Raw genomic sequence first — 56446 nt, 5'->3', positions numbered from 1 at the left:
ACAACCCACCGAAGGCGTCACCGACGACGAGGTCCCGTCCCCCGGCTTCCTCCGCCTCCAGCCCGACCCGGCCGTCACCGACCCGCACCTCGAGCAGGTCGGAGGTCTCCAGCCCCAGTTCCTGCTCGTCGATCGCGACGACGCCGGGGTCGACCTCGAGCACCCGGCTCAGCGTGCCCGGCCGTACCTCGGCCAGGTAGCGCGGCAGGGTCAGCCCCCCGCCACCGACGTGCAACGCCGACAGCGGTTCGCCCGCCGGGGCCAGCGCGTCGGTGACCGAGGCGATGGCCTGGACGTACTCGAACTCCAGGTACGTCGGGTCCTCGAGGTCGACGTAGGAGTGCCGCAGGGTGTCCAGCAGCAGCACCCGCCCGGTGTCGCGCTCGGGGTCGGCCACCACCCGGGCGCAGTGGTAGGCGGTCTCCCGTTCGCAGGGCGTCGGCGCCACCGCGGCCAGCACCGGGGCGGCCACGGCCAGGGCCAGCAGCCCGACGGGCAGCCGGCCGGTCACCCCCGGGGTGCGGCGGCGCAGCAGCACCGCGAGGGCCACCCCGACCAGGACGACGAGCAGCCCGGTGCCGACCAGGATCACGCTGCTGGGCAGCACCGCGATCAGCAGGAAGCCGGTGGAGAACGTCGCCACGATGCCGCCGATGGTGCCGATGCCCGACAGCCGGCCGACGACCGAGCCGGTCTGCGCCAGGCTGCCCAGCTGCAGCGCGACGATCATCGGCGGGACGGCGGACAGCAGCGCGGCCGGGACGACGACGGCCAGCGCGGCCAGCAGCAGCACGTTCCCGGCCGCGGCACCGGTGAACAGCGCACCGGCGAACCGGACCAGGGGCAGCACCGCCACGATCAGGGCACCGCCGGCCACCATCAGCGGCGCGATCAGCCGCCGCGGGTCGGTGCGGTCGGCGGCGGCACCCCCAGCCCAGGCGCCGACGGCGATCGCGGCCAGCGCGAACCCGATGACCGCGGTGCTGGTCTGCACGGTGATCCCGACGTACGGCGCGATCAGCCGCAGGCCGACGACCTCGAGCACCAGCACCGCCCCGGAGGACAGGAAGGTGACGCCGGCGGCGATCCAGTCGGGCAGCGCCCGCGAACCAGGGGTCGTCGTCTCCGCGGTGGTCGACGGGGTCGTCGACGGGGTGGAGGGGGCGGGGTCCAGCGGGCTCACCTCGGGGATCGGGGGACGGTCAGAACAGGGCGGGCTGGTCGGCGGGCTCGCTGACCGACTCCGCCCGTGCGGTCAGCTGCGGCCCGTTGTTGGCCACGTTGCCCACGGCCGCGCCGACCGGGCGGATCTCCAGGCGCTCGACGTACTCCGGCGGCGTCGGGCCGGCCAGCTCGGTGACGTCCTCGCGGGCCGGGTCCAGCCACTCCGCCCAGCGGTCCGGCGGCAGCACCAGCGGCATCCGGTGGTGCACCTCGGTGAGCGCGCCGACCGCGGGGGCGGTGACCACGGTGCAGGTGTACAGCCGGTCCTCACCCCGGCCCCACACCTCCCAGAGCCCGGCGAAGGCGAGCCCGGAGCCGTCCTCCGGGGTGACGTAGAACGGCTGCTTGCCGGGGCGGTCGTGGCGGGGCGCCCACTCGTACCAGCCGTCGGCCGGGACCAGGCAGCGCCGGCTCGCCGCGGCGGTGCGGAACGCGGGCTTCTCGGCCAGCGACTCGACCCGGGCGTTGAGCATCCGGTTGCCGACCGAGACGTCCTTGGCCCAGGAGGGCACCAGGCCCCAGCGCACGGCCCGGAGCTCGCGGTGCCCGCCGCCGGTGAGCGCGCCCTCGGCGTCGCGCTCCTTCTTGTGCCGCACCACGTACACGTCCTTGGTGGGGGCGACGTTGTGGTCGGCCGGCAACGGCGCCTGGCCCTCGACCGGGACGGCCTCGAACTCCAGTGCCAGGTCCTCCGGACGGCGACTGGCGGCGTAGCGACCACACATGCGGGGCTCCTCCCGGACGACGACCTCACCGAGCCTAGGTGCGCCCACCGACGGCCCGCCGTGCGTCACCTGGCAGAAGAGGGGTAGGACGGGGACACAGACCCGACGCACCGCGACGAAGCACGACGGAGGGCACAACACGTGACGACCACCCAGGCTCCCTCGACAGAGCAGCCGAAGACCGCCAGCGACGCAGGCGCACGCCCGTACGCGACGGTGAACCCCTACACCGGGAAGACGGAGAAGGAGTTCCCCTTCCTGGAGACCGACGCCATCGACGGCGTCGTCGAGCAGGCCCACACCGCCTTCGGCGACTGGCGCCGCCGGTCGGTGGAGGAGCGCGCCGCCGTCGTCGGCCGGGCCGCCGAGCTGATGCGCGAGCGGCAGGACGAGTTCGCCGCCCTGATCACCCGGGAGATGGGCAAGCGGATCCAGGAGGCCGCCGGTGAGGTCCAGCTGGCCGCCAGCATCCTGGAGTACTACGCCACCAACGGCCCGCGGTTCCTGGCGCCGAAGCCGATCGACGTGATGGGCGGCGGCGAGGCCGAGGTGCTCAACGAGCCGATCGGCGTCCTGCTGGCGATCGAGCCGTGGAACTACCCGCTGTACCAGGTGGTGCGGGTGGTCGGCCCGAACCTGACCCTGGGCAACACCGTCCTGCTCAAGCACGCGGAGAACAACCCGCAGTGCGCGCTGGCCCTGGAGCAGCTGTTCCGGGACGCCGGGGCCCCGGAGGGCGTCTACACCAACCTGTTCCTGCGGATCGCCGACGTCGAGCAGGTCATCGCCGACCGGCGGGTGCAGGGCGTGACGCTGACCGGCAGCGAGCGGGCCGGGGCGAGCGTGGCCCAGCTCGCCGGCAAGCACCTCAAGAAGTCGGTGCTGGAGCTCGGCGGCAGCGACCCGTTCATCGTGCTCGACGCCCCCGACCTGGGCCGCACGGTGAAGGCCGCGACCATGGCCCGGATGGCCAACACCGGCCAGGCCTGCATCGCGGCGAAGCGGATCATCGTGCTCGACGAGGTCTACGACGACGTCGTCGCCGGCCTGCAGCAGGCCTTCGGCAGCTTCACCCCCGGCGATCCGGCCGACCCGGCCACGACGCTGGGCCCGCTGTCCACCGAGCGGGCCGCGCAGGACCTCGCCGCGCAGATCCAGGACGCCGTCGACAAGGGCGCCACCGTGCTCGCCGGCGGCAACCGCCCCGAGCACGACGGCGCCTTCGTCGAGGCCACGCTGCTGGCCGACGTCACCCCGGAGATGCGGGCCTACCACGAGGAGCTCTTCGGCCCCGCGGCCGTCGTCTACCGGGTGAAGGACGCCGACGAGGCCGTCGCGCTGGCCAACGACAGCGACTTCGGCCTGTCGGCAGCCGTCTACAGCGGCGACACCGAGCGCGCCCGGGCGGTCGCCGACCGGCTGGAGTCCGGGATGGTCTGGATCAACCAGCCCTCGGGCTCGTCGGCCGAGCTGCCCTTCGGCGGGGTGAAGCGGTCGGGCTACGGCCGTGAGCTCTCCGAGCTGGGCATGTTCGAGTTCGCCAACCGGCGGCTGGTCCGCACCATGCCGCCGAAGAAGCAGGCAGCGCCGGCGCAGCACGTCGGAGGCTGACGCACGGGCGCCCCGGCCCCGGGCAGCTGCCCGGGGCCGGGGGTCGCCGTCACGGCGCCGGCCGAGGACGTCGGCAGGGCAGGATGAGCCCATGACCGAGGTCTGGACGACGCCTGCCCGCCGCACCCCGGTGGACGCCGTGGTGACCCTCCCCGGGTCCAAGTCGATCACCGCCCGCGCCCTCGTGCTGGCCGCCATCGCCGACGGGCCGAGCCGGCTCGTGCGCCCGCTCCGCGCCCGGGACACCGACCTGATGGCCGCCGGGCTGCGCGCGCTCGGGGTCGGCATCGCCTCCGACGGCACCGACTGGCTGGTCACCCCGGGCTCGCTGCACGGGCCGGCCGAGGTGGACGCCGGGCTGGCCGGCACGGTGCTCCGGTTCCTGCCGCCGGTGGCCGCGCTGGCCACCGGGCCGGTGCGGCTCGACGGCGACGCCCGGCTGCGCGACCGGCCCAACGCCGGGCTGATCGCCGGCCTGCGCGACCTCGGTGTCCGGGTCGACGACGACGGCCGCGGCCGGGCTCCGTTCACCGTGCACGGCACCGGTGCGGTGCGCGGCGGTGCGGTCACCGTCGACGCCAGCGAGTCCAGCCAGGTGGTGTCCGGTCTGCTGCTGGCCGCGGCCCGCTTCGACACCGGCATCGAGCTGACCCTCGCCGGGAGCCTCCCGTCCCTGCCGCACGTGGAGATGACCGTGCGGACGCTCGCCGAGCACGGGGTGCAGGTGCGCCGGACCGACGGTGGCTGGCACGTCGCCCCGGGCCCGATCGCCGCCCTCGACCGCGTCGTCGAGCCCGACCTGTCCAACGCCGCCCCGTTCCTGGCCGCGGCCCTGGTCACCGGCGGCCGGGTGACCGTGCGCGACTGGCCGACCGACACCACCCAGCCCGGCGCGCAGCTCGACCGGCTGCTCACCGCGATGGGCGCCGCGGTGGCCCGCACGCCCGAGGGGCTGCAGGTGACCGGGGGCGCCCGGATCGCCCCCCTGGAGGCCGACCTGGGCGAGGTGGGTGAGCTGACACCGGTGCTCGCCGCACTGTGCGCCCTGGCCGACGGGCCCTCCCGGCTCACCGGCATCGCCCACCTGCGTGGCCACGAGACCGACCGGCTGCAGGCGCTGGACGAGGTGCTCAGCGCCGTCGGCGCCCGGGTCGAGCAGCTGCCCGACGGGCTGGTCATCACCCCGGGGCCGCGCCGGGCAGCGCGACTGGACTCCTACGCCGACCACCGGATGGTGCACGCGGCGGCGGTGCTGGGCCTGGCGGTCGACGGCATCGAGGTCACCGACCCGGCCGCGGTGACCAAGACGCTGCCGGACTACCGGGAACGCTGGGCCGGCCTGCTCGGCGAGGGTGCCGGGGTGCCCGCGTGAGCCGGAAGATGGACAGCCGGTCCGACGAGGACGACGTCCGCGTCCGGGCCTCGCGGCACGGTTCCCGTCCGCGCACCCGCACCCGCCCCACGCACGAGGAGGCCGTGCCCGGGCTGGTCATCGCGGTGGACCGCGGCCGGATGACGGTGCGGGTCGAGGGCCCTGGGGGCTCCCCGGTCGACGTGACCGCGATGCGCGCCCGCGAGCTGGGCAAGCACGGCGTCGTCGTCGGTGACCGGGTGCGGCTGGTGGGCGACACGACGGGGCGCACCGACAGCCTGGCCCGGATCGTGACCATCGCCGACCGGGTCACCTCGCTGCGCCGCACCGCCGACGACACCGACCCCACCGAGCGGATCGTGGTGGCCAACGCCGACCAGCTCGTCGTCGTCACCTCGATCGCCGACCCCGAGCCGGCGCTCGGCTTCCTGGACCGATGCCTGGTCGCCGCCTACGCCGGCGGGCTGTCGCCGCTGCTGGTGCTGACCAAGTCCGACCTGGCCAGCCCGCAGCCACTGCTGGACCGGTACGCCGGACTGGAGGTCGACGCCGTCCCGATGTCCCGCGAGGCGCCGCTCGATGAGCTGGTGACCCGGCTGCGGGACCAGATGAGCGTGCTGGTCGGCCAGTCCGGGGTCGGCAAGTCGACGCTGTTCAACCGGCTGATCCCGGGCGCCTTCCGGGCCATCGGCGACGTGAGCAAGATCGGCAAGGGCAGGCACACGTCCTCCTCGGCGGTGCTGCTGGACCTGCCCGGGGGCGGAACCCTGATCGACACCCCGGGCATCCGCTCCTTCGGGCTGGCGCACGTGACCCCGCAGGACGTGCTGGCCGCCTTCGACGACCTCGCCGAGGCCGCGGTCGACTGCCCGCCCGCCTGCGGGCACACCGCCGCGGACCCGGAGTGCGCCCTGGACCCCTGGGCCGCCCAGGGCCCACCCGCAGCGCGGGAGCGGCTGGGCAGTTTCCGCCGACTGCTCACCGCCGTCGGCCAGCTCACCCCCGGCCATTGAGGAAGGACCCCGTCCTCCTCATCCCTCGCGAGCTCGGGACGAGCCTCGGGACGGGGCCGAAGGGCCCGCGCCGAGCTTGCAAGGAGGGCCTCTCAGATCTCGCGGGGGGTGATCGCGCGCTCGGTCCAGCCGCCGCGGTCGTCGGGGTCGACGCGGTACGCGCGGGCGCCGGGCCGCACCGTGACCGCCTCCGCCAGGTCGGTGCCCCGGTAGTGCAGGCCCACGCCGTCCTCGGTCGCGTAGCCGGCGGGGAGGGCCCCGACGGCCACCAGCCGGCGATAGGTCTCCCGGCGCGGCTGGACGGTCAGGTCGTCGTGCACCCCGTTGCTGAACGGCAACAGCGCCAGGCCCTCGGTGAACGGGTCGAGCCGGTCGGACCACGAGTCGGTGGGCCCACCCACGTGCCAGCACAGGCTGCCCGCGCTCGGGCCGGCGAGCACCACCCCGGCCTCCCAGCACGCGCGCAGCACCGCCGGCAGGCCGTGTGCCCGCCAGACGGCCATCAGGTTCACCACGCTGCCGCCCTCGACGAGCACGACGTCCTGGGTGAGCAGGTGACCGCGCACGTCGGGGACGCTCGGCTGCGGGAACAACCGCAGCACGCTCAGGACGACGTCGTCCCGGCCACCGAACACCCGCTGGTACGCCGAGACCGCCGCCGGGTCATCGCCCACCGCCGTCGGGACGTAGCACAGCCGCACCGGCCCACCGCTCGTCCGGCGGGCAACCCCCAGCGCCAGTACGTGCTCCAGGAGCGGGCGGTTGCCCCGCTCCCCCGGCTGCGGCTCGATGACCCCCGAGAACGCGAACACCTGCCGTTGCACCGTCACACCTCCACGTAACCGCCGCTGCGCCAGTAGACGCCCGACTCCCGGGTCAACAGCGCCTCGTCCACCAGGTATCGGCGGAGCGCGGCCACATCCGGGTGCCAGGCGGCCAGCAGTGCGTTGACCTCCCGCTCCGGGTAGCGGACGCCCGGCTCGAACACGTGCACGAGGTGCTCGAGCACGACCCGGCGCTTGCTGTGCTGCGCGGGGACGGAGACCAGCCTGCCGTCCCGGACGAACGCGCGCAGCACGGCGTCCGCACCCGGGTCGTCGGACAGCCGCGGCACGGGCGGGGCGGTGGCGGCCGCTGCCCGGGCCGCCTCCCCGAACCGCTCGGTGTGCAGCGCGAGCAGGTGACCGTCGCGGTGCACCAGGCCGGCCCGGGACAGCCGCCGTGCGGCCAGGGCAACGTCCTTCAGGGGCAGCCCCGACGCCTCGGCGACGTCGGTGAGGGTCCCCGCGCCGAGCGCGAGGGCGGCCACGACCTTCAGCCGCGCCGGATCGGCCAACAACCCGACGATGGTCCCGGCCTCCACTCCCCGACGGTATCCGTGCATCGCCGGCACGGCTGCGGGTACCCGGGGGCCCATGGTGAGCCCGATCGACATCCAGAAGGCCCTGTCCGGCATCGACTACCCGGCCAAGAAGGACGACGTGGTGAAGCACGCGGAGTCCCAGGGGGGCAGCGCGGAGGTCATCGACGCCCTCAAGGGGATCGACGACCAGGAGTACGACACCCCGGCAGCGGTCAGCAAGGCCGTCTTCGACTAGAAGGACCCCTTCTCCCCCCACCCCTCGCGAGCTCGGGGCGGGCCCCTGAGAAGGGGCCGTTCCAGTTCGTCACCACGCTCGGCGCGGGCCCCTGAGAAGGGGCCGCTCCAGCACGTCGCCAGGCTCCGGGCGGGCCCGGACGGGCCCGCCCGCTAGGTTCGGGCCATGACGGCTGGCCAGCGGGGATACAACGAGGACATGCGCCTGGCGCACGTACTGGCCGATCAGGCGGACGCGATCAGCCTGGACCGGTTCCGGGCGCAGGACCTGCGGGTAGACACCAAGCCCGACCTCACCCCGGTCACCGACGCCGACCGCGCGGTCGAGGAGCAGCTGCGCAGCACGCTGGCCCGGGCGCGCACCCGGGACGCCGTGCTCGGCGAGGAGTTCGGCAGCACCGGCCGCGGCGACCGGCGCTGGGTCATCGACCCGATCGACGGCACCAAGAACTTCGTCCGCGGCGTCCCGGTGTGGGCGACCCTCGTCGCCCTGCTCGACGGCGACCTCCCGGTGGTCGGCCTGGTCTCCGCACCCGCGCTCAACCGCCGCTGGTGGGCAGCCGCGGGCACCGGCGCCTGGACCGGACGCCGACTGGAGAACGCCACGCGCTGCACGGTCTCCCAGGTGGGCGCGCTCGCCGACGCGAGCCTGTCCTACTCCAGCCTCTCCGGCTGGGAGGAGCAGGACCGGCTGGAGCCGTTCCTGGACCTGACCCGCTCGGTCTGGCGCACCCGGGCCTACGGCGACTTCTGGAGCTACATGATGGTCGCCGAGGGCGCCGTCGACGTCGCCTGCGAGCCGGAGGTCTCGCTGTGGGACCTGGCCGCCCTCGACGTGATCGTGCGCGAGGCCGGCGGCGCGTTCAGCGACCTGGCCGGCAACGCCGGGCCGGCCGGCGGCAGCGCCGTGGCCAGCAACGGCGTCCTGCACCCCGACGTGCTGACGGCGCTCGCTCCCCGGGGGGAGTGAGCGCCGTCGGCGTGGGTCGAGCTGGTCAGTGCGTGGTGCCCGGCCCCGTGCCGGAGCCGCCGCGGCCGCCCTGCACCCGGCGCCGGACGTCCTGGAGCTTCGCCAGGGTCTTCGGGTCGCTGGCCAGCTGCTGGGCCTTGTCCGTCGCCTGACGGATCACCTGCCTGCCCTTCGGGCTGTTCGCGACCTTGTCGAACTTCGCCCGGGTCTTCGGGTCGTTGGCCAGCTGCTGGGCCTTGTCCGCCGCCTGGCGGAGGACCTGCTTGCCCTTCGGGCTGTTCGCGAGCTGCATGACCTTGTTCATCAGCGACGCCATGGTGCGCCCACCCCCTTGCTCTCCTGCGGTTCCCGGTCGGGCCGCTCGTCGACGTCAACGGTGCCAGCAGCACCGACGTTCCGCGCGACGGGCCGGCATCAGCCCCGGGCGGCTGCCCAGCGTGCGCGGACGGCGCCGGACTCCGCCGCCCGCCCCGGCTCGACGACCGGCCCGGCCGCCCGCGCGGGCACCAGGTCCAGTCCCACCCCGCGGGCGGCCAGCACCGCGGCGCCGGCCGCCGATGCGCTCCGGACCTGCACGTGCTGCACCGGTCGGGCGAGCACGTCGGCGAGCAGCTGCTGCACCCCGGCGTCCCGCGCTCCCCCACCGGTGAGCACGACCGGCCCACCGGCGCCCGGCCCGAGCAGGTCCAGCGCCGCCGCCACGGCGCACGCCACGCCCTCCAGCGCCGCGCGGGCGAGATCTGCGCGGGTGGTGTCGGCCGACAGCCCCGTCCAGCCACCACGGTCGGTCGGCCCGGCCACCCCACCGCGCTCGCCGGTCAGGAACGGGGAGAACACCACTCCCCCGGCCCCCGGACGGGTGGTGGCGAGGGTCGCGGCGAACGTCGGCCAGTCCAGGCCCAGCACCTCGCAGACCCAGGCCCAGGCCGTGCCCGCGTTCTGCAGCGCGGCCATCGCGTACCAGCCGTCCCCGGCGTCGGCGTCGGCGTAGCAGTGGACGGCGGGCTCCGCGGCCGGCCGGGGCGCCACACCCGGCCGGATCACCTGGGCCCCGGACCCGAGGTTGACCTGGACGCCGGTGCGGGTGCCGGCGGCCAGCAGGGCGAGCGGCGTGTCGGCACCGCCGACCACCACCGGCACTCCCCGGCCGAGCACCCGCGCCGTACCGACGACGGTCGACCCCGGCCGGACGGCGGGGAGCAGGGCCGGGTCGACGCCGGCCGCGGCGGTGGCCGCGGTCGACCAGCGGTCACCGGGCACGTCCCACAGCAGGGTCGCCGACGCGTCGCTGCGATCGGTGACGGCGGGGTCGGCGCCGGGCACGAGGGCGGCCCGGACGGCGTCCTTGGGCAGCAGCACCGTCGCCGCCCGGGCCACCAGCTCCGGGTGGTGCACGCCGAGCCAGGCCAGCAGCGGACCGGTCATCCCGGCGGCCAGCGGGTTGGCCAGCGCGGCGCGGTCGGGCTCGGGGAGCTCCCGCCAGCGGTACAGCTCCGCGGTCGCCCGCTGGTCGGGCCAGAGCAACGCCGGGGCGAGCGCGGCGCCGGACCGGTCCACGAGCACGGCACCGTGCATCTGGCCGGAGAACCCGAGGGCCGCGACCGGCCGGTCGCCCAGCGTCGCGGCCACCGCGGTGAGGGCGTCGTCCAGCGCGCGCCGCCAGACGGCGACCTCCGTCTGCGCCCAGCCCGGCCGCGGACGCGCGACCGGGTAGCCGACCTCGCTCTCCGCGACCACCACCCCGTCGAGGTCCAGTGCGGCGAGCTTGAGCCCGCTCGTGCCCAGGTCCGCGCCGAGCACGACGGTCATCGGGCGCTCAGCCCCGCTACAGGTCTGCGCTGGGTCACGCCCTGATCCTGGCCCCGTCCGCGAGCGTGCCGCCAGCCGCGGTCAGCTGCCGCGCAGCAGCCCGGTGGCGGTGAGCTCCTCGGCGATGTCGCGCAGCTTGACGTTGGTGCGCTGCGAGGCGTGCGTGAGCAGCGTGAACGCCTGCTCGGAGGTGACCTTGTAGCGCTCCATCAAGATGCCCTTGGCCTGCTCGATGACCGCGCGGGAGGCCATCGCCTGGCGCATGTTGGCCACGTCGTCGGTCGCCCGGGCGGCCGCCTCCGCGTTGCCGACGGCGATCGCGACAAAGGCCGCCACCTCCTCCCCGGCGACGACGTCGACGTCGCCGAAGGCACCGGGGTGTCGGGCGTAGTTGTTCAGCGCGCCGATGTTCGCGCCCTGGAAGGGCAGCGGGATCGACAGCGAGCTGCGCACCCCCAGCTCCGCGACGTGCCGCGCGTAGTCGGGCCAACGGTCCTCGTGCCGCATGTCCTCGACGAGGAATACCTCCCCGGACCGCCCTGCGTCGAGGCACGGGCCGTACCCGCGCTCGTACTGCAGCTCGTCGGCGTCCATCGCGATCTGCCCGTCGAAGGCAGCGGTGAAGGCGCGGTCGTCACGGATCAGCGTGATCGAGGTGGCCTCGGCACCGGGGATCGCGCGGTGGGAGATCTGGACGATCTCGGTCAGCACCTCGGGCAGCTCCCGTCCCGCGAGCACGACTCCGGCCAGCTCCTGGTGCAGCGCGCCAAGGCTCTCGGTCATCGTCTCGGGGGTTCCCTCTCCAGTCCGGCGGGTGGGCCGTCGGTTCGACGTCCGCCTCCGGCGGGTGGCATGCCCGACCGGCCGACCGAGCGTATACGCCGTAAACGCGTCTGCCGCACAGCCGGGCACCGAATCCGGCCCCGGAACTCGGTTGCCCCGCCCCGACGTCCGCGCCAGGGTCCGGGGATGACCGCGACGGCAGCAGCGGAGCAGCTCCTCCCCGGCGGTCTCCTCCTGCGGAGCTGCCGCCCCGGCGACCTGGCGCAGGTGGGCGCACTGTTGAGCGACCGTGGCGAGCCGGCGGACGCGCTGGACCAGCGGCTGGTCGTCGAGGACCCGGACACCGGCTGGGACGCCACCGCCGTCGTCGTCGACGGGGACCGGGTGGTCTCCACCGCCACCCTGCTGGCCGAGTCCGTTCGGCTGGAGGACGTCGTCCTGCCCGCCGGTCAGGTCGAGCTGGTGGCCACCGACCCCGCCTACGAGGGCCGGGGCCTGGTGCGTGCGCTGATGGCCTGGGCGCACGACCGCTCCGCCGCCCGGGGCGACCTGCTGCAGGTGATGATCGGGATCCCGTACTTCTACCGGCTGTTCGGCTACGAGTACGCGATCGACGTCCCCCCGGCCCGGCCGGTGCGCTCGCTCCTTGCCCCGGCCCCCGGGCTGCGGCCCGCCACCTCGGCGGACCTGCCGACGCTGGCCCGGCTGCAGGACGCCGCCCAGGCCGGCGCGGACGTCGCGATGCCGCACCCGGCTGCCCGGCTGCGCTGGCTGGTGGCGCAGGAGGCGAGCACCACCTGGGTGCTGGAGCGGGACGGCGCGGTCGTCGCCTCCGCCCGGGTCCCCGAGCCCGACGACGACGTGCTGGTCGCCGAGCCGACCGCGGTGGACGACGCCGCGGCCACCGGGTTGCTGGCCGGGGTCGCCGCCCTCGCCGCCGGCCGGCCGGTGCGGGTCACCGACCGCCCGGGCAGCCTCCCCGGCCGTGCGTGGGCCGACCGGCTGGGCGACGGGAGCGACCTGGCCGAGCAGTACTACGTGCGGGTGCCCGAGCCGGGTGCGCTGCTGGAGGCGCTGCGGCCGGTGCTCGGCCGCCGGGTCGCCGCCGCCGGAGCCGATCGCGGTGGACACGACGTCGTGGTCTCCACCTACCGGGCCAGCTGGCGGCTGCCGGTCACCGACGACGGGCTGGGTCCGGTGGTCCCCGGCGGGCGGCTGCAGGCCCCCGGCACGGTCCGCGGCGCGGGCGTCGCCCCGGACCAGCTGGGCGCCCTGCTCTTCGGACCGCACGGCATGCACGGGCTCTCCCGTCGCCGACCGGACGTGTACCCGGGCCGGGACGCCGACTTCTACGCGGCGCTCTTCCCACCGCTGCGTGCGGACCTGCTCACCTACTACCTGCCGTCCTGACGCATCCCCGCGGCGTCTGGTGGGATGGTCGGGTACGCCGGTGCGCGCGATCCGCCGCCGGCCCACCCGCAGAGCAGGAGCCCCCGTGCAGTACGCCGAGTCCGTCGTCGAGCTCATCGGCAACACCCCGCTGGTCCGGCTCAACACCGTGACCGCCCACCTCGGCCCGGACGCGCCGCTGGTGCTGGCCAAGGTCGAGTACGTCAACCCGGGCGGCTCGGTGAAGGACCGGATCGCGCTGCGGATGGTCGAGGCCGCCGAGGCGTCCGGGGCCCTGCGGCCGGGCGGGACGATCATCGAGCCGACCAGCGGCAACACCGGCATCGGCCTGGCCATCGTCGCCCAGACGCGCGGCTACAAGTGCATCTTCGTGTGCCCGGACAAGGTGGGCCAGGAGAAGATCAACGTGCTCAAGGCCTACGGCGCCGAGGTGCACGTCTGCCCCACCGCCGTCGACCCGGCCGACCCGCGCTCCTACTACTCGGTCTCCGACCGGCTGGCCCGGGAGACCCCCGGCGGCTGGAAGGCCGACCAGTACGCCAACCCGAACAACCCGCGCTCGCACTACGAGACCACCGGGCCGGAGATCTGGACGCAGACCGACGGACGGATCACCCACTTCGTCACCGGTGCGGGCACCGGCGGCACCATCTCCGGCGTCGGCCGCTACCTCAAGGAGGCGAGCGAGGGCCGGGTGCAGGTGATCGGTGCCGACCCGGAGGGCTCGGTCTACTCCGGCGGCACCGGCCGGCCGTACCTGGTGGAGGGCGTCGGCGAGGACTTCTGGCCCGAGGCCTACGACAAGTCGATCGCCGACGAGATCGTCGCGGTCTCCGACGGCGACTCCTTCGCGATGACCCGGCGGCTGGCCCGCGAGGAGGGCCTGCTGGTCGGCGGTTCCTGCGGGATGGCCGTCGTGGCGGCCCTGCGGGTGGCCGAGCGGCTGACGAAGGACGACGTCCTGGTCGTGCTGCTGCCCGACGGCGGCCGCGGCTACCTGAACAAGATCTTCAACGACGAGTGGATGACCGACTACGGCTTCCTGGACGCCGGCGGCGGCGAGACCGTCGGCGAGCTGCTGGACGCGAAGTCCGGCAGCACCCCGACGCTGGTGCACACCCACCCGAACGAGACGGTGCGCGACGCGATCGACATCCTCCGCGAGTACGGGGTGAGCCAGCTGCCGGTCGTGAAGGCCGAGCCGCCGGTGACCGCCGGTGAGGTGGTCGGCTCGGTCGCGGAGAAGACCCTGCTGGACGCGCTGTTCACCGGCCGGGCCACGCTGGCCGACCCGGTCGAGCGGCACATGTCCGCCCCGCTGCCGATCATCGGCTCCGGCGAGCCGGTCTCGGCCGCGGTCGGGGCGCTGGGCGACGCCGATGCCCTGCTCGTGCACGTCGACGGCAAGCCGGCCGGCGTCGTCACCAGGCAGGACGTGCTGGGCCACCTCGTCGGCATCCCGGCGCCTACGGTGCAGTCGTGACCGGTTTCAACACGCGCGCCATCCACGCCGGGCAGGAGCCAGACCCCGCCACCGGCGCGGTCATCCCGCCGCTGCACCTGACCACCACCTACAAGCAGGACGGCGTCGGCGGGCTGCGCGGCGGCTACGAGTACAGCCGCAGCGCGAACCCCACCCGGGACACCCTGCAGACGGCGCTGGCCTCCCTCGAGCAGGGCACCCGCGGGCTCGCCTTCGCCTCCGGGCTCGCCGCGGAGGACACCCTGCTGCGCACCGTGTGCCGGCCCGGTGACCGGATCGTGCTGGGCGGCGACGCCTACGGCGGCACGTACCGGCTGATCTCCCGGGTGCTCGAGCCGTGGGGCGTCACCCACCAGCCGGTCGACCTCAACGACCTGGACGCCGTCCGCGCCGCGGTCGCGCCGGAGACGACCCGGGTGATCTGGTGCGAGACGCCGAGCAACCCGCTGCTCAACGTCTCCGACATCGCCGCGCTGGCCGAGATCGCGCACGCCTCGGGCACGCTGCTGGTCGTCGACAACACCTTCGCCAGCCCCTACCTGCAGCAGCCGCTGACCCTGGGCGCCGACGTCGTCGTCCACTCCACGACCAAGTACCTGGGCGGGCACTCCGACGTCGTCGGGGGTGCCCTCGTGGTCGCCGACACCGAGTTGGGTGAGCGGCTGGCCTACCACCAGAACGCGATGGGTGCGGTCGCCGGCCCGTTCGACTCCTGGCTGGTGCTGCGCAGCCTGAAGACGCTCGGGGTCCGGGTGGACCGGCACAGCGCGAACGCCGGCCGGATCGCCGAGTGGCTCCTGGAGCACCCGGCCGTCGGCGACGTGCTGTACCCGGGGCTGCCGCAGCACCGCAACCACGACATCGCGGCCAAGCAGATGTCCGGCTTCGGCGGGATGATCTCGTTCCGGTTGAAGGCGGGCGAGGAGGCAGCGCTGCGGGTGTGCGAGCGCGCGCAGCTGTTCACCCTGGCCGAGTCGCTCGGTGGCGTGGAGTCGCTGATCGAGCACCCGCACCGGATGACCCACGCCAGCGCCGCCGGCTCCCCCCTGGAGGTGCCGGCCGACCTGGTGCGCCTGTCCGTCGGCATCGAGGACGTAGAGGACCTGCTCGCCGACCTGGACCAGGCCCTCAGCTAGGGGAAGGACCCCCTCGCCCTCGGCCCCCTCGCAGGGACCCGCTGCGAGCTTGCGAGCGGTGGGGGGCGAGGGGGTCCTTCAGCAGCGAGGGGCGGTGAGGATGCGGGGGCCGTCCTCCGTCACAGCCACGGTGTGCTCGACGTGGGCGGCGCGGCTGCCGTCGGCGCTGCGCAGCGTCCAGCCGTCGGCGTCGACCCGGTAGTCGTCGCTGCCGCCGGCGAGGAACCACGGCTCGATGGCGATCACCAGCCCGGCGCGCATCTTCAGCCCGCGACCGGCCCGGCCCTCGTTCGGCACGCTGGGCGCCTCGTGCATGGACCGGCCGACGCCGTGGCCGCCCTGGTCGGTGTTGATGCCGCAGCCGCCGGCCCGGCCGACCGCACCGATGGCGGCGGAGATGTCGCCGATCTTGTTGCCGACCACCGCCGCGGCGATCCCGGCGGCCAGCGCACGCTCGGTGGTCGCCACCAGCTGGACGTCCTCCGGCCGGGGCGTGCCGATCGGGTAGGTGCGGGCCGCATCGCCCACCCAGCCGTCGAGGGTGGCTCCGGCGTCGACGCTGAGCAGGTCGCCGTCCTCCAGCTCCTGGGCGGTGGGGATGCCGTGCAGCGCGACGTCGTTGACCGACAAGCAGAGCACGCCGGGGAACGGCGGCGTGCTGTGCAGCGGCGCGTAGCCGAGGAACGGCGAGGTGGCGCCGGCGTCGGCGAGGACCTGGCGGGCGACGGCGTCCAGCTCGGTCAGCCGCACCCCTGGTGCGGCCAGCGCGTGCACGGCGGCGTGCATGTCGGCGACCACCGCCCCGGCGGCGCGCATGGCGTCGATCTCCCCGGGTGTGCGCAGCTCGATCATCTGTGGTCCTTCCGGGATTGGTATCCCGGTATTACTATCACGCCCATGGTCCGACCACCGCTGAGCCCCGAGGAACGCGAGCGCGGCCGCCGACTGGGTGCCCTGCTCCGCGCGGCCCGCGGCGACCGGTCGCCCGCCGAGGTCGCCGCCGCCTCCGGGGTGAGCCTCGAGGCGCTGCGGAAGATCGAGTCCGGCCGGGTGCCGACCCCCGCGTTCTTCACCGTGGCCGCACTGGCCGGCGCCCTCGACCTGCCACTGGACTCCCTGGTCACCGCGCTGCACACCCCGACCGAAGGCACCGCCCTCATCGCCTGAGCCCCCAGGGGGCAGGCCCGGTGGCCGGTCCCACACCGCGACCACCCGTGCCGTGCCGGGCAGCCGGGTAGGGGGCTCGTCGTGAGCGAGCCCCGGGTCAGCGTCGTCATCGCCACCATGGACCGACGTGAGTCGCTGCTGCGGTCGCTCGACCGGCTGGACTCCCCCGGCTGGCCACCGGTGATCGTGGTGGACAACGGCTCCACCGACGGGACTGCCGACGCCGTCCGGGCCGGCCACCCGCGGGTTCAGGTGGTCGAGCTGCCGGCCAACGCCGGGGCGGTCGCCCGCACCCACGGGGTGCAGCGGGCCACCACCCGGTACGTCGCCTTCGCCGACGACGACTCGTGGTGGGAGCCGGGTGCGCTCGCGGCCGCGGCCGACCTGCTGGACGCCCACCCGGGGGTGGCGGTGGTGGTCGGCCGGGTGCGGCTGGCCTGTGACGGCAGCGAGGACGCCGTGACCCGCAAGCACCGCGCCGCGGTGCTCGGCCGCTCCCCCGCCGGGCCCGACGTGCTGAGCTTCCCGGCGTTCGCCGCCGTCGTCCGCCGCGACGCCCACCTGGCCGTGGGCGGGTTCTCGCCGCTGCTGTTCTTCGGCGGCGAGGAGCACCTGCTGGCCCTCGACCTCGGCGCTGCGGGCTGGCAGCAGGTGTTCGCCGAGGACGTCGTCGCCTGGCACGACCCCGCCGGGCCCGACCGGCCGAGCCCGGCCCGCTGGGCGCTGCAGACCCGCAACGACGTGCTCGTCGACTGGCTGCGCCGCCCGCTCCCGGTGGCGCTCGCCGCGACCGGGCAGCTGGCGCGCCGCGCCGCGCGGGATGCCGCCGCCCGCCAGGCGCTGGCCGGGGTGCTGCGCCGACTGCCTGCCGCACTGCGCCGGCGCCGGCCCGTCCCCGCCGAGCTGGAACGCCGGTTCGCCACCGCCCTGCGCCCGCTGGACCAGGCGGGTTGAGCGGTCAGTCCTCGTCGACCAGGGTGAGCGCACCGGTGGGGCAGGCGCGCACCGCGGTCTCCACCGCCGTGAGGTCGGTCGGCTCACCGACGTGGAGCACGCCGTCGGCGTCGAGCTCGAACACCTCCGGCGCCTCCATCTCGCACACCCCCGCGCTCATGCAGACCTCCCGGTCGACCACCACGCGGATCATCGGGCGCCGGTCAGCCGCGCCGGCAGCCGCTTGAGGCCGTTGACGAACGAGGACTCCAGCCGGGCCGGCGGACCGACCACCTCGAGGTCGGGCAGTTGGTCGGCGAAGGCCCGGAAGGCCACACCGATCTCCCGCCGGGCCAGGTGCGCGCCCAGGCAGAAGTGCGGACCGCGGGAGCCGAACCCGACGTGCGGGTTCGGGTCGCGGGACAGGTCGAACCGGTGCGGGTCGGCGAAGACGGCGGGATCACGGTTGGCCGCGCCGTAGAACAGCAGGAACTTCGACCCGGCCGGGAAGGACTGCCCGGACAGCTCGACGTCCTGGGTGGCCGTCCGCCGCATCCAGGTGATCGGGCTGGTCCAGCGCACGACCTCCTCCACCGCGGTGCGGGTGAGGCCGGGGTCGGCGGCCCACCGGTCACGCTCGGCCGGGTGCTCGGACAGCGCGAGCACGCCCTGGGAGATCGCGTTGCGTGTCGTCTCGTTGCCGGCGACCAGCAGCAGGATGAAGAACGAGGCGATCTCCTGATGGGTCAGCCGTTCACCGTCGACCTCGGTGCTGACCAGTGCAGTGGTCAGGTCGTCGGCCGGGTGGGCGTGCCGCTCGGCGGCCAGCCGGGCCATCAGGCCGGCGAGCTCCTCCCCCGCCTTCAGGAAGGCGGTGACCATCTGCTCCTCGTCCTCGACGAGCTCCGGGTCGCCGCCGGAGAGGATGACGTTCGACTGCCGCAGCACCATCGCCCGGTCGCCGTCCGGGATGCCCATCACGTCGCAGATGACCCGCAGCGGGATCGGTGCGGCCAGGTCGGCGACCACGTCGATGGTGCCGTCGCCGTCCTCGGCGGTCCGCCGGGCGCGGGCGACCACGTCGTCGGCCACCGCCTGCACGTTGCCCACGAGCTTCTCCAGCACCCGGGGCGTGAACGCCTTGGCGACGATGCGCCGGATCTTGCCGTGCCGGGGGTCGTCCATGCTGATCAGCGAGCCGTAGAACTCGTTGAGGTCCGGCGGCATGTCGGCGATGGACACCGCGCCGGACCCGGAGGAGAACAGCGCCGGCTGGCAGCTGATCGCCTCGACGTCGGCGTACCGGGTCACCGCGTGGTAGCCGGGGCCGGGCTCGATGTAGGGGATCACCGGCTCGGCGAAGAAGGCGAACGGGCGCTCGCGGCGCAGCTGGTCGTACACCGCGTGCCGCTGCTCCGGCGGCACGCCCCAGAACGTCCGGTCGGACAGGTCGACGGTGTCCAGGTCCAGCGTCGGTGGGCTCACGGTCGGCCTCCAGGGCGGACGACGGGGACGCAGCACCCCGACGCTAACCCAGCCGTGACCGGCGTCACAGACCCCGGCTCACCCGCCCGCGAGCTCCCGGAGGAACCACTCGCGGGCCGCCGCGTTGCCGGCCGCCCCGCGGCGGCGGGCCTCGGCCAGCTCCTGGGTCAGCGTGCCCGACAGCGCGTGCTCCAGCGCTGCGTCGAGGGCGTTGGCGTCGACCTGCTCCGCGGGCAGCACGACCGGCCAGCCGAGCGCCGCGGCCTGGGCGCTCACCTTGGCCCCGCCGCCGATCGCGTCGCACGCGATCACCGGGACGCCGTGCGCCAGACCGAGGACCAGCGCGTGCAGCCGCATGCTGACCACGACGTCCGCCCGGCGGACCAGCGCCTCGACCTGCAGCGGGAACCGCTCGTGCGGCTTCTCGTACAGGTCCATGGTGAGCTCGAACCACGGGATGGCCCGGGCACCCAGCCAGCTCTCGATCGCGGCCCGCACCTGGGCGGCCCGGCTGCGGTCGCCGTACTCCTCCTGCGGCGGGGCGAAGGCCACGGCGACCACGGGGACGTCCGGCGTGGTCGTGCCGATCGCCAGGTCCGGCCGGGCGATGCCCGGGGCGTCCCGCTCCCAGACCCGGTGGAAGAGGCCACGCCCGGCGTCGGAGACCACCGAGACGTTCACCGCCCACCGCTGGGCGTCGGCGAAGGCCGCGGTCAGCTCCCGCAGCAGCGGGGTGTCCGACAGCGGACCGCTGACGAAGACCAGGTGGGTGTAGTCGGCCGGGTCGAGGTCGCGCCAGTTCGCGCCCCGCTGGAGGTAGGGCGCCCAGGCGACGTCGTGGTCGATGCCGGCCTCGGTCAGCCAGCCGACCACCGCATCGGCACCCAGCTCGTCGCCGATGGTGGCGATCACCTCGTCGAAGCTGAACCAACCGGTGACCAGGACACGCATGTCCCCAGCTTCTCAGGCGCGCCGCACGCGCCCGCAGCGGCCTCAGGCCTCGTCGGCGACCAGGTCGCGGTACTCGGGGTGCCGCTCGATCCAGCCCTGCACGAACGAGCACATCGGGACGACCGTGCCGCCCTTGCTCCGGACGTCGTCCAGGGCGGCGCGCACCAGCGTGCTGCCCAGCCCGGAGTGCCCGGCGTCGCTGTCCACCTCGGTGTGGGTGAACACCACCTGGTCACCGCGGCGCTGGTAGACGGCCTGCCCGAGCAGCTGGTCGCCGTCCCGGATCTCGTAGCGGCTGTCCTCGGGGGCGTCTCTGACGGTCGGCTCCATGCTCTGCCGAACCCCCGTCGCGGCCGGGGTGTTCCCCCTGCCGCGACGGGTCAGGACAGCCGGCGGGCCGCCGGACCGGAGGTGACGGTGAGGACGCCGGGGGTGGTCAGGTCCTGCGCGCGGCAGGCGGCCACGACCGCCTCCTCGACGGCCGAGGCGTCCGCGGACCGGATCAGCGCGATCGCCGACCCCCCGAAGCCGCCACCGACCATCCGGGCGCCGAGTGCACCCGCCGCCCGGGCCGCCGCCACGACGACGTCGAGCTCCACGGCCGACACCTCGTAGTCGTCGCGCAGCGAGGTGTGCGAACCGTCCAGCAGCGGCCCGATCTCGGCCACCCGCCCGGCCCGGACGAGCTCGACGACCGCGTCGACCCGCTGGTTCTCGGTGACCACGTGCCGGGTGCGCGCCTGCAGTCGCGGGTCGCTGAGCCGCTCCACGTCGGCCGGCGTGGCGTCGCTGAGCCATTCCAGGCCGAGCTGGCGGGCCGCCTCGTCGCAGTCGGCGCGCCGCTGGGCGTACTGGCCGTCGGCCAGCGTGTGCTTGACCCGGGTGTCGATGACCATCAGCTCCAGGCCGGCCTCGGCCAGCCCGAGCTGGACCGGCTCGGTGCGGGAGTCCCGGGTGTGGATGAGCAGGGCCGAGCCCTCCTCGGCCAGCAGGGCGACGGTCTGGTCCATCCCGCCGGTGCCGGCGCCGACGACCTCGTTCTCCGCCCGGATCGCGGCCTGGATCAGCAGGTGCCGCAGCTGCTCGTCGTCGGGCCGGCCGGCCAGCTCGGCCGCCGACAGCGCCACCGCCGCCTCCAGCGAGGCCGAGCTGGACAGGCCGGCGCCCAGCGGGACGTCGCTGCTGACCGCCAGGTCCAGCCCGGGCACCGCGACCCCGGCCTGCTGCAGCGACCAGAGCGTCCCGGCGGCGTAGGCGGCCCAGCCGGAGACCGCGCCGGGGCCCAGGTCGGCCAGCGTCCCCTCGAACGGCGCGGCGTCCGGGTCGGTGCTGCTGATCCGCACCCGGTCGTCGTCCCGCCGGCGCACGGCCGCGGCCGTCACCCGCGTCAAGGCGAAGGGCAGGCAGCGACCGCCGGAGTAGTCGACGTGCTCACCGATCAGGTTGACCCGGCCGGGCGCGGTCCAGACGCCGTCCGGCCGGCTCCCCCAGGCCTCGCGCAGCTCGGCCACCGCGAGGTCGGCCTGCGACCGCCCGTCGCTCACGACGCCACCTCGCGCAGCCGCTCGGCGATCCGCTCGGGCGTGGTGTCGTTGATCCAGGCGCCCATGCCGGACTCCGAGCCGGCCAGGTACTTCAGCTTCCCGGGCGCCCGCAGCAGCGAGAACAGCTGCAGGTGCAGCCGGCCCAGGTCGCGCTCCTCCCCGGTCGGCGCCTGGTGCCAGCCGGAGATGTAGGGCACCCGCTCGACGCCGGGGTGGAAGCGGTTCACCCGGCGCAGCAGCTCCTGGTAGACCACCGCGAGTTCCGCACGCTCGGCGTCGTCCAGCGCGGCCAGGTCGGGCACGTCGCGGTGCGGCGCGAGGTGCACCTCCACCGGCCAGCGGGCGGCCCGCGGCACGTAGGCGGTGAAGTGCTCACCGGCCAGCACCACCCGGGTGCCCTCGGCCTGCTCGGCGGCGAGCACGTCGGCCAGCAGGCTGCCGCCGGTCGCCTGCCGGTGCCAGCGGGCCTGCTCGAGCAGCTGGCCGGTGCGCGGCGCGACGACGGGGTAGGCGTAGACCTGCCCGTGCGGATGGGTCAGCGTCACCCCGATCTCCTGGCCGCTGTTCTCGAACACGAAGACCTCGGCGACCCCGGGATCGGCCGAGTGCGCCGCCGTCCGCTGCGCCCAGGCCTCCACGATCGTGCGCATCCGGGTCGCCGGCAGGTCGACGACGGCGGCGTCGTGGTCGCTGGAGAACACCACCACGTCACAGTGGCCGTACGCCGGGGCGTCCGGCGGGCCGAACGGGACGGCGGGCGCCCCCTCGGCCGGGCCGGCGGTCAGCGGCGCGAAGCTCGGGAACCGGTTGGCGAAGACGGCGACGTCGTACGCGCTGTCGGGCACCTCGGTCGGGCGGGCCGGGTCGCGGGTCGGGTCGAGCGGGCAGTCGGCCGCGCTGGGCAGGAACGTGCGGTTCATCCGGTGCCCGGCGATCGTCACCCACTCACCGGTGAGGACGTCGTAGCGGACCTCCCCGGCCCGCGGCGCCTCGAGCAGCGGACGGTCGTCGGCCGTCTCGTGCACCGGACCGGCGGTCGCCTCGTCGTCGAAGTAGAGGATCGGCCGCCCGTCGGCCAGCGTGCGCTCGGTGACCTGCCCCGGCCATCGCTGTGCCGGGTCGGCGATCGGTCCCGCGTCCATCTGGAGGTCCTCCTCATCGCCCGGCGCCCACCGCGCAGCAGCACGAGTCTGCCCAACCGGCTCAGCGCACACAGACGGAGGGCCCGGTCACCGTGACGGTGACCGGGCCCTCCGGTTGGTAGCGGGGACAGGATTTGAACCTGTGACCTCTGGGTTATGAGCCCAGCGAGCTACCGAGCTGCTCCACCCCGCGTCGCAGGGAGAACACTACCGCACCCCTCAGACCACCTGCACCGGGGGGTCAGAGGGCGATCTCGGCGGCCGGCACCGGGGGCGCCGCCGCCTCCAGGGCGTCGGTCAGCAGGGCGACGAGCGCCTCGAGCTGGACGTCGGTCGACGACCCGACCTCCTCGTCGGACCCGTCCAGCGCGCGGGCGGCGAGACCGGCCTTGCTGTCGATCAGCTCGGCGATCCGGGCGTCGATCGTCTGGGCGGCGATGATCCGCCAGGCGGTGACCGGCTCGGTCTGGCCGATCCGGTGGGCGCGGTCGATGGCCTGGGTCTGCTCGGCGTCGGTCCAGGAGAGCTCGGCGAGCACCAGGTTGGAGGCGACCTGCAGGTTGAGCCCGACGCCGGCCGAGGTCAGCGAGCAGACCGCGACGGCGACGTCCGGGTCGTTGACGAACGCGTCGATGTTCCGCTGCCGCGCCCCCGGCGTCTGGTCGCCGCGGATCGAGGAGAAGCGGACCCCCTGCTTGGTGAAGACCTCCTCGGCGGTGTCCATGACGTCGATGTGCTTGGCGAAGAAGACGACCTTGCCCGCGCTGCGGGCGAGCTGGGCCGCGTAGTCGGCCGCGAGGCCCGCCTTCGCCTCACCGATCCGCCGCATCATGCTGAAGACGTTCTCCCCGGCCTTGGCCGTGGTGGCGTCCTTCAGCTCCCAACGGGCCACCTGGCGCACGAGGCCGGCGTCGATGCCCTCGACGACGGTGGCGGACTCCCGGGCCGCGATCGCCGACTCGTACCGCTTCACCAGCCGGCGGGAGAGGTCACGCTCGGCGGCGCGGATCGACCGCCCGGCCGGCCCGTCCAGCTCGACCGGCAGGTCGGCGACCCGGCGCGCGGGGATGTCGGCGGCCACGTCCACCTTGCGGCGCCGGACGATGCCCAGGTCGATGACGCAGCGGCGGGCGGCGCTGTAGAACCCGGCGTCGGCGGGCGTCAGCGCGGTCTCCTCCAGCGCGTCCATCAGCTCGGCGAGCGGCTTGGCGTCGTCGATCCAGCCGAGGAACTGCCAGATGGCCCGGAAGTCCTCGATGTCGTTGATCAGCGGCGTGCCGGTGAGGGCCATCAGCAGGGGCCGGGGGTTGCGGGTCCGGATCCGCTCGGAGAGCTCCAGCACGTGCTGGGAGCGCTGGGAGGTCTTGTTCTTGATGAAGTGCGCCTCGTCGACGACCATGCCGCCGAAGCCGAAGTCGCCGAGCCAGCCCACGTGGCGGTCCAGGACCTCGTAGTTGACGACGACGATGTCGGCGAAGCCGTCGATCGTGTCCCCGTTGCCGTGGATCACGGTGGCCGAGCGGTGCGGCACCCAGAGCCCGGCCTCACGTGCCCAGTTGGTCTTCACCACGTTCGGGACGACGACGAGCAGCGGGTAGGCGTCCGCCGCCTCTGCGGCGAGCAGCGCCTGCGCCGTCTTGCCCAGGCCGGGTTCGTCGGCGAGCAGGAACGTCCGGTGACCGGCGGCGGCCGCGGCGACCAGCTGGCCCTGGTGCGGCATCAGGTCCAGGCCGGCCGGGGTGAACCGGCTGGTCGGGAAGGGCAGGTCCAGGCACGCCGGGGCTCCCCCGGAGGCGCGCTCGAACGAGTTCAGCAACGGGCCGAGCAGCTCCCACCCGGCCAGGCGGCGCGGACGGGGGGCGGCCGGCCGGACGGCCGAGAAGTCCGGAGCCAGGAACGGGTTGGCCATCTGCCGCGAGACGACCGACTGGGGCACCACCTGACGTTCCGGGGCGACGGGGGCGGCAGCGGGCTCCGGCGGCGGGGCCTCGTCGGCGGTCGGCTCGACCCCGACGGACTCCAGCACCTGCCGCTTGAGCGACCTGGCTGCCTCCGACACGACCGCGTCCTCGGCGAGGAGCGCGAGCAGGCCGGAGTCCCGCACGGCGGTCTTCGCCAGGATCGTCCCGATCCCGTCCAGCCGCTTGAGCTGCTCGGTCCGGCGACTGTCGCTGCCGGCCTCCTCCGCCCGGACCCGGGCGTGCTCCTCGCGGACCAGCAGTGCCACGACCTGGAACTTCGCGCGCACGGCCGGGGTCACCCGGCCGCGCTGGGCGGCCGCCTCGACCTCCCGGACGGTGCGGGCGAGCACGGCGATCAGGTCGCCGTCCTCGCGGTCGCGGGCGCGTCGCTGGGTGCGCGGGGCGCCCCGGCGGGTGCCCGCCTGGGCCTGGCCTCGTCGAGCCAAGGATCCTCCTCTGGAACGCCCGGCACGGTGCCGCGGCGGGTGCCGCACACAGGTCCGCGGTCGCCGGTGACGGCGGTCGCGAGGAGCGCCCAGGACGGGCACTCCGGTCCACGACCCGGCCCCACGGATCTGCAGGAGATCGACGCATCGGGGCCGGACAGCCCACCTGCGGTGGGGACCTGCAGCCACCACTCGGTGACCGGGACACCCACCACACGGGAGAAGTCGTCGCCGGACGTGCGACAGGTCCCTGCGGCAGGTGCTGCACCCATGCTAACGGCCATTCCCCCGACCGGGGAGGTCGGCGGGGCAGGCCACGCTCCTGCACGAACGGGAACGGCCCTCACAGTGACTGTGAGGGCCGTTCCGTCGTCGTAGCGGGGGCAGGATTTGAACCTGCGACCTCTGGGTTATGAGCCCAGCGAGCTACCGAGCTGCTCCACCCCGCGTCGGTAGACAGGACAGTACCAGCTCTGCGGGGAGGGGGCCGGAGGGCCCCCTCCCCGCCTGAGCTCAGCCGCCCGGGGACGCCTCGGCCGCCGCCTGCGCCGCCTGGTACGTCTCCACCGCGACCTGCAGGTCCTCCAGGGCAGCACCCTGGCCGGCGAAGTCACCGCCCTGCTGGGCAGTGCGGAGCGCCTCCAGCGCGGCGTTGATGTCCGAGACCGCGTCGGCCATCTCCGGGGTGCCGTTCGCGTCGCCCCCACCCACCGGCACCTCAGGATCCGGTACCGGCTCCGGCACGACGTCCGGGGTGGCGTCCTCGTCGACGGTGTCGGCGATGTCGTCGCTGTCGGTGGCCGACTCCCCCGCTCCGGCGCCGAAGACCTGGTCCAGGGCCTCGGAGAGGGTGTTGGCGTAACCGATCCGGTCCCCGAAGTTGACCAGCACCTTCTGCAGCAGCGGGAACCCGCCCTCACCCGACGACCGGACGTACAGCGGTTCGACGTAGAGCAGCCCCTCGTCCCCGATGGGCAGGGTGAGCAGGTTTCCGAACACCGCCGTCGAACTGTCGCTGTTGAACAGGGTCAGGTCGGGCCGGATCAGGTTGTTGGTCTCGAAGGCGTTCTGCACCTGGCCCGGTCCACGGAACGGCGTGTTCCCGGGCAGCTGCAGGACCTGGATCTCCCCGTAGGTCTCCGGCGCGCTCGAGGCGGAGATGAACGCCGACAGGTTCTGCCGTTCGAAGGCGTTCATCGGGCTGGTCAGCTGGAAGCTGGCCTCCGCGTCACCCGGCCGCTGGGCCAGGATGTAGTACGGCGGCTGGTCCTGCGTGGTGTCCTGGGTCGGGTCGTCCGGGATCTGCCAGCGGTCGTTCTGGTTGTAGAAGTCGACCGGGTCGTCGACGTGGTAGCGGGTGAGGATCTCCCGTTGGACCTTGAACAGGTCCTCCGGGTACCGCATGTGGCTCTCCAGCTCGGCACTCATCGAGTCCCGCGGCTCGACGACGCCCGGGAACGCCTGCATGTAGGTCTGCAGGACCGGGTCGGACTCCCACTCGTACAGCGTCACCGAGCCGTCGTAGGCGTCGACCGTGGCCTTCACGGAGTTGCGGATGTAGTTGAACGTCTCGTTGGGCAGCGCGGTCGTGCCGGTGCCCGTGAGCGCGTCGGTCGCGGCCTCGCCCAGCTCCATCTGCTCGGCGTAGGGGTAGGAGTCCGAGGTGGTGTAGCCGTCGAGGATCCAGACGATCCGCCCGTCGATCACCGCCGGGTAGGGGTCGCCGTCGACCTCGAGGAACGGTGCGGCCTTCTGCACCCGGTCCCGCGGGTTGCGGATGTGCAGGACCTTGGACTCCTCGTTGACCGCCTCGGAGAGCAGGAAGTTCCGCTCGCGGTAGAAGATGGCGAAGGTCAGCTGCCGGAAGAAGCTGCCGGCCGCGATCCCGCCGGTGCCGTCGTAGGTGTTGTTGATCTGCCCCTCGTCCGAGCCGCCCTCCGGCTGGTCGAACTCCCGCGGCTCGGCTGCCTCGGGTGCACCGACCACCGAGTAGTCGTTCATCAGCTCGCCGTAGTAGACGCGGCTCTGGTCCACCGGGATGTTGCCGGTCGTGGGCAGGTTGCCGGTGGTGAAGTTGGGCTCGCCGCCCTCCCGGCCCGCGGTCACCTGGTTGGCCGGCGCGGCCACGAAGCCGTTGCCGTGGGTGTAGACGGTGTGCCGGTTGATCCAGCTGTCCTGGTTCTCGCTCAGGCCGTCGCTGTCCAGCTCGCGGACGGCGACCACGTAGTCCTGGGTCTGGCCGTCGATGGTGTACCGGTCGATGTCGAGCTTCTCCGGGAACCCGTACACGTTGCGGATCTGCTGGCGCGCGGTGAACGTGTCGCTGAGCACGTTGGGGTCCAGCAGGCGGGCGTTGGGGATGGTCTGGTCGTCGTTGCGCAGCTCGGACAGGACGGCACCGACGTTGGGATCGCCGGCAGTGTCCTGCGCGTAGTCGACGTACTCGACGTCGTCGAGGCCGTAGGCGTCGCGCGTGGCCTCGATGGCCCGCTCGATGTAGGGCGCCTCGCGCTGGTTGGCGCTCGGGTTGACGACGAACTGCTGCACGATCGCCGGGTAGGCCACGCCGATCACCAGGCTGGAGGCCAGCAGCAGCACCAGCGCCGCGGCCGGCAGCAGCGTGTTGCGCACCAGGATGTTGGCGAAGAACGCGATGGCGCAGATCGCGGCCACGACGACCAGGATGTTCTTCGCCGGCAGCAGGGCGTTCAGGTCGGTGTAGGAGGCACCGGTGTAGACGTCACCGCGGTTGGAGTAGACCAGCTCGTAGCGGTCCAGCCAGTAGGCGATCGCCTTGAGCGCCACGAACGCCCCGACCAGGACCGACAGCTGCACGCGCGCCGCGCCGGTGAGCTTCTGGCCCGGGGTCTGCAGCCGCAGACCGCCGAACACGTAGTGGGTCAGCACCGACCCGATCAGCGACAGCAGGACGATGGCGAAGCCGAAGCCCAGCAGCAGCCGGTAGAACGGGTAGTCGAAGACGAAGAACGAGATGTCCAGCCCGAACTGCGGGTCGACCGTCCCGAAGTCGGTGGAGTTGCGGTAGGTCAGCCAGGTCTGCCAGCTGCCCTGGGCGGTGATGCCGGCGAACAGGCCCAGGACGACACCGATGCCGGCGAGCACCAGCTTGCGCCGCGGCTCCACCGACTGGCGGTAGCGCTCGAGGTTCTGCTGCTCCAGCGACATCGGCCGGAAGGTCGGGCGGAACCGGTAGGCCAGGTACACCGCGAGGGCGACCAGCCCCCCGGTGGCCACCGCGGCCACGGCGAACAACAGAGCACGGGTCTGGAGCTCGGTCCAGAACACCTCGGTGAAGCCGGTCTCGTCGAACCAGAGGTAGTCGACGTAGACGTTGGTGAGCGTGCCGATCACGGTGAAGAGCACCAGCAGGACGGCGACGACGCCGATGACCAGCTTGGCGCGCCGGGACAGCGTCGGCACCGGCACGGGGGGCCGCATGGCCACGGTCGGTCTCCTGTCTTCTTGCTGCTTCGAGATGGCGCGGGCTCAAGGGCCCGGCCGGGGAACACGATCACAGGGGACCCGGGAACCGCCAGTGGCGGGAGGCGGGACCGCTGGGGTCCGCTCCCTCAACTGTTGTCGACGGCGCCGGGTTCCCAGCGGGTCACGGGCAGGTCACGGCGGGCTGACAGTCGGTGCCACACGGGGCGGTGAGCACTGCAGGGGCACCGTCAGCACGGCGTGGGGGTCCGCCCGGCACGCAGGTCCGCCAGGGCGGTGAGCGCGTCGTCCAGCGTCGCCACCCGGGCCGTCGGCAGCCCCTCCTGGGCGTTCTGCACCGCCTCGGCACAGTTCTCGGCGGGCACCAGGAAGAGCTCGGCCCCGATCTCCCGGGCCGCGACGAGCTTGAGCGGGATGCCACCGATCGGCCCCACCACGCCCTCGGTGTCGATCGTCCCGGTACCGGCGATCACCGCCCCCTCGGTGAGGTCGGTGTCGCCCACGAGGTCGATGATCCCCAGGGCGAGCATCAGGCCGGCGGACGGGCCACCGACGTCGGCGACCTCGATCCCGACGTCGAACGGCGCGTACGGGGTCTGCAGCACCAGCACGCCGAGCGCCGACCCCTCGCCCTCGGCCGCGGCGGACGTGGTCACCGTCGTCGACCCGGGCTCACCCCGCCGCCGGTAGTCGACGACCACCTCGGAGCCGGGCGGGGTGGCCGCCAGCACGGCCGACAGGGCGTCCAGGTCGGAGGTGGGCGTGCCGTCCACCGCGTCGATCGCGTCCCCGGCCTCCAGCCGCCCCTCCGACGCCGACTCCTCGGCCAGCTCCTGCACGACGACCGCCTCGGAGTACCCCAGCTCGCCCAGCGCAGCGCCCCGGGCGGCCTGCTCGGAGGTGAGGAAGGCCTGCCGGTTCTCCGCCTGGGTCTCCTGCACCGATCGGCCCGAGGGGTAGACCTGCTCCCTCGGCACGACCACGACCTCGCTGTCGAACCACCCCTGCACCGCGCCCACCAGCGTCAGCTCGTCCTGCGGGATGCCGACGGTGGTCAGGTTCAGGTTGCCCGAGACGTCGTTGGGCTCACGGCCCTCCACGCTGATGATCGGCGTGCCGTCGATGTCGCCCAGGGTGTTGTAGGTCGGGCCCGGCACCTGGGCCACGAAGGGCACCGGGAGCAACGTCCCGAGCACGCCGAACACCAGCAGCAGCAGCGTCCCGGCGACCAGGACGGTGGTCCGCCGGGTCACCGGTGCACCGCGCCCGCGGCGGACGGCTCCGTCCGCGACGTCGCCGTGTCCACGCCCGTGCCCTCGACCACGACTCCTCCTCGCTGGCGGTCGACCGCCCTCGGCGGGCCCTGCCACCGTCGTCGGGCCCGCGGCCCGGCGGGCGGGCCCGTCGAACGGCGAGCGTAGGTGACCAGCGCAGGTCGCCGGTCCGACGCAGGTCAGCGGCCGGCCGGGGCGGAACGACCGGTGCCGGGTCCGGACGGCGGTCGACCGGCGTCCAGCGCGGTTACGGTGGGGACATGAGCGATCTCCCCTTCGGCTTCGGGCCCCCTGACCGTGACCCCGAGCGCCGGGGCGAGCCCGGCGGGCAGGGCGGCGACGGGCCGGCCGGCAACGACCCCTTCGGCCTCGGTGCACTCTTCGGCGCTGCCGGGGCAGGCGGCGGCAACCCCGCGGAACTGCTCGGCAAGATGCCGCTGTTCGCCGAGCTGCAGAAGCTGATGAACTGGTCGGGCGGCCCGGTGAACTGGGACCTCGCCCGGCAGGGCGCGATCAGCCAGCTGGCCCCCGGCCACCAGCCCACCTCCGCCGGTGAGCAGGCGGCCGTCACCGAGTCGCTGCGACTGGCCGACCTCTGGCTGGACCAGGTCACCGACCTGCCCTCCGGCGTCGACCGGGGCCTGGCGTGGTCCCGGGTGGAGTGGGTCGAGCAGACGCTGCCGGCCTGGACCGCGCTGATCGACCCGCTGGCCGAGCGCGTGGTGGCGGCCATGACCAGCGCGCTCCCGGCCGAGGCCGCGTCCATCGCCGGCCCGCTCGCCGGGATCATGGGCCAGATGGGCGGCGTCATGTTCGGCGCCCAGGTCGGCCAGGCGCTGGCCCGGCTCGCCGACGAGGTCACCACCAGCACCGACGTCGGCCTGCCGCTGGGGCCGCAGGGCGCCGGCGTCCTGGTGCCGCAGAACGTCGCTGCCTTCGGTGAGGGTCTGGACCGTCCCGAGGACGAGATCCGGCTCTTCCTGGCGCTGCGCGAGGCCGCCCACCAGCGGCTGTACGCCCACGTGCCGTGGCTGCGCCAGCAGCTGACCGACGCCGTACACGCCTACGCCCGTGGCATCCACGTCGACCGGGAGGCCATCGAGCGCGGCCTCAACGACGCGATGAGCGGCATGGAGGGCGGGCTGGACCCCAGCGACCCGGAGAGCATCCAGAAGCTGCTGGGCAGCGGGCTGCTGGAGCCGGAGGAGACCCCGGAGCAGCAGATGGCGCTGCGCCGGCTGGAGACGCTGCTGGCCCTGGTCGAGGGCTGGGTGGACAGCATCGTCTCCGCGGCCGCCGCCGAGCGGCTGCCCGGCCACTCGGCGCTGGCCGAGACGATGCGCCGGCGCCGGGCCTCGGGCGGGCCGGCCGAGCAGACCTTCGCCACCCTCGTCGGGCTCGAGCTGCGCCCGCGGCGACTGCGGGACGCCAGCACGGTCTGGGGTGCGATGGCACAGCAGCACGGCCCGGCCGAGCGCGACCGGCTGTGGTCGCACCCGGACCTGCTGCCCACCTCCGACGACCTCGACGAGCCGTTGGACTTCGTCTCCCGCCAGGGAGCGGGCGACCCGTTCGCCGAGCTGACCGGCGGCATGGACGAGCAGCCGGACGGCACGCCGCCCGAGCAGGGTGAGACCACCCCGGACGACGAGGACGGCGGAGCAGAGCCCCGCGCCTGACCTCCCCCTGGCGGCGGGGCTCGTGCCGTACTGGCACGGCCCCGCTGCCAGGTCCCCCCGCGAGCGTGGTGACGCGCTAGAACGGCCCCGTCCCGAGGCTCGCCCGAGCCTGGTGACGTGCTGGAACGGCCTCGCTGCAGGGTCCCGCCGCGAGCGTGGTGACGCGCTGGAACGGCCCCGTCCCGAGGCTCGCCCCGAGCCTGCGAGGGGTGAGGAGGACGGGGTCCTTCCTCAGTCGACGGCGCCGGGCTCCAGCTCGTCGCCGTCGGTGGCCTGGTCGCCCGTGGAGCCGTGTTCGAAGCCCTCGAGGAAGCCCAGCGCCCGCTCGGCCTGCGGGTAGGCGTGCACCAGCGCCCAGAAGCGCTGGTCGTGGTTCGCTTCGAGCAGGTGCGCCAGCTCGTGCACCAGGACGTAGTCGACGACGAACTCCGGCATGCCCCGCAGCCGGCTCGACAGCCGGATGGTCCGGTCGGCCGGGGTGCACGACCCCCAGCGGCGGTTCTGGTTGTCCACCCAACGGACGCTGGCCGGCACCGCCCGCCCGCCCAGGTGCGCCCGGGACAGCTCCAGCGCCCGGTCCATCAGCTCGTCGTCGGAGGCGAGGGTGCGGCGACGCCGCTCCTCGCGGGTCTGCAGCTTGGCGACCATCTGGTCCACCCAGCGCCGCTCCTCGGCAGCGCTGAAGGCCGCCGGGATGAGCACCACGGTGCGCCCGTTCTCCCGGTAGGCCGTGACGGTCCGGCGGCGTCGGGCGCTGCGGCGGACCTCCACCTCCGGCACCGGACGGGCAGCCGTGCGGACAGCGGGGACGGCCGTCGACGGCGCGCGGCGGTCGGGTCGCTTCTCCACGCACGCACCGTATCGGGCCGGGCGGCGGACGCTGAGGGTGAGGACACCCGGTCGTGGACAGGTGCACACGGACAGTGGACACCGGTCGGGCAGCTGTCCCCCGATCGATGGACGGCGGGTGGTCACTCCACAAGTCCGCCTGGGCGTTCCTGCAGGTGAGTGGAGCGGACGGCGTCCTCTGCCCGGCGTCGTCCCCGCCCACTCCCCCGGTCGTGCACAGCGACACGCCAGCCGGTCAACACCGTGTCCACACCGCCGTCCACAGGTTGTGGGGGAAGGCCGGCGGCCCCGCTCCCAGGCCTGTGGACGACGGCTGCGGGCCGGGCCGCCGCGCTGGCACCCTCCCTCCGATGACCGAGAGCCCACACCCGCTGCTGCCCGCCGCCACGCCGCTGCTCCGGCTGGACCCGGAGCTGCTGCAGATCGGCGGGGTCGACGGGCGCGACGGGCTGCGGGTCCACCCGGCCGGCAAGGAGGTCGCCGCCCTGCTGCGCCGGCTGGACGGCCGCCGCAGCGAGCGCACGGTGCGCGCCGAGTCGGTGGCCGCCGGCGTGCCCGGTGACGTGGTGGACGACCTGCTGGCCGGGCTGCGCGGCACCGGCCTGCTGCACGACCTGGCCGCCGCCGACCTGCTGGCCACCGACCCGGGCCCGGCCGCGGTCGCCCGGGCCGGGCTGGAGCTGCCCGCTGCGGTCCCACGGGCCGGCACGGGCGGACGGTGGCGCGTCCGCCGGCAGAGCGCGGTCGTCGTCGACGGCGCGACCCGGGTGGGCGCGCCGCTCGCCGCGGTGCTGGCTGCGAGCGGGGTGGGGTGGGTGCACGTCCGGGACCGGGGCGCGACCCGCGCCGAGGACGCCGTCGTCGGTGGGGTGACGGCGGCCGACGAGGGGCGCCCCCGGGCGCTGGCGGCGGCCGACGCCGTCCGGCGGGCCAGTCCGCTGACCGACCTCCGGCCGCTCCCACCGGACCGGGCACCGGACCTGGTGGTGCTGTGCCGCCCCTGGGCAGCTGCCGATCCGCTGTCCGCGGCCCTGCACCAGGCGGGCACCCCGCACCTGGTCGCCACGGTGCGCGAGGAGACCGGCGTCGTGGGCCCGCTCGTTCTGCCGGGCAGCCCTGGAGGCGGTTGCCTGCGTTGCGCCGACGCCTGGCGCCGGGACGACGACCCGGCGTGGCCCCGGCTGGCCGCCCAGCTCGCCGCGGTCGAGCCGGCCCCCAGCGGCGCCACCGTCACCTGCCTGCTCACCGCGGTCACCGCGGCCGTCCAGGTGCTGGCCCACCTCGACGGCGACGACGACCCGGTGACCGTGGGCGCGGCTCTCGAGCTGCACCCGCCCGACCTCCTCCCCCGCCTGCGCCGCTGGCCGCCACACCCGGGATGCGCCTGTCGCGGGGGCGGTCGGGGCGCGCCACCGCCGTAGAGGGGACACTGGTGTGGTGAGTGACACCGGACGGGACATCCCGCGGGGGGCGGTGTCACGAACGGCACGGCTCGCCTCCCTGCCGCTCGGCGCCGCTGGGCGCGCCACCCTGGGCATCGGCAAGCGACTCTCCGGGGTCTCGTCCGAGGAGGTCAGCGCGGAGCTGCAGCAGCAGACTGCCGAGCAGCTGTTCGCCGTGCTGGGCCAGCTCAAGGGCGGCGCCATGAAGCTGGGCCAGCAGCTGTCGATCTTCGAGGCCGCGGTGCCCGAGGAGATGGCGGGGCCCTACCGCGAGGCGCTGGTCAAGTTGCAGGAGGCGGCTCCGCCGATGCCGGTGCGCACCGTGCACGCGGTGCTCGCCCAGCAGCTGGGCGGGAGCTGGCGCGAGCGGTTCCGCGAGTTCGACGACACCCCGGCCGCGGCGGCCAGCATCGGTCAGGTGCACCGGGCCACGTGGCGGGACGGCCGGGACGTCGCGGTGAAGATCCAGTACCCCGGTGCCGGCACCGCGCTGATGGCCGACCTCAACCAGCTCGCCCGCTTCGCCCGGATGTTCGCGGTGCTCTTCCCCGGCATGGAGGTCAAGCCGCTCATCGCCGAGCTCAAGCTGCGCGCGGAGGAGGAGCTGGACTACGGGCTGGAGGCCGACGCCCAGCGGGCGTTCGCCGCCGCCTACGCCGGCGACGACCAGATCGTCGTCCCCCGGGTGGTGGCCAGCGCACCGAAGGTCATCGTCTCCGAGTGGCTCGAGGGCATCCCGCTGTCCCGGGTCATCGCCGATGGCACCCGGGAGCAGCGCAACCGGGCCGGGCTGCTGATGTCGGTGCTGCACTTCTCCGGGCCGCAGCGAGCCGGGCTGCTGCACGCCGACCCGCACCCGGGCAACTACCGCCTGGTGCCCGACGGGCGGCTCGGGGTCATCGACTTCGGTGCCACGGCCCGGCTGCCCGGCGGCCACCCCGAGCCCATCGGCCGGCTGGTCCGCTGGGCGCTGGAGGGCCGCGCCGAGGACGTGCTGGCCGACCTCCGCGCCGAGGGCTTCGTCCGCGAGTCCATCGAGGTCGACGCCCAGGGGGTGCTGGACTTCCTGCTGCCCTTCCTGGCTCCGGTGTCGGCCCCGTCGTTCCAGTTCAACCGGGCGTGGATGCAGGAGCAGGCCAACCGGATCGGTGACCCGCGCAGCGACGCCAGCCGGCTGGGCCGCCAGCTCAACCTGCCGCCGGCCTACCTGTTGATCCACCGGGTGACCATGGGGTCGATCGGCGTGCTGTGCCAGCTCGACGCAGAGGCGCCCTACCGCGGCGTCTGCGAGGAGTGGCTGCCCGGCTTCGCCGCATGACCTGTCGTCCTCACGGACGACACCGCGGCCAGCTACCGTCCCGGCTCAGGCGGCAGCCGCTGGGTCCGTCCCGACCGGGAGCCTGCGGCCCCGCGGTCGGGACGGACAGCGGCTGCCGCCGCACGGTGGTGCTGTCCTGTGACGCCGTCCTGTGCTCGCGTCGCCCCCGCCGTCGTCACCAGACGGCGGAGTTGGCGCGGGCGGCCCGCTGGGAGGCCCGCTCCGCCCGGCGCGCCCAGCGCCGGGCGGTGATCAGCCGTCGGGCCCGGGCGGACGTCTCCGCCTCGGCCATCCGCCGGGTCATGTGGGATCTGGTCAGGTCGTGGTCGAACGAGTGCATCGTGGTTCCTCAGGGTGTGCCGGCACCGCTGCGCGGTCGCCGGGTGGAGGTACATCGGGTGGCCGGTCGCCCCGGGTGGGGACGCCGGACGGGCGGGAGCCCGCTGCTCCGGTGCCGCGGCCTCATGCCGCGGCCTCGGTCCGGACCTTGGGCGGGCGGCCCCGGGGCCGCTTCCGGGCGATGACGACCCCGTGGTCGAAGATCTCCCCGCCCCAGACGCCCCAGGGCTCGGCCCGGTCGAGCGCCCCGGCCAGGCAGGCCGACCGCACCGGGCACGTCGCGCAGTGCGCCTTGGCCTGCTCGAGCTGAGCCGGGCTCTCGGCGAACCACAGGTCGGCGTCCTGCACCCGGCAGGGCAGCCCCCGACGGGCCACCTCCCGGGCCGGCGCCTGGGTGGACACGTGCGTGCGGTCGAGCCCGGATCGGCGATGGGACGTCGCGGGGTCGATCGTGGTCTGCACGGCCGCTCCTCCTCTTCCTTCGTCTGTGCGGCCGGTCGGCGGGGCCCCGCCGACCGGTGTGGTCGGGGTTCCGCGGCGGCTCGTCGAGACGCTGGAGCAAGACGAAGGCCGCGGTACCCGGTGTCCGGGTTCCGCGGCCTCGAGGAGGACCTGCTGGGCGTGCTAGCCCAGTGGGTCTTCCGGGGGCAGGTCACCCGGGGTGTTGCTGGTGTGCCGAGCAGGGGCGCCGATGACGGCGTTGCCCTTCAGGGCGGTGGTCTGGACGGACGGCAGGGCATCGGTGCCGAGGCGCGCACCGGTGGTGGACAGGCCGGTCGTGCCGGCGGCGGCGGTCAGGCCGCGGAGGCGGACAGCAGGCACCGAGCCGGCGAAGGACAGACCGGTGCCGTACTGCGGAGCGGCGGCGGGCGCCATCGCGACGACCCACTCGGCCGGGACGGAGCAGCGCAGGCCGACGGCCGGCGAGGTCACGGTGCGCACGCCGGCGTTGGTGATGTCGGTGGTGATCACGGGGCCCCTCCTTCCGAGGGTCGGAGTCCGGCCTCCCGGCCGGTCTCGCTGCGGTCTGCTGCGGGGTGGTGCGCTGCTGCTGGTGCGGTGGTGCGTCCTGGATCACTCCCAGGTGGTGGAACGAAGGCTAGGGGAGCTGCCGGAGACGGGTCAATCGAATTAACCGAGATTCCTCAGGACGTGTGTTCGCCCTGGTCGGGGCCGTGTCGGCCCTCGACCGTGGCGATCACCTCGGCGCCGTAGAGGTCGAGCTTGCGGGCTCCCACACCCGGCAGCGCGGACAGCTCGCGCGCCGTGGTGGGACGCGTCTCGGCGATCGCCTGGAGCGTGGCGTCGGTGAAGACGACGTACGCCGGCACGGACGCGGCCTCGGCGGCGGTGCTGCGCCAGGCCCGCAGCTTCTCGAACAACTCCCCCGCCTCGCCCTCGAGGACGACCTTCGGCCGCTTGGCCGGACGGCGCGGCGTGGCAGCCGCGTCCGGCGTCAGGCCGTCGAGGAACCGGCTGCGCGGCCGGGAGCGGCGGCCACCGGGGTTGCGGGCCAGCGACCAGGACAGGGTGAGCTGCTCGCGGGCCCGGGTGACCGCCACGTACAGCAGCCGGCGCTCCTCCTCCACCGCCTCGGGGCGGGACTGCGACTGGGCGATCGGCAGGACCCCGTCGACCAGCCCGACGACGAACACGGCGTCCCACTCCAGGCCCTTGGCCGCGTGCATCGAGGCCAGCGTCACCCCCTGCACGGTGGGGGCGTGCTGGGCGTTGGCCCGCTCGGCGAGGTGCGCCACGAAGCCGGCCAGGTCCAGCGTGGGCTGCTCGGCCACCAGGTCGACGGCGAGGTCGACCAGCGCGGCCAGGGACTGCCAGCGGTCCCGCGCGGTGCCACCGGGAGGTGGCCGGTGCTCCACCCAGCCGGTGGAGGCCAGCACGTCGCGGACGGCGGGCACCAGGGCGCCCGGGTCGTTGCCGCCGGCCGCGGCCCCGCGCAGCAGCAGCACCGCCTCACGGATCTCCGGCCGCTCGAAGAACCTCTCGCCGCCCTTGAGCACGTAGGGCACCCCGAGGTCGGCCAGCGCGGACTCGTACACCTGCGACTGGGCGTTGATCCGGAAGAGCACCGCGATCTCGCTGGCCGGCAGCCCACCGTCGATGAGCTCGCGACAGGCTCGGGCCACCGCTGCGGCCTCGGCCGGCTCGTCGGGGTGCTCGACGAACCGGGGAGCCGGCCCCTCGGCCCGCTGGCCCAGCAGCCGCAGCCCGGGCAGCCCCTTGCGGGGCGGCGCCTGGCCGATCAGCTTGTTGGCCAGCCCGACGACCTGCGGCGTGGACCGGTAGTCGCGCTCGAGCTTGACCACCTCGGCGTCGCCGTAGCGGTCGGCGAACCCCAGCAGGTACTCCGGGTCGGCGCCGGTGAAGGAGTAGATCGTCTGGTTGGGGTCGCCCACCACGCAGACCTCGGCGCGACCGCCGAGCCAGGCGTCCAGCAGCCGCTGCTGCAGCGGGTTGACGTCCTGGTACTCGTCGACGACGAAGTGCCGGTACTGGGCGCGCACCTCGCGGGCGACGTCGCGGTGCTCCTCGATCGCGTAGGCGGTGACCAGCAGCAGGTCCTCGAAGTCCAGGGCGCCGTCGCGCTGCTTGGCCGCCTCGTACCCGCGGTACACCTCGGCGACGGCGGCGGCGTCGAACGGCAGGTCGCGGGCGGCGGCCGCGGCCCGGGCCGGGTAGTCCTCCGGGGTGGCCAGCGTCGTCTTCGCCCACTCGATCTCACTGGCCAGGTCACGCAGGCTGGTGCGGTCGGTGGTCAACCGCGCCCTGGTCGCCGCACCGGCGACGACGCGCAGCTTGTTCTCGATCAGCTCGGGCATGGGCCCGCCGAGCACGCGCGGCGCGAAGTACCGCAGCTGGCGCATCGCCGCGGCGTGGAAGGTGCGGGCCTGGACACCGCCCACGCCCAGGGCCGACAGCCGGCCGCGCAGCTCGCCGGCCGCCCGGGCGGTGAAGGTGACCGCCAGCACCTGTTCCGGGACGTACTCACCCAGGTGGACGCCGTAGGCGATCCGGTGGGTGATGGTGCGGGTCTTGCCCGTCCCGGCGCCGGCGAGGATGCACACCGGCCCGCGCACCGCCTCGGCCGCTGCCCGCTGCTGCTCGTCCAGGCCCGCGAGCACGGCCTCCGGCCCGGTCGGCCCCTCGGCGGTGCTCCGCTCGTCCTCGATCCGCTGCATCGCCACGACCCGATCCTCCCAGCCGCCTCCGACGGCCGGGGGAAGGATCCCCAGGCCGGGTGCGTTCCGCCAGCGGCAGGCCCCGGGGCACGAGGCCACCCTCCCCGGGTGGCCTCCCGGGGGACACACGAGGGAGGATCCACCCGATGAGCACTCCGACGGCCGCGGTCACGATGTACACCACCAACTGGTGTGGCTACTGCATGCGCCTGAAGAAGCTGATGGACCGCGACGGGATCGACTACGCCGAGGTCAACATCGAGGTCGAGGAGGGCGCTGCCGACATCGTCATGCAGGCCAACGGGGGCAACCGCACCGTCCCGACCCTGGTCTTCGCCGACGGCTCGGCGCTCACCAACCCCAGCATCGACCAGGTGAAGGCCCAGCTCGCGCAGCTGCCCGGCGCGTGATCGCTGGTCCGTGGCCCCCGGGAGCGATGATCGTCCGCCCGGGAGCTGCGGCTGGTCTCCCGCCGACCGGGCCCCGGCACCGAGAGAGGCCGAGATGGAGCCGATGACCGGGCCGTCGCTGCCCGGGAGCCGGCCGGTGGCGGTCGCGCTGCCGACCGACGTCCTGCTGAGCCCGTCCGGAGGGCCTGCGGCCGTCGTGGTCCGCACGAGGCGCGGCTGGTCGGTGCTCAGCCCCTTGCACCCCCTCGGGGGCGCGCCGGAGGGGCCGGTCGGCGACTCCGGCGGCGGCTGGGGCGAGATGGTCGACGGGCTGGCGCTGGTCGAGGCGATGACCCTGGCCGATCTCGTGGCCGGCGAACTGGGCACCACGCCGGAGCCGGACCGCCAGGCGCGGCGGGCGGCCCGGACGGCCGGTCCACCGGCCCCTGCCGCGAGCGGTGCGGGCGCGTGCGGCGACCCGCGGGACGAGGAGATCGCCGCGCTGCGCCGCACCGTCTCCCAGCTGGAGCACGCGTTGGCCGCCCGGGTCTCGATCGAGCGGGCCATCGGCGTCCTGGCCGAGCGGCACGGCACCAGCCCCCGGGAGGCGTTCGAGGAGCTGCGTGGGCAGGCCAGGTCCCAGGGCCGGCCGGCCGCGGAACTCGCCGCGGAGGTGCTCGACGCCCTCCCTGCGCGCGACGCCGTCTCCGGGGCCCCCAGCTGACCGCTCCGCTCCCGCTCTCCCCCGACGCGCTGGCCGACCGGCTGGCCGAGCTGCTGTCGGGACTGCCGCCCGAGCCCGGCGCCACCTCGCTCCGGGTCGCCGTCGACGGACCGGAGCTGCCCGGCGCGCCGGGGACGACCGGTCCGCAGGTGCTGGCCGATGCCGTGGCCGAGCGGCTGCCCACGTTGAGCCGGCCGGCGGTCGTGGTCCCGGCCGAGGGCTTCTACCGACCCGCCTCGCTGCGACTGGAGCACGGTCGTACCGATCCCGACGCCCGGTACAGCGACTGGCTGGACGCCGCCGCCCTGGCCCGTGAGGTGCTGGACCGGTGCGGCCCGCGGGGCACCGGGGAACACCTGCCCGCGCTGTGGGACCTCGAACGGGACCGGGCCGCGCGGGCGGAGTACCGCCCCGCCCCCGCCGGTGGGGTGCTGCTCGTGCCGGGCTCGCTGTTGCAGGGGCTGGGGCTGGCGTTCGACGTCGTCGTCCACCTGCGGGTCAGCCCGGCCGCCCGACGGCGGCGGGCGCCCGCCGACCGGGCCTGGGAGCTGCCGGCCTTCGACCGCTACGACGACGAGGTGGACCCGATGGCGCTGGCCGACGCAGTGGTCCTGGCCGACCACGCCGACCGGCCGGCCCTGGTCCTGCAGGGGCGCTGGAGCTGACGACTCCGCTGCCGGCGCCCGCCGCGAGCTCGCGAGGGGCGCCTCCTAGAGCTCGCCGGCCACCCAGCGGTCGATGATGTGCCGGGCGATCGAGACCGTCGGGGGCAGCGCCTGCGGGCCGGTGCCCGAGCGCAGCTCCTCCCGGCTGAACCACCGGGCCTCCTCGATCTCGTCGTGGTCGATGCGCAGCTCCTCACTCGTCGCGCGGGCGACGAAACCGAGCATCAGCGACTGCGGGAACGGCCACGGCTGGCTGGAGACGTAGCGGACGTCGGTGACCGCGATGCCGACCTCCTCGGCGACCTCACGGGCGACCGCGGCCTCGGCGGACTCGCCCGGCTCGACGAAACCGGCCAGGATCGAGAACCGGCCCGCCGGCCAGACCGCCTGCCGGCCCAGCACGCACCGGTCGCCCCCGTCGTGCACCAGCATGATCACCGCGGGGTCGGTGCGCGGGAACACCTCGCGGCCGCTGTCCGGGTCGCGCTGCACCCAGCCCGCGCGCTCGATCGTGGTCGCCGCACCCGTGATCGGGGAGAACCGGTTGCGCTCGTGCCACTCGATGATGCCCACCGCCTGGACCAGCAGGCCCGCGTCCAGGTCACCGAGTGCGCCACCGACCTCCCGCAGGCCGGCCCAGGAGTCGACCGGCCGGCCGGCCACGGTCAGCGAGCGCGGGGTCCGGAGCGCGCCGTAGGCGACCCCGTCGGCCTCACCGAGGTAGATGGCGCCCTCCGGCCAGGCGGGCTGCTCCTCGTAGACGAGCTCCGGGCCGGCCGGCCCCTCGTGCACCGGCGCCGTGCGCCGCTCGTCGACGCGCAGCACGCGGACGGGGCGGCCCTGCGCCGGGTCGGGCAGCGACCGGGCCAGGTGGCCCCGGTCGTGGGCGGCGCGGGACAGCAGCGGGACCTCGGTTACGGCGCCGGCGTGCCGGTCCTCCGGCCAGTCACCGCGGGCCGGCGGCGGCGGGTTGTCGGCCGGGGTGCTGCCGCCGGGTGGGACGCTCACGCGAGCGACTCGGGCACCGGCTCGACGGACGGGGCGGTGACCTCGATCGGGCCGAGCACGCGCAGCTGGTCGGCGACCTCCTCGGCGTCCCCGACGACGACCGCGGTCAGCCCGGCCGGCGACAGCCACCGCCGGGAGGCCTCGGCGACCTCCTCGACGGTCACCGCGGCCAGCGCCTGCTGGTGGTCGGCGAGCCAGTCGGCGGACAGGCCGGCACCGAAGAGCGCCGAGAGCGTGCTGGCGAGCCCGGCGTGCGTCGCCGTCCCGAGGGCCAGCGTGCCCAGCAGGTAGCGGCGGGCGGAGTCGAGCTCGGCCTCGGTGACCGGCGTCAGCGCCATCCGGCCCAGCTCGTACACGGTCTCGAGCAGGGCGGGGCCGGTGACACCGGTGGCGACGTCAGCCTCCACGGTGAACGAGGAGCCGGCCATCAGGTGCTCGACCGAGCTGCGCGGGCTGTAGGTGTAGCCCCGGCGCTCGCGGATGTTCTCCACCAACCGGGAGGAGAAGTAGCCACCGAAGACCATGCTGGCCAGCCGGAGCGCGGGCAGCTGCGGGTCGGTGCGGCCCGGCGCCGGCCCACCCAGCCGGACGTTGGACTGCACCGCACCGGCCCGGTGCACCAGCTCCAGGGGGCCGGGGGCGAGCGTGGGCACCGGCGCGGCCGCGACCGCCTTGCCCTCGGCGACCCAGTTGGCCAGGGCGGTGCCGACGACGTCGACCGCCGCTGCGGGATCGACGTCGCCGACCAGCACGAGCGTGCTGCCGGCGGGCAGGACCCGCTCCCGGTGCAGCTTGCGCAGCGCCGCCGGGGTGACTGCCGCGACCAGTTCGGCCGCGGGCAGCTGCTGGGCGTACGGGTGGGCACCGAACCGGCGGGCGGCCAGCGCAGACCGGGCGATGACACCGGGCTGGGACCGGGCGATGAGGATGCGCTCCCCCACCCGGGCCCGCTCGGCGTCGACCGGGCCCGCCGGGTAGGTCGGCGCGGTGAGCAGCTCGGCGAGGACGTCCAGGACGGCGCCGAGCCCGTCGGGGAGCATCGTGGTGGAGAACAGCAGCCGGTCGGCGTCCGCCGAGACCGACAGCTCGCCACCGTGCGTCTGCAGCAGCTGGGCGATCTCCAGCTGGTCGTGCCGGGCGGTGCCCAGCAGCACGGCGCTGGCCAGCAGCGCGGTGCGGGCCGCGTGGGTGGCCGCCGCCCGGGGCGCGGAGGCGGCGAAGGGGACGCGCAGGCGCAGCTCGACCAGCGGCACGCCCGGCCGCGGGACGACGACCAGCCGCAGCCCGTTCGGCAGCGTGGTCTGGTGCACCTCGGGCGCCACGGCGGGCCGCGGTTCGCCCAGCGGCGGGATCAACGAGAAGTCCAGCACGGGTGCACTCATCGGGCTGCTCCTCCGGTCGCGCGCAGTTCGAGGACGGCGGCGGTGTCCGGCGAGAGCCCGCGGGCCGCCGCCTGCACCTGGTCGGGCGTGACCGCGGCCAGCCGGGCGGCGAGCTCGCCGGCCAGCTCGGCCCGGCCGTGGATGAGCTCGGCGGAGGCGAACCCGAGGGTGCGGCCGAGCACGGAGTCGGCCTGCTGGAGCAGCTGCGCCTCGGTGCGCGCGGTCACCCGGGCCAGCTCGTCGGCGGGGACGCCGTCGGTGGCGACCTTGTCGACCTCCTCGTGCACCGCGGTGAGCACCCGGTCGACCGGGACGTCGGCCGGGTGGTGGACCTGGCTGACCAGCAGCGTGGCGTCACGGACGTCGAAGGGGTCACCGAAGAGGCCGAGGTAGGTGCTCTGCGCCACCGCGAGCCGGTCGGTGTGCAGCAGCCGGCGCTCGAGCCGGGAGGCATCGCCCTCGCTGAGCAGCTCAGCCAGCAGCACGGTGCCCAGGTAGGTGTCCAGGTCACCGACCGGGTCGGGCACCCGCCAGCCGATCGCCACGGCCGGCGCAGGCGCCAGGCGGTCCTCGACCACACCGCGGCGGACCGTGGTGGGCGAGGGCTCACCGACGACCGGGGCCGGCGGGGCCGGTCGGGCGGGGACCGGGTCGAACCAGCGGCGGACCAGCACCTCGGTCTCGGCCGGGTCCAGGTCGCCGCCGATGCAGAGCACCGCGTTGGACGGGGCGTAATAGCGGGAGAAGAAGTCCGTGGCGTCGTCGACGGTGGAGGACTCGAGGTCGACGAAGGAGCCGTAGCCGTCGTGCGTGTTGGCGAAGCTCTCGAACGCGATCTCCGGCAGCTGCAGCCAGGGGAACGCGCCGTAGGGCCGGTTCAGCACGTTGACCCGGATCTCCTCCTTGACCACGTCGATCTGGTTGCGGAGGTTCTCCTCGGTGATCGCCGGGGCCGCCATCCGGTCGGCCTCCAGGAAGATCGCCCGCTCCAGCGCCTCGGCGGGCAGGGCCTGGAAGTAGTTCGTGTAGTCCTGGTGGGTCGACCCGTTGAACGTGCCGCCGGCGGCCTGGACGAGGCGGGCGTGCTCCATCTTCGGCACGTTCGCCGAGCCCTGGAACATCATGTGCTCGAAGAGGTGCGCGAAGCCGGTGCGGCCCGGCGGCTCGGATCGCATGCCGACGTCGTAGAAGACGCTCACGGCGACGACGGGGACACTCCGGTCCGGCGCGAGGACGACCCGCAGCCCGTTGTCGAGCGTGAACCGCTCCACCGGGTGCCGCAGGGTCAGGTCGGGCCCAGCTGCTGTCACGCCACCGACCCTAACCGCGCCGGACGACACGCCGCAGACGGGGACGGCCGAGCCACCCCGGCCGGGCCAGTGGCACCCGGGTCGGCCGGGCAGGCGACCCGGGGCCAGCTCAGCGCGGCCGGCGCACGCCACCTGGCCGCGGTCCGGCCCGGAGGACCACGGCCGTCAGAGCACGTCGACGTCGGCGAGCACCCGGTCGATGACCCCGTACAGCTCGGCGTGCGTGTTCGGGACGGACAGGTAGAGCAGGGCAGGCGCGGGCCGGCCGACGTCGATCAGCAGCAGGGCGGCCCGCTCGCCGCTGGCGTCGTAGCCCTCGGCGTCCCAGGTGAGGTCGAACTCGACGACCCAGGCCGCCGCCCCGTCGACGGTCACCGCCTCGTCCCGGCGAACCGTCCGCTCGTTGGGCTCCGGGTAGTAGCGGGCGCGCACCGAGTCGGCCACGGCGGTGGCCGTGGACTGCAGGGTGTCGGGGCCGGCCCACCCGTAGAAGGGGGCGAGCGGCCCCGAGGTGCACTGGGCGATGAAGACCCCGCTCTCGCCGGGCAGGTCGTCCTGGGTGACGAAGTACTGGCCGGCGACCGCGGCCATCTCCAGCTGCACGCCCCGGTCCCACTCGAACCAGCCGGCACCGAGGAAGGGGTAGGAGATGCCGGCGGCCTCGTCGATGATCCGCACCGTCCCGGGCGGGAACTCCCGGCCGGGCGCAGGGGCAGCTGCGGCCACCGGCGCCTCGTCGTCCGGCTCCGGATCGGTCCCGGAGCTCCCGATCAGCAGCCCGGCCAGCACCAGCACGAGCACCAGCAGGAACCCACCCAGCCCGAGCAGCAGCGGGTTGCGGCGCGGCCGTGCCGGCTCGGGGCTCCCCCAGGAGTCCCAGGACGACGGCGGGACCTGCGCCGGCGGGGCCTCGAACGGCCGTCCGACGGCGACCCCCGGGCCGGCCGGGGTGGTGACGTCGGACCAGGTCAGTCCGTTCCACCAGCGGACCAGCCCCGGGGCGCCGTCCGGGTCGGGGTACCAGCCGGCCGGGGGCGCGCTGCCCTGACCGGTCGGCTGCCCGGCCACCTCGGGGCCCGGCCCGCTCATCGTCGGCGCTCCCCCCTCGTGCTCAGCGCGCCGGGAACGGGACGGTGGCGAGCTCGCGCCACAGGTGGGCGGCGGCCTCGGCGCCGCGGTACAGCATCGGCAGCAGCACCCGCTCGTTCGGCGAGTGGATCCGGTCGGTGGGCAGGCCGGCGCCGAGGAACAGCAGCGGGGCGCCGAGGATGCCGGCCAGGTCGGCCTCCGGGCCGCTGCCGCCCTCGCGGGTGAACAGCACCTGGTCGGCGTCGGTGTCGAACGCCTGCCCGATGGAGCGCAGCAGCGCGTCCATGGCCGGGTGGTCGATGTCGCTGCGGCACGGGGCGACGCCGCCCGGCGGGACGTGCACGTCGGCCTCGATGCCCGCCGGGGTGTTCGCCTGCACCCAGGCGCGCACCTGCTCGCCCAGGTCGGCGGGCACCTGGTCGGCGACGAGCCGGAAGGTCACCTTGGCGTGCGCCTCGGCCGGGACGATCGTCTTGTGGCCGGGGCCGGTGTAGCCACCCCACATGCCGTTGACCTCGGCGGTTGGGCGGGCGCCGATCCGCTCCAGGGTGCTGAAGCCCGCTTCGCCGATGGCCACGCGGGAGGCGGCCGGGCCGGCCAGCCACGCCTGCTCGTCGAACGGCACCCGGGCCATCAGCTCGCGCTCGCGGTCGGTGAGCGGCCGCACCTTGTCGTAGAAGCCGGGCAGGGTGACCCGCCCCGACTCGTCGTGCAGCGCGGCCAGCAGCTCGGCCATGGCGTGCAGCGGGTTGGGCACGGCGCCACCGAAGGAGCCCGAGTGCAGGTCGACGGCGGGTCCGCGGAGGGTGATCTCGGCGTCGGCCAGCCCGCGCATGGCGGTGACGGCACTGGGGACGTCGGGGCCGGCCATGCCGGTGTCACTGACCACGACGACGTCGCAGGCCAGCCGGTCGGTGTGGGCTCGCAACAGGTCGGCGAAGTACGGCGACCCGGACTCCTCCTCGCCCTCGATGAGCAGCTTCACCGTGACGGCGGGGGCGTCCCGGCCGGTGGCGGCCAGGTGGGCGCGCATGCCGAGCAGGTGGAAGGCGACGTTGCCCTTGTCGTCGATGGCGCCGCGGGCGTGCAGCTCGGGGCCGTCGCGGCCCTCGACCCGGGTGGGCTCGAACGGCGGCCGCTCCCAGAGCTCCAGCGGGTCGACCGGCTGGACGTCGTGGTGCCCGTAGACCAGGGCGACCGGCGCACCGGCGTCGGCCGAGGGCCACTCGGCGAAGACGGCCGGAGCGCCCTCGGTCGGCCAGATCTCCACGGTCGGGAAACCGGTGCGGCGTAGCGCCTCCGCCAGCCACTCGGCACTGGCGGCCACGTCGCCGGCGTGTGCCGGGTCGGCCGAGATCGACGGGATCCGCAACCAGGCGTCGAGGTCGGCGTGCAGGTCGTCGAGGTGGGCGGTGACGAAGTCGCGTTCGGCGGAGCTGCTCACGCCGTGGACGGTATCCCGCCGTGCCGACGCGACCGGCCAGGTGCCGGGCTAGGTTGCCTGCATGGCCGTGGGGATGCTGCAGGTGGACGTGGGCGACCTGACCTTCGACGTCCGGACGGACGGGCCGGAGGACGGTCCGCCGGTGCTGTTGCTGCACGGCTTCCCGGAGACGTCGCTGAGCTGGTCGGCGGTGACCCCGCTGCTGGCCGAGGCAGGGCTGCGCACCTACGCACCCGACCAGCTGGGCTACTCCCCCGGCGCCCGTCCCGGGGAGGTGGACGCCTACGCGCTGACCAACCTGGTGCAGGTGACCGCGGACCTGATGACCGCCCTGGACGTGCCGGTCGCCGACGTCGTCGGGCACGACTGGGGCGCGAACGTGGCCTGGGGCCTGGCCGGCTGGCACCCCGACCGGGTCCGCACCCTGACCGCCGTCTCGGTGCCGCACCCGACGGCCTACACGCTGGCCTTCCGTGCCGATCCGGAACAGAAGGAGCGGTCGGCCTACATCAAGCTCTTCTGGCAGGCCGGCAAGGCCGAGGAGGTGCTGCTCGACGACGACGCCCGACGACTACGGCGGATGCTCGACGCCCCGGCCGTGCCTCCCGAGGCGGTCGACGTCTACGTGCGGCAGCTGTCCGCGCCGGGCGCGCTGACCGCGGCGCTGAACTGGTACCGGGCGATGAGCTCGGCCACCCGGGTCGACCCGGTGGAGGTGCCGACGACGTACGTGTGGAGCGACGGCGACGTGGCGGTGGGCCGGATCGCCGCGGAGGCGTGCGCGGACCAGGTCACCGGCGACTACCGCTTCGTGGAGCTGCCCGGGGTCACCCACTGGGTCCCGGAGCAGGCACCCGAGGACCTCGCCCGGGCGGTGCTGGACCGGATCGCCCGAGGGACGGCGGCCGGCCGGGCGACAGACAGCGGGTTGGCACGGAGCGAGCAGGGGTAGACGCGACGCCGTGACCGTGCCGCCGCGCTGCCCCGACCGGGCGGCGGCCACCTGCCCGGGTGACGACTGACCGGTGCTCCTCGCCCTCGCCCTGCTGGGCATGCTCGCGCTCGCCGTGGCCGCGCCGCTGCTGGCCCGGCGCCTCGGCCGGCGGACCGGGTACCCGCTGGCGGCCGGCTACCTGGCGGTCGCGGCGCTGCTCGCCTCGGCCGCCCCGCGGGTGTGGGCCGGTGAGACCGAGACCGCGTCGTGGGAGTGGCTGCCGTCGCTGGGCGTCTCGCTCTCGCTGCGGCTGGACGGGGTCGCCGGCGTCTTCTGCCTCATCGTGCTGGGCGTCGGCGCCCTGGTCATGGCGTACTGCCCCGGCTACCTCGGCGACGAGGAGCCGCACGGGACCGTCTACCTGCTGCTGACCCTCTTCGCGACCAGCATGCTCGGTCTCGTCCTGGCCGCCGACGTGGTGCTGCTGTACGTCTTCTGGGAGCTGACCACGGTCTGCTCCTTCTTCCTGATCTCCACCGCGGGGGCCGCCGCTGCCCGCCCGGCCCGGCAGGCCCTGCTGGTCACCGCGGCCGGCGGGTTGGCGCTGCTCGCCGCGGTGGTGCTGCTCACGGTCGCCGCCGGGACGACGGACCTGGCGACGATCCTCGCCGAGCCCGACCGGGTGCTGGAGTCCGGGCTGGCCTGGCCGATCGGGGGGCTCCTCGTCCTGGCGGCGTGCACGAAGTCCGCGCAGCTGCCCTTCCACTTCTGGCTGCCCGGCGCGATGGTGGCCATGACGCCGGTGAGCGCCTACCTGCACTCGGCGACGATGGTCAAGGCCGGCATCTACCTGCTGCTGCGCTTCTCGCCGCTGTTCGCCGACGAGGCCGCGTGGTCCACGGCGCTGATCGGCGTCGGCCTGCTGACGGCGGTGACCGGGGCGTTCCTGGCCCTGCGCGAGAACGACCTGAAGGGGATCCTCGCCTACTCGACGGTGAGCCAGCTCGGCCTGCTGGTCGCGGTAATCGGCGTCGGGACTCCGGAGGCACTGGCGGCCGCCGTCCTGCACACCTTCGCCCACGCGCTGTTCAAGGCGACCCTGTTCATGCTCGCCGGGATCGTCGACGAGGAGACCGGCACCCGCGACATCCGGGAGCTCTCCGGCATGTGGCGGGCCATGCCGGTCACCGCGGCGACGACGGTGCTGGCCGCCCTCTCGTTGGCCGGGGTCATCCCGATGCTGGGCTTCGTGAGCAAGGAGTACCTGTTCATGGGGCTGCTCGAGGCCGAGGGCGCCCCGTGGGCAGGCCCGGTGGCCCTGAGCCTCGGCGTCACGGCGTCGGTGCTGACGTTCGCCTACGCCGCCCGGATCGTGCACGGCGGTTTCGGTGGCTCCGAACAGCACGCGGACGTCTCCGAGCCCCCGGCCGCCTTCCTGCTGCCCGGGGCCGTCGCCGCGGGGCTCGGCCTGGTGCTCGGTCCCGCGGTCAGCGTGCTGAGCCCGATGATCGTCTCGGCCGCCCGCGACGTCGCCCCGGCCGGGGACCCCCCGGAGGTGTACTTCTGGCACGGGCTCAGCCCGGAGCTGGCCATGTCCGCGCTGACGATCGTGCTCGGCCTGGTCCTGTTCGCGTTCCGCGCCCCGGTCGACCGGTCCCTGCAGCGCCTCCGCCTCCCCGACGCCGGGCAGCTGTTCGACCGGGCGCACGACGGGGTGATCGCGCTCGGGCACGTGGTGGGCGGTCCGGAACGCACCTCCTCCCCTGCCGCCCACCTCAGCCGCCCGTTGGTGGCGTTGGTCGCGCTGGGGGTCGTGGGGACCGTGCTCGTGGGCGGACTGCCCGCCCGCGCCGACACCGACCGCCCCCTGGACTGGGTGGTCGCTGCGCTGCTGACCGTGGTGGTGCTCGCCGCGGTGCTGACCGGCTCGACCATGGCGGCGGTGGGCCTGGTCGGCGTCACGGGCCTGCTCGTGGCGACGTGGTTCCTGCTCGCCGGCGCGCCCGACGTCGCGCTCACCCTGATGCTCGTCGAGGTGATGACGGCAGTGGTGGCGGTCCTGGTGCTGCGGGACGTGCCGGGCCGGCTCGTGCGCACCCCGCGGCGCGAGGCCGTCCCGGCCGCGGCGCTGGCGCTGGGCGCCGGCGTGGCCGCGGCGCTGGCCACCCTGGCGTTCACCGGTCGCCGAGAGCTCTCCGCGGTCGGGGAGCACTTCCTGACCTCCACGGAGGAACAGACCGGCGGCACCAACGTCGTCAACACGATCCTGGTCGACTACCGGGGCCTGGACACCCTCGGCGAGGCCGTGGTGCTGGGCACCACCGCGCTGGGCACGGCCCTGGTCCTCGGCCGCTCCGAGCGGCGCCGCACCCCCGCGCCGGGGACGCCGGCCGGCCACCGGCGGGACGCCGTGCTCGAGGTCAGCAGCCGGGTGCTGGTGCCGGGCATGTTCGCGCTCTCGGCCTTCCTGCTCTGGCGGGGGCACGACGAGCCCGGCGGCGGCTTCATCGCCGCCCTGGTCGCCGGGGCCGCGATCGCACTGAGCCAGCTGACCTCCGGGCCGGACACGCTGCTGGGCCGGCTGACCCGGCCGGACCGGCTCGCCGGCGCCGGCCTGGTGCTCACCGTGGCCATCGGGGCACTGCCCACCGTGCAGGGCGAGGCGTTCCTGACCCCGGTCGAGCTCCCGCTGCTGCACGCCCTCGGGATCGGCTCCACGTTCCTGTTCGACCTCGGCGTCTACCTGCTGGTGCTGGGCCTCCTCGCGGCCGCCGTCACGCGGCTCGAGCACCCGGACCTCGCCGATGACGACGACGAGCCGGGCCCGCCGGGCACCAGCTCCTCGGCCGCCCGTCCCCTGGTCACCGACCGGGTCCCGGAGCGGGCGCCGTGACCGCCGCGCTCGTGGTGGGCCTCCTGGTGGCCTCCGGGGTCTTCCTGCTGCTGCGCCGGGGGCTGCTCCGCGTCGTCCTGGGCTTCGTGCTGCTCGGGCACGCGGTGAACGTCCTGCTGGTCTCCGCCGGTGGCATGCAGCGACGCGGCGTCCCGCTGCTCGGAGAGGCCGAGGCCGACGGAGCCGCCGACCCGCTGCCCCAGGCCTTCGTGCTGACCGCGGTGGTCATCACCTTCGGGATCACCGTGTACATGCTCGCCCTGGCCCGGGCGGGCGACCCGGGTGCGACGACCGGGGAGCCGTTCCCCGGGGAGGACGCGGACCGGGACGGCGAGGCCTCCGACCAGCGCACCGAGGGTGGGCCGTCGTGACCGGCGGGCTCCTCGTCCTGCCCGTGGCCGGGCCGCTGCTCTTGGCCGGACTGCTGGCGCTCGTGCACCACCGGTGGCCGCACACCACCCGGCTCGACCGGGTGGTCGGGCCGGCGGCCGCCGGCGGGGTGCTGGTCTTCGCGGGGTTCCTGCTGGCCGCGACGTCGGACGGTGCGGTGCCCGTGCTCCAGCTGGGCGGCTGGCAGCCGGGCATCGCGATCGTCCTCGCCGCGGACACCTTCAGCGCGGTGATGCTGGCGGTCACCTCACTGCTGGTGCTGGTCTCGCTGCCCTTCGCCGCGGCCCTCGGTGAGGACGAGGACCCGGCCTTCGTCCCGCTCGTGCTGGTCCTGCTGGCCGGGGTCTCCGGCGCCGTGCTCACCGCGGACCTGTTCAACCTGTTCGTCTTCATCGAGGTCATGCTCGTGCCGAGCTACCTGCTGTTCGCGGCGGGCGGCGGGGCCGAGCGGCTGGCCGCCGCCCGGCTCTACGTGAGCATCAGCCTGATGGCCTCCACCGTCCTGCTCGCCGGGGTCGGTCTCGTCTACGGCGTCGCGGGCACGGTGAACCTGGGTGAGCTGGCCGGGGCCGCCGAGTCGTCGCCGGCCGTCGGGTTCGCCGCGGCGGTCGTGCTGCTCGCGCTGGGCGTGAAGTCGGCGGTCGTCCCGCTGCACGGCTGGCTGCCGCAGACCTACTCACGGACCGGCCCCGCGGTCGCCGCGCTCTTCTCGGGGTTGCTCACCAAGGTCGGCGTCTACGCGGTCATCCGGCTGTACTCGGTCGTCTACGGGGGCGCACCGCGGTATCTCTGGGTGATCATGGCCGTCGCCCTGCTGACCATGGTGGTCGGCGTGCTGGGCGCGGTCGGCGAGCACGCGATGCGGCCGGTCCTCACCTTCCACATGGTGAGCCAGATCGGCTACGTCTTCGTCGGGCTGGCCCTGTCCACGGCCGCCGGGCTGAGCGCCACGGTGTTCTTCCTGGTCCAGTACGTGCTGGTCAAGACGGCCCTGCTGATGTGCGCCGGGGTGGTGGAGCACCGCTACGGCACCGGCGACCTCGACCGGCTCGGCGGCCTGGCCCGGCGGGAACCGCTGCTGGCCGGCGTCTTCGCGGTCTCCGCGCTCACGCTGGCGGGCATCCCACCGCTGTCCGGGTTCGTCGCCAAGCTCGGGTTGGCCTCGGCGGCCGCCACGGCGGGGCAGCACCTGGCCGTGGCCCTCGTCGTCGGGGTGAGCCTGCTGACCCTGCTGTCGATGGTGAAGCTGTGGAACGGCGTCTTCTGGGAACCGCCCGCCGAGCAGCCCGGCGCGGACGGGGACGCCGAGCCCGGTAATGCCTCGGCCGCGGACGGCGGTGCCTCGCCCGTGGCCAGCGCCCTCGGGAACCGGGTGCGGCCGCTGGTGCTCGCCCCGCCGCTGTTCCTGGCTGCGGCCGCCGTCGTGCTCGGGCTCTGGGCCGAGCCGCTGCTCTCGCTCAGCACCGTGGCCGGTGCCGAGCTGGCCGACCCCGCTGCCTACGTGGCGGCGGTGACCGGGCGATGAGCGCCGACCCCGGGGCCGGTCCGGCCTCGCTGCTGCAGCGCGGTGCCCTGCGTGCCTGGCGGGTCACCGCCTTCGCCGGGCAGTTCCTCCTCCGGTTCCTGCGCGCGAACCTCGCGGTCGCCCGGGAGGTCCTGACCCCCGGGCTCCAGGTGGCGCCGGCCGTGGTGGTCATCCCGGTGCGCAGCCGGACACCGTTCGAGGTGGCGTCGTTCATGAGCCTGATCGCGCTGACCCCCGGCACGCTGCCGATCGAACTGGACCGGGAACGGCGGCTGCTGACCGTGCACGGGATGCACGCCGGGGACCCGGACGCGTTCCGCGCCGAACTGAGCGACCTGGAGGACCAGATGCTGACTGCCTGGCGGCCGGTGACCGAGCAGCCCGAGGACCGGGCCCCCGACGACGACCGCCGGAGCTGAGCGGTGTTCGTGCTGGACGGAGCGCTCGTCGTGCTGGCCCTGTGCCTGCTGGTCGCCACCTGGCGGCTGTGGACCGGACCCACCGACGCCGACCGGGCCCTGGCCGTCGACTACGGCTTCGTGGTCGTCGTCGCCGGCATCGCCGTGCTGGCCGTGCGGCTGCGCACACCGGCGCTGCTGGACCTGGTCCTCGTCGCGACGCTGGTCGGCTTCCTCTCCACGGTGGCCTTCGCGCGGCTGGTCGCGGAGCGGTCCCGATGACCCTGCAGAGCGTGCTGGGCCAGGGCCTGGCGATCGTCGGCGTCCTGCTGATCGGTGCGGCGGGGGTCGGCCTGGTGCGGCTGCCGGACGTCTACAACCGGGCCAACGCAGCCACCAAGGCAGCGAGCCTCGGGCTGGTCTGCGTGCTGTTCGGCGTGGTCGTGCTCGCGCCGGGGGTGTCGGCGGTGGTGACCCTGCTGGTCGCCATCGCCCTGCAGCTGTTCACCGTGCCCATCGCGGGCTACAAGATCGCCGAGGCCGCGCACCTGTCCGGCGCACCGCTGGCACCGTCGACCGTCCGCGACGAGCGGGACGGTCCCGGCCCGGAGGGCGAGGCCGACCGCAGGTGAGGCACCGAGCCGCGCGGCCCCTCAGCCGGCCGGGCGCCCGGTGACCAGAGTGAGCAGGCCGTCCTCGTCGAGCAGGTCGACCGGGCGCAGCGTGACCCCGGCGGCGACGTGGTGGAACCCGGCGCTGACCCGCTCCACCGGCACGCCGGTCAGCCGGGACCAGCCGAGCCGGTAGGCGGCCAGCTGGACGCCGGCGGCAGCGAGCTCGGCGGCCCCCGGCACGGGGCCGGTCTTCCAGTCGATGACCTCGAAGCCCCCGTCGGGCGTGGCGTAGACGGCGTCGATCCGACCGCGCAGGGTGAGCGGCCCCAGCGGTGTCTCGAACGGCGCCTCGACGTCCACCGGCTGGCGGTCGGCCCACTCCCCGGCCAGGAAGGCCTCCTGCAGCGCGGTGAGCGCGGCATCGGGGGCCGCGCCGGCGTCACCGCTGCCGGGCAGCTCGTCCAGGTCGATCAGCCGGGCAGCACCGAAGCGCTCCTCCAGCCAGGCGTGGAAGGCGGTGCCCCGCCGGGCCAGCGGTGCCGGCGCGGCCGGCATCGGCCGGCGCAGCCGGCGGGCCAGCTCACCGGGGTCGCGGCGCAGCGCGACGAGCGCGGAGACCGACAGGTGCGCGGGCAGCGGGACGTCGACGGTGCCGCGGGAGTGCTCGGCCCGCTCGCGCAGCAGCAGGTCGGCGTCCCGCAGCCACTCGGCGACCAGCGGGTCGTCGGTCGCGCCGAGCGCCTCGGTGGTCAGCGGGTGCGGCTCGGTGCCGGCGACCAGGTCGGCAGCGGCGGTGAGCGAGCGGCGGCGGCCGGTCGACAACGGGTCGGTCGGCCACACGCCCACCGGCCACTCGGCCAGGGCGGGGTTCTCCGCGTCGTCCGCCGGGGGCTCGGCCCACGCGTCGACGACACCGGCGCCGTCCTCGCAGGCGCCCTTGACCGCCAGCAGCAGGGACGACGGCCCGCAGACGGTCTTGCCGTCGCGCCACCAGCTGCCCGAGCACAGCAGCAGGTGCTTGGCCCGGGTCACCGCTACGTAGCCGAGCCGGATCTCCTCGGCCAGCCCGAAGTCCTTCCACTCCTCGACGTAGTCGGCCAGGGCGTCGCGGACCACGGCCTGGTCACCGGAACCGGGGACCGGCAGGTGCAGCCGCGGCAGCTCGGCGCGGTCGGTGGCCCGCAGGTCGACCGGGACCGCGCCGGGATCGCGGATCCAGGAGTCCGAGGCGTCGCCCTTGGCGGGGAACTGCCCCACGGTCATCCCGGGCACCGCGACGACGTCCCACTCCAGGCCCTTCGCCGAGTGCCCGGTGAGCAGCTGGACCGCCTCCGGGTTGACGGCCACCTCGCCGGGCTCCAGGCCCCGCTCCCGCACCTCGGCGTCGGCGAGGTAGCCGAGGAAGGCCGGCAGCGAGGGCAGCTCGGCGAGCTCGGAGAACTCGGCGGCGACCTCGTGCAGTGCGTCGAGGTGCGTGCGAGCGCCGCCGGGGGTCACGTCCGGGTGGCTGGCCAGCTCGGTCTCCAGGCCGAGGCTGCGGACCACCTCGTCGACCAGGTCGGGCAGCGACTCACCCAGCCGGGAGCGCAGCCCGGACAGCTCGTTGGCCAGCCGCCGGAGCCGCCGGTGCCCCGCGGGCGAGTACGCGTCGGGGCGGCCGAGGTCGTCGAGCGCCTCGACGATGCTCCCGCGCTCCCGCGGCAGGACCGGGCTCGCCGGGGCGCCGGCCGCCGGCGGGGTGCTGTCCTCGACCGGCTCGGGGGACGGCGTGCGGCGCTCCCGCACCAGCGCCCGGGACCGCGCCTCCAGCGCCGCCAGGTCGCGCGGCCCGATCCGCCAGCGGGCGCCGGTGAGCAGCCGGCCCAGCGCGTCGCCGGCGCTCGGGTCGACCAGCACCCGCAGGGTGGCCACCACGTCGGAGACCTCGGGCACGTCCAGCAGTCCGCCCAGCCCGACCACCTCGACCGGCAGGCCCCGGGCCCGCAGCGCGGCGGCGATGCCGGGCAGCTGGGCGCGGCGCCGGGCGAGCACGGCGATCGTCGGCCGCGCCGCGGGAGCCCCCGGTGCGGCGTCCTCGGAGCCCTTCCAGCACCGCTCGAGCCGGTCGGCGAGCGCCTCGGTCTCCTCGGCGACCGTGTCGTACAGCCCGCAGTGCACCGCACCCGGACCGGCGACCGGGGAGGGCTGGAGGTCCGGCAGCGGCTGCTCGGGCTCGGGCAGTGCGGCGGCCACCGTGTTGGCCACGGCCAGCACCGCCTGGTCGTTGCGCCAGCTGGTGGACAGGGTGAGCCGCTCGGCCGGGCGCTCGGGGGTGCCGGGGAAGGTGCGGGCGAACCGCTCGATCGTCCCGGCCGAGGCGCCGCGCCAGCCGTAGATGGACTGCCGCGGGTCACCGACGGCCAGCACCGGGTGCCCGCCCGGGCCGCCGAAGAGCGACTCGAGCATCCGCAGCTGGCCGACGCTGGTGTCCTGGTACTCGTCGAGCAGCACGACCCGCCACCGGGCGCGCTCCCGCCGGCCCACCTCGGCGGAGCTGACGGCGACCCGGGCGGCCAGGGACACCTGGTCGGCGTAGTCGATCGACCCGGCCGCCCGCTTGCGCGCCTGGAACGCCTCGACCATCGGCAGCAGGGCGACCCGGGCCCGCTGCCGGGCCACCAGCTTGAGCACCTCGGCGTACGGGCCCTTCTTCCGCCCGGCGTCCGCGTAGCCGCGCAGCTGGGACTCGAACCGCGCCGTCCAGGCCCGCAGGGCGTCGGGGGTGATGTCGTGCTCCCCCAGCTCGGCGGCGAGCTGCAGCACGTCCTCGGTGGTGGTGACCAGGCCCAGGGCGACGTCGCTCATGTCGCCGGTGTGCGCGGCCACGGCGGTCGCGGCCTGGCCCCAGCACATGGCCGGCCCGAGCACACCGGACCCGGGCTCGACGCCGATCCGAAGCCCGTGCTCGGCGACGATGCTGGCCGCGTAGCCGTGGTAGGTCGCCACCGTCGGTGCCGCCACGGCGAGCCGTTCCCGGAGCGCCGGGTCGGTGTCCGGGTGCTGGGCGAGCGCGGCCAGCCGCTTGCGCACCCGGGCGTTGAGCTCGCTGGCCGCCTTGCGGGTGAACGTCAGGCCGAGCACCGCCTCCGGCGCGACGAGCTGGTTGGCGACCAGCCAGGCGACCCGGGCGGCCATCGTCTCGGTCTTCCCCGACCCGGCGCCGGCGACCACCACCAGCGGCCGGTCGACGGGAGCGGCGACCACGCCGGCCTGCTCCGCCGACGGCGAGTGGCCGACCCCGCTGCGAGCGGCGGTCTCGGCCGGGGTCAGCAGCCGCGGCGGCTCCGGCGCGACGACCGGCACCATGCCGGGGAGGTCGA

Annotated in this window: 51 protein-coding genes and 2 tRNA genes (2 of these 53 cut by a window edge); 23 read left to right on the top strand and 30 right to left on the bottom strand. The window is 74.9% G+C overall.

Going from position 1 to position 56446, the window contains the following annotated elements:
• Positions 1–1183, bottom strand: the 5' portion of a protein-coding gene (locus O2W53_RS19095) for a fused MFS/spermidine synthase (RefSeq protein WP_269164649.1). It extends 383 nt beyond the left edge of the window; the window shows 1183 of its 1566 coding nt (coding positions 1–1183); it begins with the start codon at positions 1181–1183; its stop codon lies off the left edge, out of view.
• A gap of 19 nt (positions 1184–1202) precedes the next feature.
• Positions 1203–1949: an SOS response-associated peptidase gene (locus tag O2W53_RS19090; RefSeq protein ID WP_269164648.1), complete on the bottom strand. Its 747-nt coding sequence runs from the start codon at positions 1947–1949 to the stop codon at positions 1203–1205.
• Between the two features lie 141 nt (positions 1950–2090).
• Between O2W53_RS19090 and O2W53_RS19085 the strand changes: the two genes are divergently transcribed.
• The 3 genes from O2W53_RS19085 to rsgA all read left to right on the top strand — a co-directional run bounded on the left by O2W53_RS19085 (position 2091) and on the right by rsgA (position 5945).
• The gene (locus tag O2W53_RS19085) at positions 2091–3560 is read left to right on the top strand and encodes an NAD-dependent succinate-semialdehyde dehydrogenase (RefSeq protein ID WP_269164647.1); all 1470 of its coding nucleotides are present in this window, start codon (positions 2091–2093) and stop codon (positions 3558–3560) included.
• 91 nt (positions 3561–3651) lie between these two features.
• On the top strand, positions 3652–4932 hold the full coding sequence (gene aroA, locus O2W53_RS19080; RefSeq protein WP_269164646.1) for a 3-phosphoshikimate 1-carboxyvinyltransferase: 1281 nt from the start codon (positions 3652–3654) through the stop codon (positions 4930–4932).
• Entirely contained in the window at positions 4929–5945 is a 1017-nt protein-coding gene (gene rsgA / locus O2W53_RS19075) for a ribosome small subunit-dependent GTPase A (protein WP_269164645.1), read from the top strand. The genes aroA and rsgA overlap by 4 nt, the downstream gene beginning before the upstream one ends.
• A gap of 92 nt (positions 5946–6037) precedes the next feature.
• On the opposite strand, the gene O2W53_RS19070 is transcribed toward rsgA, so the two are convergent.
• Complete coding sequence (locus O2W53_RS19070) at positions 6038–6769, bottom strand: peptidase E (RefSeq protein ID WP_269164644.1); 732 nt, start codon at positions 6767–6769, stop codon at positions 6038–6040.
• 2 nt (positions 6770–6771) lie between these two features.
• On the bottom strand, positions 6772–7308 hold the full coding sequence (locus O2W53_RS19065; protein WP_269164643.1) for a DUF2087 domain-containing protein: 537 nt from the start codon (positions 7306–7308) through the stop codon (positions 6772–6774).
• A 52-nt stretch (positions 7309–7360) separates the two neighbouring features.
• On the opposite strand from O2W53_RS19065, the gene O2W53_RS19060 reads away from it, so the two are divergent.
• On the top strand, positions 7361–7543 hold the full coding sequence (locus O2W53_RS19060; RefSeq protein ID WP_036340272.1) for a DUF2795 domain-containing protein: 183 nt from the start codon (positions 7361–7363) through the stop codon (positions 7541–7543).
• A 165-nt stretch (positions 7544–7708) separates the two neighbouring features.
• A complete protein-coding gene (gene hisN / locus O2W53_RS19055; RefSeq protein WP_036340275.1) occupies positions 7709–8512 on the top strand; it encodes a histidinol-phosphatase in 804 nt (267 codons plus the stop codon).
• A gap of 25 nt (positions 8513–8537) precedes the next feature.
• Here the strand turns inward: hisN and O2W53_RS19050 are convergent, their stop codons facing one another.
• The 3 genes from O2W53_RS19050 to O2W53_RS19040 form a co-directional block, all read right to left on the bottom strand.
• On the bottom strand, positions 8538–8828 hold the full coding sequence (locus tag O2W53_RS19050; RefSeq protein WP_269164642.1) for a hypothetical protein: 291 nt from the start codon (positions 8826–8828) through the stop codon (positions 8538–8540).
• A 98-nt stretch (positions 8829–8926) separates the two neighbouring features.
• The gene (locus tag O2W53_RS19045; protein ID WP_269164641.1) at positions 8927–10321 is read right to left on the bottom strand and encodes an FGGY family carbohydrate kinase; all 1395 of its coding nucleotides are present in this window, start codon (positions 10319–10321) and stop codon (positions 8927–8929) included.
• A gap of 81 nt (positions 10322–10402) precedes the next feature.
• Positions 10403–11104, bottom strand: coding sequence for a GAF and ANTAR domain-containing protein (locus O2W53_RS19040; protein WP_269164640.1), 702 nt, complete (start codon positions 11102–11104; stop codon positions 10403–10405).
• A 186-nt stretch (positions 11105–11290) separates the two neighbouring features.
• Here O2W53_RS19040 and O2W53_RS19035 point away from each other — a divergent pair, with 186 nt between their 5' ends.
• The 3 genes from O2W53_RS19035 to O2W53_RS19025 all read left to right on the top strand — a co-directional run bounded on the left by O2W53_RS19035 (position 11291) and on the right by O2W53_RS19025 (position 15133).
• Entirely contained in the window at positions 11291–12514 is a 1224-nt protein-coding gene (locus O2W53_RS19035) for a GNAT family N-acetyltransferase (RefSeq protein WP_269164639.1), read from the top strand.
• Positions 12515–12599: 85 nt separating this feature from the next.
• Complete coding sequence (locus tag O2W53_RS19030) at positions 12600–13997, top strand: cystathionine beta-synthase (RefSeq protein WP_269164638.1); 1398 nt, start codon at positions 12600–12602, stop codon at positions 13995–13997.
• Positions 13994–15133 (top strand): cystathionine gamma-synthase, encoded by a 1140-nt coding sequence (locus O2W53_RS19025; RefSeq protein WP_269164637.1) that lies wholly within the window; start codon positions 13994–13996, stop codon positions 15131–15133. Before O2W53_RS19030 ends, O2W53_RS19025 begins: the two co-directional genes overlap by 4 nt.
• A gap of 78 nt (positions 15134–15211) precedes the next feature.
• On the opposite strand, the gene map is transcribed toward O2W53_RS19025, so the two are convergent.
• On the bottom strand, positions 15212–15985 hold the full coding sequence (gene map, locus O2W53_RS19020) for a type I methionyl aminopeptidase (protein ID WP_269164636.1): 774 nt from the start codon (positions 15983–15985) through the stop codon (positions 15212–15214).
• 45 nt (positions 15986–16030) lie between these two features.
• On the opposite strand from map, the gene O2W53_RS19015 reads away from it, so the two are divergent.
• Both O2W53_RS19015 and O2W53_RS19010 read left to right on the top strand, forming a co-directional pair.
• Positions 16031–16300 (top strand): helix-turn-helix domain-containing protein, encoded by a 270-nt coding sequence (locus O2W53_RS19015; protein ID WP_269164635.1) that lies wholly within the window; start codon positions 16031–16033, stop codon positions 16298–16300.
• A gap of 81 nt (positions 16301–16381) precedes the next feature.
• On the top strand, positions 16382–17254 hold the full coding sequence (locus tag O2W53_RS19010) for a glycosyltransferase family 2 protein (RefSeq protein WP_269164634.1): 873 nt from the start codon (positions 16382–16384) through the stop codon (positions 17252–17254).
• A gap of 4 nt (positions 17255–17258) precedes the next feature.
• Here O2W53_RS19010 and O2W53_RS19005 read toward each other — a convergent pair whose 3' ends face one another.
• The 11 genes from O2W53_RS19005 to O2W53_RS18955 all read right to left on the bottom strand — a co-directional run bounded on the left by O2W53_RS19005 (position 17259) and on the right by O2W53_RS18955 (position 29477).
• Positions 17259–17447 (bottom strand): ferredoxin, encoded by a 189-nt coding sequence (locus O2W53_RS19005; protein ID WP_269164633.1) that lies wholly within the window; start codon positions 17445–17447, stop codon positions 17259–17261.
• Complete coding sequence (locus O2W53_RS19000) at positions 17444–18718, bottom strand: cytochrome P450 (RefSeq protein WP_269164632.1); 1275 nt, start codon at positions 18716–18718, stop codon at positions 17444–17446. The genes O2W53_RS19005 and O2W53_RS19000 overlap by 4 nt, the downstream gene beginning before the upstream one ends.
• A 78-nt stretch (positions 18719–18796) precedes the next feature.
• A complete protein-coding gene (locus tag O2W53_RS18995) occupies positions 18797–19669 on the bottom strand; it encodes a polysaccharide pyruvyl transferase family protein (RefSeq protein ID WP_269164631.1) in 873 nt (290 codons plus the stop codon).
• A 42-nt stretch (positions 19670–19711) separates the two neighbouring features.
• Positions 19712–19999, bottom strand: a complete 288-nt coding sequence (locus O2W53_RS18990) for a GNAT family N-acetyltransferase (protein ID WP_269164630.1) — start codon at positions 19997–19999, stop codon at positions 19712–19714.
• 50 nt (positions 20000–20049) lie between these two features.
• Positions 20050–21213, bottom strand: coding sequence for a galactokinase (gene galK, locus O2W53_RS18985; RefSeq protein WP_269164629.1), 1164 nt, complete (start codon positions 21211–21213; stop codon positions 20050–20052).
• Entirely contained in the window at positions 21210–22355 is a 1146-nt protein-coding gene (galT, locus tag O2W53_RS18980; RefSeq protein WP_269164628.1) for a galactose-1-phosphate uridylyltransferase, read from the bottom strand. Before galT ends, galK begins: the two co-directional genes overlap by 4 nt.
• 116 nt (positions 22356–22471) lie before the next feature.
• Positions 22472–22548 (bottom strand) — tRNA-Met (locus O2W53_RS18975).
• 48 nt (positions 22549–22596) lie between these two features.
• Positions 22597–24762, bottom strand: coding sequence for a DEAD/DEAH box helicase (locus O2W53_RS18970; protein ID WP_269164627.1), 2166 nt, complete (start codon positions 24760–24762; stop codon positions 22597–22599).
• 375 nt (positions 24763–25137) lie between these two features.
• Positions 25138–25211: transfer RNA gene (locus tag O2W53_RS18965), tRNA-Met, on the bottom strand.
• A gap of 64 nt (positions 25212–25275) precedes the next feature.
• The gene (locus O2W53_RS18960) at positions 25276–28221 is read right to left on the bottom strand and encodes a UPF0182 family membrane protein (protein WP_269164737.1); all 2946 of its coding nucleotides are present in this window, start codon (positions 28219–28221) and stop codon (positions 25276–25278) included.
• Between the two features lie 233 nt (positions 28222–28454).
• The gene (locus O2W53_RS18955; RefSeq protein ID WP_269164626.1) at positions 28455–29477 is read right to left on the bottom strand and encodes a YlbL family protein; all 1023 of its coding nucleotides are present in this window, start codon (positions 29475–29477) and stop codon (positions 28455–28457) included.
• A 281-nt stretch (positions 29478–29758) separates the two neighbouring features.
• On the opposite strand from O2W53_RS18955, the gene O2W53_RS18950 reads away from it, so the two are divergent.
• Positions 29759–31177, top strand: coding sequence for a zinc-dependent metalloprotease (locus O2W53_RS18950; protein WP_269164625.1), 1419 nt, complete (start codon positions 29759–29761; stop codon positions 31175–31177).
• Positions 31178–31408: 231 nt separating this feature from the next.
• Here O2W53_RS18950 and O2W53_RS18945 read toward each other — a convergent pair whose 3' ends face one another.
• A complete protein-coding gene (locus tag O2W53_RS18945; RefSeq protein WP_269164624.1) occupies positions 31409–32026 on the bottom strand; it encodes a M48 metallopeptidase family protein in 618 nt (205 codons plus the stop codon).
• Positions 32027–32376: 350 nt separating this feature from the next.
• Here O2W53_RS18945 and O2W53_RS18940 point away from each other — a divergent pair, with 350 nt between their 5' ends.
• Together O2W53_RS18940 and O2W53_RS18935 are read left to right on the top strand one after the other, a co-directional pair.
• Positions 32377–33447 (top strand): ThiF family adenylyltransferase, encoded by a 1071-nt coding sequence (locus O2W53_RS18940; RefSeq protein WP_269164623.1) that lies wholly within the window; start codon positions 32377–32379, stop codon positions 33445–33447.
• Between the two features lie 16 nt (positions 33448–33463).
• The gene (locus O2W53_RS18935) at positions 33464–34786 is read left to right on the top strand and encodes an ABC1 kinase family protein (RefSeq protein WP_269164622.1); all 1323 of its coding nucleotides are present in this window, start codon (positions 33464–33466) and stop codon (positions 34784–34786) included.
• A gap of 175 nt (positions 34787–34961) precedes the next feature.
• On the opposite strand, the gene O2W53_RS18930 is transcribed toward O2W53_RS18935, so the two are convergent.
• The 4 genes from O2W53_RS18930 to O2W53_RS18915 all read right to left on the bottom strand — a co-directional run bounded on the left by O2W53_RS18930 (position 34962) and on the right by O2W53_RS18915 (position 38322).
• Positions 34962–35126 (bottom strand): hypothetical protein, encoded by a 165-nt coding sequence (locus tag O2W53_RS18930; protein WP_269164621.1) that lies wholly within the window; start codon positions 35124–35126, stop codon positions 34962–34964.
• 122 nt (positions 35127–35248) lie between these two features.
• Positions 35249–35587, bottom strand: a complete 339-nt coding sequence (locus O2W53_RS18925; protein WP_269164620.1) for a WhiB family transcriptional regulator — start codon at positions 35585–35587, stop codon at positions 35249–35251.
• Positions 35588–35749: 162 nt separating this feature from the next.
• On the bottom strand, positions 35750–36097 hold the full coding sequence (locus O2W53_RS18920; RefSeq protein ID WP_269164619.1) for a hypothetical protein: 348 nt from the start codon (positions 36095–36097) through the stop codon (positions 35750–35752).
• A 173-nt stretch (positions 36098–36270) separates the two neighbouring features.
• Positions 36271–38322, bottom strand: coding sequence for an ATP-dependent DNA helicase UvrD2 (locus tag O2W53_RS18915; protein WP_269164736.1), 2052 nt, complete (start codon positions 38320–38322; stop codon positions 36271–36273).
• A gap of 146 nt (positions 38323–38468) precedes the next feature.
• On the opposite strand from O2W53_RS18915, the gene O2W53_RS18910 reads away from it, so the two are divergent.
• The 3 genes from O2W53_RS18910 (at position 38469) to O2W53_RS18900 (ending at position 40100) form a co-directional block, all read left to right on the top strand.
• Positions 38469–38732, top strand: coding sequence for a mycoredoxin (locus O2W53_RS18910; RefSeq protein ID WP_036340330.1), 264 nt, complete (start codon positions 38469–38471; stop codon positions 38730–38732).
• A 103-nt stretch (positions 38733–38835) separates the two neighbouring features.
• Entirely contained in the window at positions 38836–39435 is a 600-nt protein-coding gene (locus O2W53_RS18905) for an ANTAR domain-containing response regulator (protein ID WP_269164618.1), read from the top strand.
• A gap of 149 nt (positions 39436–39584) precedes the next feature.
• Entirely contained in the window at positions 39585–40100 is a 516-nt protein-coding gene (locus O2W53_RS18900; protein WP_269164617.1) for a uridine kinase, read from the top strand.
• Positions 40101–40145: 45 nt separating this feature from the next.
• Here the strand turns inward: O2W53_RS18900 and nudC are convergent, their stop codons facing one another.
• From nudC to O2W53_RS18875, 5 genes are all read right to left on the bottom strand, one after another.
• A complete protein-coding gene (nudC, locus tag O2W53_RS18895; protein WP_269164616.1) occupies positions 40146–41108 on the bottom strand; it encodes an NAD(+) diphosphatase in 963 nt (320 codons plus the stop codon).
• Complete coding sequence (locus O2W53_RS18890) at positions 41105–42490, bottom strand: M16 family metallopeptidase (protein ID WP_269164615.1); 1386 nt, start codon at positions 42488–42490, stop codon at positions 41105–41107. Before O2W53_RS18890 ends, nudC begins: the two co-directional genes overlap by 4 nt.
• Positions 42487–43800: a M16 family metallopeptidase gene (locus tag O2W53_RS18885; protein WP_269164614.1), complete on the bottom strand. Its 1314-nt coding sequence runs from the start codon at positions 43798–43800 to the stop codon at positions 42487–42489. The genes O2W53_RS18890 and O2W53_RS18885 overlap by 4 nt, the downstream gene beginning before the upstream one ends.
• Positions 43801–43965: 165 nt before the next feature.
• Positions 43966–44889, bottom strand: coding sequence for a DUF2510 domain-containing protein (locus tag O2W53_RS18880; RefSeq protein WP_269164613.1), 924 nt, complete (start codon positions 44887–44889; stop codon positions 43966–43968).
• A gap of 22 nt (positions 44890–44911) precedes the next feature.
• Positions 44912–46333, bottom strand: coding sequence for a M20/M25/M40 family metallo-hydrolase (locus O2W53_RS18875; protein WP_269164612.1), 1422 nt, complete (start codon positions 46331–46333; stop codon positions 44912–44914).
• Between the two features lie 61 nt (positions 46334–46394).
• Between O2W53_RS18875 and O2W53_RS18870 the strand changes: the two genes are divergently transcribed.
• From O2W53_RS18870 to mnhG, 7 genes are all read left to right on the top strand, one after another.
• Positions 46395–47285: an alpha/beta fold hydrolase gene (locus O2W53_RS18870; RefSeq protein ID WP_269164611.1), complete on the top strand. Its 891-nt coding sequence runs from the start codon at positions 46395–46397 to the stop codon at positions 47283–47285.
• A gap of 73 nt (positions 47286–47358) precedes the next feature.
• Positions 47359–50160: a hydrogen gas-evolving membrane-bound hydrogenase subunit E gene (gene mbhE, locus O2W53_RS18865; RefSeq protein ID WP_269164610.1), complete on the top strand. Its 2802-nt coding sequence runs from the start codon at positions 47359–47361 to the stop codon at positions 50158–50160.
• Complete coding sequence (locus O2W53_RS18860; protein ID WP_269164609.1) at positions 50157–50531, top strand: sodium:proton antiporter; 375 nt, start codon at positions 50157–50159, stop codon at positions 50529–50531. The genes mbhE and O2W53_RS18860 overlap by 4 nt, the downstream gene beginning before the upstream one ends.
• Complete coding sequence (locus O2W53_RS18855) at positions 50528–52075, top strand: monovalent cation/H+ antiporter subunit D family protein (protein WP_269164608.1); 1548 nt, start codon at positions 50528–50530, stop codon at positions 52073–52075. Before O2W53_RS18860 ends, O2W53_RS18855 begins: the two co-directional genes overlap by 4 nt.
• On the top strand, positions 52072–52494 hold the full coding sequence (locus O2W53_RS18850) for a Na+/H+ antiporter subunit E (RefSeq protein ID WP_269164607.1): 423 nt from the start codon (positions 52072–52074) through the stop codon (positions 52492–52494). The genes O2W53_RS18855 and O2W53_RS18850 overlap by 4 nt, the downstream gene beginning before the upstream one ends.
• Positions 52495–52497: 3 nt before the next feature.
• Positions 52498–52755, top strand: coding sequence for a monovalent cation/H+ antiporter complex subunit F (locus O2W53_RS18845; RefSeq protein WP_269164606.1), 258 nt, complete (start codon positions 52498–52500; stop codon positions 52753–52755).
• Complete coding sequence (gene mnhG, locus O2W53_RS18840) at positions 52752–53105, top strand: monovalent cation/H(+) antiporter subunit G (protein ID WP_269164605.1); 354 nt, start codon at positions 52752–52754, stop codon at positions 53103–53105. The genes O2W53_RS18845 and mnhG overlap by 4 nt, the downstream gene beginning before the upstream one ends.
• Before the next feature lie 21 nt (positions 53106–53126).
• On the opposite strand, the gene O2W53_RS18835 is transcribed toward mnhG, so the two are convergent.
• A protein-coding gene (locus tag O2W53_RS18835; RefSeq protein ID WP_269164604.1) for an ATP-dependent helicase crosses the window boundary here: on the bottom strand, positions 53127–56446 show its 3' portion. 94 nt of this gene lie beyond the right edge of the window; 3320 of the gene's 3414 nt are visible here — the last part of the coding sequence; the start codon falls outside the window, past its right edge — the gene reads right to left on this strand; it ends in the stop codon at positions 53127–53129.

The sequence above is a fragment of the Modestobacter sp. VKM Ac-2978 genome (assembly GCF_026968025.1).
GTDB lineage: Bacteria > Actinomycetota > Actinomycetes > Mycobacteriales > Geodermatophilaceae > Modestobacter.
The sequence above is the reverse complement of the archived record's forward strand: the minus strand, read 5'-3'. Positions and strand labels throughout refer to the sequence as shown.

What these genes read in the sequence shown, in the direction of transcription:
- O2W53_RS19040 (WP_269164640.1), bottom strand. Translation starts at nt 11,104, where the DNA reads ATGACCGAGAGCCTTGGCGCGCTGCACCAGGAGCTGGCCGGAGTCGTG.
- O2W53_RS19090 (WP_269164648.1), bottom strand. Translation starts at nt 1,949, where the DNA reads ATGTGTGGTCGCTACGCCGCCAGTCGCCGTCCGGAGGACCTGGCACTG.
- O2W53_RS18995 (WP_269164631.1), bottom strand. Translation starts at nt 19,669, where the DNA reads ATGCGTGTCCTGGTCACCGGTTGGTTCAGCTTCGACGAGGTGATCGCC.
- aroA (WP_269164646.1), top strand. Translation starts at nt 3,652, where the DNA reads ATGACCGAGGTCTGGACGACGCCTGCCCGCCGCACCCCGGTGGACGCC.
- O2W53_RS18960 (WP_269164737.1), bottom strand. Translation starts at nt 28,221, where the DNA reads ATGCGGCCCCCCGTGCCGGTGCCGACGCTGTCCCGGCGCGCCAAGCTG.
- map (WP_269164636.1), bottom strand. Translation starts at nt 15,985, where the DNA reads ATGATCGAGCTGCGCACACCCGGGGAGATCGACGCCATGCGCGCCGCC.
- O2W53_RS19015 (WP_269164635.1), top strand. Translation starts at nt 16,031, where the DNA reads ATGGTCCGACCACCGCTGAGCCCCGAGGAACGCGAGCGCGGCCGCCGA.
- mnhG (WP_269164605.1), top strand. Translation starts at nt 52,752, where the DNA reads ATGACCCTGCAGAGCGTGCTGGGCCAGGGCCTGGCGATCGTCGGCGTC.
- O2W53_RS18910 (WP_036340330.1), top strand. Translation starts at nt 38,469, where the DNA reads ATGAGCACTCCGACGGCCGCGGTCACGATGTACACCACCAACTGGTGT.
- O2W53_RS19045 (WP_269164641.1), bottom strand. Translation starts at nt 10,321, where the DNA reads ATGACCGTCGTGCTCGGCGCGGACCTGGGCACGAGCGGGCTCAAGCTC.
- O2W53_RS18990 (WP_269164630.1), bottom strand. Translation starts at nt 19,999, where the DNA reads ATGGAGCCGACCGTCAGAGACGCCCCCGAGGACAGCCGCTACGAGATC.
- O2W53_RS19005 (WP_269164633.1), bottom strand. Translation starts at nt 17,447, where the DNA reads ATGATCCGCGTGGTGGTCGACCGGGAGGTCTGCATGAGCGCGGGGGTG.
- O2W53_RS18940 (WP_269164623.1), top strand. Translation starts at nt 32,377, where the DNA reads ATGACCGAGAGCCCACACCCGCTGCTGCCCGCCGCCACGCCGCTGCTC.
- O2W53_RS19060 (WP_036340272.1), top strand. Translation starts at nt 7,361, where the DNA reads ATGGTGAGCCCGATCGACATCCAGAAGGCCCTGTCCGGCATCGACTAC.
- O2W53_RS18890 (WP_269164615.1), bottom strand. Translation starts at nt 42,490, where the DNA reads ATGAGTGCACCCGTGCTGGACTTCTCGTTGATCCCGCCGCTGGGCGAA.
- O2W53_RS18930 (WP_269164621.1), bottom strand. Translation starts at nt 35,126, where the DNA reads ATGCACTCGTTCGACCACGACCTGACCAGATCCCACATGACCCGGCGG.
- O2W53_RS18870 (WP_269164611.1), top strand. Translation starts at nt 46,395, where the DNA reads ATGGCCGTGGGGATGCTGCAGGTGGACGTGGGCGACCTGACCTTCGAC.
- galT (WP_269164628.1), bottom strand. Translation starts at nt 22,355, where the DNA reads ATGGACGCGGGACCGATCGCCGACCCGGCACAGCGATGGCCGGGGCAG.
- O2W53_RS19035 (WP_269164639.1), top strand. Translation starts at nt 11,291, where the DNA reads ATGACCGCGACGGCAGCAGCGGAGCAGCTCCTCCCCGGCGGTCTCCTC.
- hisN (WP_036340275.1), top strand. Translation starts at nt 7,709, where the DNA reads ATGACGGCTGGCCAGCGGGGATACAACGAGGACATGCGCCTGGCGCAC.
- O2W53_RS19050 (WP_269164642.1), bottom strand. Translation starts at nt 8,828, where the DNA reads ATGGCGTCGCTGATGAACAAGGTCATGCAGCTCGCGAACAGCCCGAAG.
- O2W53_RS18905 (WP_269164618.1), top strand. Translation starts at nt 38,836, where the DNA reads ATGACCGGGCCGTCGCTGCCCGGGAGCCGGCCGGTGGCGGTCGCGCTG.
- O2W53_RS18880 (WP_269164613.1), bottom strand. Translation starts at nt 44,889, where the DNA reads ATGAGCGGGCCGGGCCCCGAGGTGGCCGGGCAGCCGACCGGTCAGGGC.
- O2W53_RS18950 (WP_269164625.1), top strand. Translation starts at nt 29,759, where the DNA reads ATGAGCGATCTCCCCTTCGGCTTCGGGCCCCCTGACCGTGACCCCGAG.
- O2W53_RS18850 (WP_269164607.1), top strand. Translation starts at nt 52,072, where the DNA reads ATGAGCGCCGACCCCGGGGCCGGTCCGGCCTCGCTGCTGCAGCGCGGT.
- O2W53_RS18915 (WP_269164736.1), bottom strand. Translation starts at nt 38,322, where the DNA reads ATGCAGCGGATCGAGGACGAGCGGAGCACCGCCGAGGGGCCGACCGGG.